The organism is Leptolyngbya sp. Cla-17, assembly GCF_016807185.1.
Lineage (GTDB): Bacteria > Cyanobacteriota > Cyanobacteriia > Leptolyngbyales > Leptolyngbyaceae > ULC077BIN1.
In genome coordinates this window covers 344803-402295 of the sequence record NZ_JAEVYN010000001.1, presented here as the reverse complement: position 1 = coordinate 402295, position 57493 = coordinate 344803, and the positions used below count along the sequence as shown (strand labels likewise).

Sequence of the window (57493 nt, the reverse complement as noted above, 5' to 3'; positions counted from 1 at the left end):
TTCCCGCAGGTAGGAAAAGCGCGGATAATGCACTCGTATTGCCCTCACCATGGGGGTATTGCGGCCATTGCCGCTCAGGGTGAGGCGAATTTGCAGGTAGCGACCCTGAACTTGCTGAAACAACAACTCCCAGGTACCGGTGTGGGGTTTAACCTGGTCTTCCTCACTCCACAGGGATGAGTAGGGAACCTCGGCGGCATGTCGTTGGTAGAGCCTGGGCTGGGTTTGCCAAGCGTCCCAAACGAGATCGCCCTGAGCATCGGCGGCGCGGGTTTCAACCTCTAACTGGGTTTCGGGGGGAATGCAGGCATCCACACAGAGACGGTGCCAGAGACAATTGGGGTCGCGCCCATCCATGACTGGCAGCAGTAAGGTGGCGGTCTTTTCATAGCGTCGCTGGGGTAGAGCTTTGATGGGCAACCAGCGATCGCCCGCCTGGTGGTAATACACATCTCCCAAGTCCCACACGGCAACCAACGCGACAGACCCATAACTAGGCGGTGAAACAGGATACTGTTTTTTGTAACTGCGAAGGGGGAAATACTGACGTTCGAGCTTCAGCGTGAGAGGAGTGAGGGAATCTACCCGTAGAGCATAGGCTTGATTGCCAGAAAAATCAGTAACAAACAAAATCCCAGTGGGAAGAAACCCTCCCTGAGCATCCCGATTCGGCAGGTAGGCAATGTCGTAACCTTCAATTCTGCCCAGAGTTAAATCATCGGTACCCGCTTCTATCAGATTGATGGTTGTCAGCACCACGGATTGGGATACAGCTCCATCCTTGCTGTAGTGACATAAAACGGAAGCAGTGTCCGGAGCCTGCTGAACCAGTATCCAGAACGAGCCATCGGGGAGCGGTGCAATCGCCATCGGATCGGTGGTATCCAGGGCGATCGCCTCTGCGGTTGGAACTGCCTGCTCATATCGAGGCTGACCCTGTCTCGGTTGAAAAAGGGTTAAAGTTCCTGGCACTTCAGCAGGCATGGGCAGCAACCTTAGAGAGGGATTGAGTCGCCAGACCTGTCGATTCATTCGGTCTAGCACCAGCAGTCCCCCATCGGCTAAAGCTGCCAGATCAAACCGACTTAGGAGACGCGGGTCATCTGGAGAGGCAGGAGGCAAGGGCAACGGTACTCGCAGGAACCCATTATCGAAGGCATAGAGGTCAAACACCAGCAGACTGTTTGTGGTCGGAGACCCCACCACTAGATAGCCCTCCTGCATAACCGCCAGTCCAGACAGAGGTTCAAGCGTCGAGGGCGGGGTTGGCACAGCAGGGCGAAAATTGCCGGTTGTGGGGGGGCAGGGGGCAGGGGGCTGAGGGAACAGTATTTCAGCCTTCGTCGCGTGAGCCCAAAGGACTCTGACTTGCGTTCCCGTTTCATCCAGCCAGTACCAATGTCCATAGGAGTCGCGATCGCTATCCCGTCGATTGTTTGCAGACAGCGAGCTACCAGCAGCCCCTTGCTGTCGAAACGCAAATACTTCGGACTGGAGGTGCAGCACCTGGTGGGTGTCGTCGTATTCCCACTGGCGGTTGCCCAGCGGGGTTTTCTCTGGGTCAATTTGGCTGCGTTGCCAGTCGGCATAACCCAGAAGCAGATGATAGCGAGTGCCGTTCACGTCCTTCATGGGTTAGCACCGTTCAGGTAAGACAGGAATCGGAGTCCACTGCGTTCCATCGAGGGGCAGTGCTGGGGGAGCATTCCGCAGTTGTTCTAATGGGATCGGTGGCCCCTCGGTGACCGAGACACCGATCAAACGAGGCAGCATCAGCCCAGAAATAGCGATCGTGGCTACGTTATTAGCGGTTGCAGAACCCAGCAGCAGTGGATTGTTGACCAGACGCACCCCGGCAACCCTCGCCACGATCGCCTCCAGTTCTTGGGGCAGCACAGACACACCCAAGGACCAACCCGTCTGTTGCTGCCCGCCATAGAGGGGCGATAAAAAGCGATACAACGCTTGCTTCACGGCCTCTCGCACTGGGCCAGTGGCATAACCCCCAAGGATCTCAATGCTAACGGACACCCAAACATCGACATATTGGGGACCGCGCACATGCAGTTCTGTGGTCACCAAGCGCCGAGGCTGGAGGTGGTTACACACAGACTCTAGAAAGAATTGGTCGGGCTGAGGATTATCCGTAGTGGGGCTGGCTGGCACAACCAGCACCGTCACCACACCGGGAATTTCACCCGACCCAGGATTGGCTGGGTCGAACAAAGGCAGCACCTCCACCCGACCCAGATCCACTCCCGGTGTTTGCCAGGTAATGTCCTTAAAGTCCTGCACTGACACGAGGCGATCGCGATGCTGCACAAAGCGGGATACTCCCCGCTCCGCACTAGCCGTATCCTGGGCATCATCCCCACCCCAAGTGCGGATCGGGTTGGTGACTTTGTAACCTGCAGGTAGCTGAGGGCTGCGGTTGATGGAGCCTAGACCTAGATTGCCCTGCCGTCCACCCCCAAAGGCGTAGCTAGCAACAATCCGCTGGGTGGGGCGAGTCCCATGGGCACCATCGCCAAAGCAAAGGTCACCCGATTCCGGATCCAATGTGAAAACTTTGGTGCGGGGTGACGCCTTTACTCCCGCCATGGCTTCTGACTGGTAGATGGGCAAGCGGGGAGCCTGCACCGGCACCTCCGAATCGGCAGCCAGCAGATCGTTAACCCGTTGCCAAGGTTCATTTCCCACTGTCAGTACCAGCGAGTCGGGCAAGACCGGCGTATTCGCCAGCCGAAAGCACTGATCCGGTTCGCCTGTGCCAGAACCTACCACTTCTCCCGTGACCAGTATTTTTTGCTGCACTTGAGTCGCATTGATACCGACCCAACTCAGGCGAACCTTCGCTGATTGGTTAGTAGGCTGTTTGTCAAGGCGCAGACGAATCCAGGTAATCAGGCGATCTCCCAGGTTAGTATCCGCTAACGAAGGGGGATATTCGCCTGTACCCTCTAATCCTGGCTCTAATGCGGCAAAGTTCCAGCCGGTGAGTTCGTCTACACTGGTGGGCAGTTTCAGTTCTACCATCCCCGGAGCATTGAGGAACGACCCATTGCTCCGAGACTCTAACAGACGATAGGTAGGTGTGCTCGTGGTCGCATCGACAATTTCCCACCGCACGGGTGGAGCCTGAGCCTCCGTCCGCTGGGTCTGTCCAGCGGTAACGCTTACCTCGTCATCATCTAAGCGGGGCATAATGCCGAGGGTGAGGGTTTTGCCTGTTAGGTGCGATCGCACCGCTGCCAACTCATTTGCAGTACGTGCTAGCAAGGCAATCCACAAGCAGCCGTCTACGGTCGTGTCGGGTTCGGCCAAATCTAGGACGGGCAGACTGCCATCGGTTGCGGGTTGAGGCATGGTCGCCGTTTCATAAAAGGCAGGCACTCCTTCCCCCAATAAATCGGCATAGAGTTGGCGATACAGCGTGTCTTGTTCGGGGGTGGTCCTGATGGGACGCTTATAGAAAAGTTGGGCGGCGATCGGCAGCACATCTAGCCCTTGCGTCGTCCGAAATCTCACCTGCCCTGCCCGCACATCCAGCCCTGCATCAAAGGTGCGGCTTGCCAAGGGACCCCGCTCATTGGTCAGTGTGACAAAGCCCTGGGCGGTCGCAGCAGGGGCCAAGGGAATGCCCAGCAACTGCAAAAACTTCAACCGATTACGCTCGGGAATCTGGTTTGCCCGGTAGAGAATGCTCTCGGTCATGAAGGCAAACAACTGGATGATTGTGACCCCTGGATCACTATCGTTGAAGTTTGTCCACTCTGGGTTATGCACCGGAATGCGTGCTAGGGCATCCCGCAGAATGTCAGCGTAGTTGCGATCGTCTAGGGGGGGAATGTTGATGGGCATGGGGTTCTTCCTCTAACTTCCCAGGTTCACGGTTAAAGCCAGTCGTTCGCCAGCGCCAGTGGCCAACAGCCCATAATCAAGGGTGAGAATCACTTGCTGCGGATCGCGGGGATCTTCCTCTACCAGCACCTGGCGCAGGCGAATGCGGGGTTCCCACAAGCGCAGGGCGGTTTCCACCCGCTCTTGAATTAGGCTGCGGTTGGCGGTGGTGTTTGGCTCAAACAAAAACCGCCCCAGCCCAGCCCCAAAGGATTGCAGCATCAGCCGCTCCCCCACTTCGGTTTGGAGGATGATTTGAATCGACTCACGGATATTCTGCGGTCCCGACGACCAAGCCATGCGGCCATCCGCCTCGATCCGGGGAGGAAAGGCAACACTGCGACCAAAGAGTTTTCCAGCATCCATAGGTTTACTTCTTGGCTTTCAAGCCTGGTAGGGGTAGACAGAAAATCAGAAAAGGCACCCACTTAAAGATGAGATCCAGCAGCGAAACAATGATGATGAGCAGGATCAGGGCACAGATAGTGATGATCGGAATCGAGAAGGTGCAGATTTTACCAAAACTTAAAGTGCCTGAGGGGCAGCCCCCGGCACTGGCGCTGAAATCCTTGTGGAACGGCCAGGGCAATACCGACAGAACTAAATCCCCAAAGGTGAGATCCCGTGCCTTTTCCACCTGGCAGGCCAGGGAGTCAGACATGACGAACATGGTGTTTTTGGCGAATTTGCGTAATCCCGCTGGGCTGGTGTCGATGGGCATGGGAATCCGAATCGGACGAGCCGGGGCATCGGGGTCAAAGTAGGAGGCCATCTGGAAGCGTTGAGTCGGCTCACTCACCACCGTGGGATGAACCGAGGGCGGGCAGTTGGGTCGTTCATACACACAGCGAATCAGAAATAAATCATTGTCATAATTGGCTTCATTCTGGCTCTTGATCAGGGTAGGGGCGGTCGGCACCAGCGGTAACCGTTGGTTGGCATCAGGGGGGAGCGCGGTGAGTGCGTCCCGAATGCGCTGGACAAAGACTAGAAGGTCGAGATCCCCTCCATTCACCAGGCTGTTGACCCCATTTCCACAGAGGAGAAACTGGGATGCGGGCCAGCCAGCAGGCGATTGGTAGCTGTAAGGTGCCGTGGCATTTTCGAGATGCACTCGGGCGGCGTAAACATCCTTCAGGGCTTTGGCAAGACTCGTTCTCCCAGTGGGGTCACTCACTCCACTGAACTTGTTTTGGAGCACCATGAAAGTATTGAAATTTTCACTGGTTTCGAGTTTGAAGGTGGTGGACTGCAAGGTGTCGAGCAAGGCTTTACCAGGCGTTCCCGTCGGGACTGGGGTATCGGGGCTGATCTCAAGCCGATTCCAGACAGCGGGTAAATAGTCGCGCAGATAGTAGGCCAGATCGAGTAGGACATACCAGGAGACGGATTGTAACTTATCTTGGGCAAGGTGGACACTAGCCAAGAGTTCATTGCGACGGCCTGCCTCCAGCTTGCTCCAACTCTCCACCAGGGTACGGTCTTCTTGAATGCGGCTTTGATTGATATTTCGCCAGGGGGCAACAACATCGACCTGAAGCAAGGTGAGGAGACGATCGCGGCGATCGCCCTCCGTCTCAACGACGCTATCTCCAGTTGCCTTGGACTGAAGCCCCGCATTTAAGAATGCTTCCCGATTCGATACCGGAATTAACCCGGAGAACATGCGGCGAGCATAGCCATCTGCCCTCTGGGTGTAAGTGACCGGGAACATGGGAAAGGTTTGCTCTCCCGCCTTTAAGGACTGAAGCAAAGCTGGCTCAACAGGCTGCCAGAAGCCATTCACAAAAGCGTGTTCTTGCAGCACCTTGTTGACCGTCAGCAGCCGTCGCACCACGAATGACACGGTTTCCCGCTGGGTGGTTTTCAGAGTCTTATCGGGCAGTCCCGGAATGCGGCAAACCAAGTTAGCCGCCACCAGGTAATAGCGCTGATGGGCAGGCTGATAGAGCTTCAGCGGTTCGTTCTGGAGGGCTGGATCGTCCAACATTTGGGTGGGTGGGGTGGAGGGCGTTTGCCCAGGAGCCAACCGCAAGGAGGGGATAGGGGCAGGTTTGCGCCAGGTTTCCTTCTGTACCTGCCATTCCCAAAGGCGGGTTGGGGTTTCTGTTGCCACAGTCAGGAAGTCTTCCATGAAGGTGTCGGTCGTAAAGCGCAACATCGCGGGTTGGGCAAAGACAGGGTTATCTGTGCGGGGTTGGAGAACCGCCCACAGAGGGGATGCGGTTCTCCACTGCACCGGATGGTCACCCGGAAAGGTTTGTCGCAGAACACGAGGGGCAACTACCATATGTTTCCGGCTCCTGGGGTATAGGTGGTACTGACGGTGGTGTTGGTGATGTTAGTGTCGCACTGCACCACGCCACTGAATTTGCTCATCCCAGCATCGACGGTGACCATACTGGCGGAGACTTTCAGCGTTGTGGCGTTGATCGTGACGTTCGTGCTGGTGGTAAGGGTAATCCCGCTGCTATCCAGGGTGACTTGGTTGCCGTTGGCATCACTTAGCTCAATGCTGGCGGGCGTGTCTTGGCAGGTAATGGTTTGACCACCTGGGGTTTCGACCTTTAACTGAACTGCCCCATCGGAGTCGTCGAAGGTGACCTTAATGCCACTGCGGGAGGTGATCGAGCGAATATTATTGTTGCGATCCATCGACTCTGGCGGATTGTCCACCCCATTCCATACGGCTCCGACCACAATGGGAGACCAGGGACAGCCACCCTCAAAGGCAAGGATCACCTCGTCGTCGGGTTCGGGAATGAACCAGGTGCCGCGATCGCTCCCAGCCATCAGTGTTGCCACCCGCGCCCAAATCTCGAAGGGGTCGCCATCGGGGTCGGTAGTCCACGGTAGGCGCACCCGTACCCGACCTTGTCCGTTGGGATCTTGCACATCGGTGACGAGGCCAACGTAGACCCCGAAATAGGAACCGCCCTCACCGCTAATCGGCAGGGTGGGTAAAAAACCGGGGCTAGTAGGGCTAGTTATCATCACACTCTCCTAAGAACCAAGACTGGGACGTTCCACCACAAACTCAGTGGTGTAGCCACCCCCTGGGCGGCGGCTAAAGCAATGCTGCACTTCGCTGACGTAGTAGGTGCCACTAAACAGAGAGCCGAGTCCTTCCAGGGCGATCGCCAGCCCCACCCGAATGCGGGCATCGCCTCTGGCTTTGCCCGTACCCACCACAAAGCGGCGAGCCTGGGCACGAAAGCTGGACTCGGCGATCGCCTGGGTCTCTTCGCTGGTCAGGGGCATTTGCTGGGCAATGCGATCTACGCGATCGCCAAAGGCGTTACTGACAATGCTGGCGGCACTGGTGGCTCCTGCCAGTTCACTACCCAGCACGCGGTCGGTGGCGTTATGGTCGATCCGTTCTTTGGCCTGAACATTCCAGCCGCTGACCACAACTTGGGTGTACTGATTGGCCGTATCGGCAATCACGCTAAACTCCAGCAGCCCCCGGTTGAACACTAAGGTAAGCTGATCTCCGTTTTGCTGGCGATCGCTGCGCCCTTGCACATGCAGGGTGCTACCCTCAATCCAAATTTCTGCCGCCAAGCGCCTTGCCCGCTCCCGTAGAAAAGCCAGATCACTCTGGTTGAGTTGGGCAATCACCGAGTAAGTGATGGAGTCCAGATCAATCTCAGGCTGCAAACTATGGTCATTGGCGAGTTGCTCGAAGACCTCTTGGTCAGACACATCTTCAAAAGTACGGGTGCGGCGAGTTTGGCGCAGAGACTGCGCCGCATCCTCAGCCAGCACTACAATCTGGGGCGGCTCCCCAGCTAAAAACTGGCCTTCAATCGCGCTGATCCGCCCCTTAAACACCTCTGCCTCGGCCTCCCCATCCCCCAAGGTAACGGCGATTTCTTTGCCAAAGTCCAGCACATCCCGGTCGAAATACAGATAGTCTGGCCCATTGCCGCGATCGCCCCAATTGCCAAAGCGAGCCTCGCAACGGTACAGCCCCTCCGTGGTTTCCGCTACTGTCAGTGCCAATAAGGCGGCAGCAAGACGCGGCTGAGCCTCACCCTCAATGCTCAGGGCGGCTTCGGCAGCAACAATTCCAGGGGGGACTCCAAGTTCGATCATGGGGGGTTCATCGTAGGGGTAAAGGGGCTAGCGGGATTGCGATCGCAGTTGGCGTTCCATCAATTTGCGGGTTACCCAGTAAATATCGCGGGGGGTTGGCCCAGCAGGGGACAGGTTGACGGATTCGGTGTTGCGGCTCTCTGCTCGACTAGGAGGCGGAGCGATGACTTCGATTTCGTTGATGATGATGGGCATAGCGGGTTTGGGGGTTTGGAGGGTTGAAGGGTTCGAGTTTGGGGGTGAGGGGATTTAGAGGTGAGGGAGTAAAGGATCGTTGGTCATGGCAGCCACTTTTGGCTCAGATGCGGGCGTTGGTTTAACCACTAAGGCTGACTTTTGTCCCCAGATTTAGGTTCACCAGGGTTCCAGGGGTGAGGTTACGGGGGTTCTCAATGCCATTGAGAGATGCCACCGCTTTCCAGTCAGCCTGGATACCAGCACTCGCGACCATACCCTGAACAGTGCCCCCCTGCACAGCAGCCGTTAGGGGCTGGGTGCCGGATGGGGTAGCTCCCTGGGGGGGCGGGGTGGCTTTGGCGTTAACGCTGAATTTGAACTGAATGCCGGGTTGGCTCAAATTCATCGATACGGTGGCTCGCAGGGGGTTGCCGTCTTCAGACCACAGGTCTAAGGTTTCATCCATAGACACCAGAATGCCGTCGAAGAAAAAGCTGCCCCACTGAAACCGCAGTCCTGGCACCGTATACTTGGGTGCTTCTCCGGAGGTGTCTTCGGTGGTACTCATAAAGTAAGCTACCTGCTGGGTCATGCGGCGCACATCTTTAACGTCAGTGGCTGCGGCTCCGGACACGTCAAAAATCAGCTCTACTGCTAGTTTTGAATCGCCTTTACCGACGTACTGCATGGCGGAACTGGTGCTTTGGTCGTTGGTCTGCACCTGATTGGCATAGGCCACCTTCAGAGACGCTGGGTTGAACTGTACTGCTACAGGCTTGGTGCCCTTCTTGGGCATGGCTTCGTTTTGGCCATCGGGCCACTCAATTTCAATTAGTTTGGCTTTTTCTAACGTCATGGCTTTTCCTTCCCCCTACGACAATCCGATGCTGGCTTGGGCACTCACCCCAACGCTGGCCTGAACGTTCAGCCCCAGTTGAGAACTGTCAAAGTCCACCTCCATAGCGGCATACACAAGCTGCAACTCTTCGATCGCAATTCCTCCCTCCTTGGCATTCAAAGCTGGTACCCGTAATTTGATGGGCAGACAGTCCTTAAGTTTGAAGGTAATTTGCTTTTGCTGAGCACCATCCAGCATGACGATGGTTGCTTGACCTCGCAATCCCCGCTGCTTTGTCTTCATCACCTCGGTAAACCAGCGCCATAGACCAAAATCTTTACTCATGCCCCGCTTGAGGGTGAGCTGCCCGTAAGAAATCGGCCCTGCCAGATGCACCTGTTCCGTATTCAGGCCACCCTGGTGAAAGGTCTTAGGTTCCATCGACAGTTCTAGCCCATCGCATTCTGCAAACTCGGCCTTGCAGATCTGGGTAGAAACCCCAGGGACACTGATTTCTACCAGAAAATTGAACGTGGTAAAGATGCGACTAGCGACCATTGGGGCGTACCTCCTGCACCGTCAGTACATTACTTTCTATTTGCACCAGCCGCACGGTGATAAACGTCATAGGCTGGGAGGGAGCGACCCGTAGTTCTACAATCAACTGCCCCTGCTCGATTGTGTTTTGGCGGTTGAGGATGCCGTCAATTCCTACCTGGTAGGCTTCGGTAGGCACCCGTCCGGCAAAGGCTCCCCGATCGAACAAGCGAGCCAAAACCTGTTCAAACTGCTGCTGAATCCGGCGGCGAAAAGCAGCGCTATGAGGAGCAAACACATAGGTCTGTCCTTCCCTTAGAGCCAGTCGCCGCAGCAAAATCAGCAGCCGTCGGATATGCAAATTTTCTAAATCCGGGTCAAGGCTTTGGGTATAGCTCCCCCAAGCCACAAAGCCCCGTGCTGTTTGCCGAATCGGGTTAATGCCAGATCCGTAAAGTGTCTGCTCATCCCCCAAATTTAGTACAGGCAAGGTGGCAAGAACATCTTGAAGCACCTCATTGGCTGGCGCAATCCAGGCTCCTCGGCTGAGGCTGCGAGCTGCCATTACCCCAGCCATGCTGCCGGCGGGGTGAGTATGAAGTAGTTCCCCAGTTTCGGCTCGGCTGACCAACCAGGGGTGATACAGAGCAATGTAGCTGTCGGTGGTGTCTCCATCTCGATGCACCCTGGTTAGCAGCCGTTGCTGATGGGTCAAGGTTTCTGGGAGGCGGTAGTGTTTGGGTACCCCTAAGACTGCCACCAGATCGCCTCGCGCTGCTGCCAGTCGAGCCACAGCCTGCTGCACGTCTAGAAGTCCAGTTGCTTCGTATTCTTGAGGTAAAAGCAGTTGCCATTGGGTGGCTTCTGCTTCAGTTGGGGAGGATGGTCGAGTTTTGGTTTCACCCGATGCAGGGGTAACACAAGGGGTGAAGAGGCTGATGGTAGAAGGGTCGGGGGTGGATGCTGATACGGACGCAGCGGGGAGGGTGGGGGCAGCCGATGGAGTTAGCCGCCAACCGCGATGGGCGGCGTCGGGAAGGGCAATCAGGCTAATTTCTTCGATGGGGAAAAGGGCATGAATTCCCCTGAGAGGTTGGGCTTGGAGGTAGAGGCGATCGCTTGCCTCAGCCATTAACGATCGCTGTCCAGTCAAGCGTAAGGTTTGATCCAGAAATATCTCTGGCCAGAACGAACTCCAATCCGCCCCGCTCAGCCCCTGTTCATCGTCTGTGGTGGGCACCAAACCGTCTCGCACTAAGGGCATGGCATCTGGGGAAACAGCACCCCGACTCGGTAGCTCAACGCTTAGTCCTAGGGGAATGATGGTGATGTCCTGAACCAAATCCAGAGCCAGGGGAAAACGCGGAGACTTTACCTCTTGCCATAGGGATTGGATTGAAGATTGGATTGAGGCCGATTGTAGGGGTTGAGGCAACCCAACGTGAGCCGCAAATAACCGATCATCATCGGGAAGATTGCCGAGAAAACGAGGATGGGAAGCAGCACAGGCTAAGTTTTGGAGGGTGTAATCTGCAGCAGATTCCCCACTCACATTCAGCGCTATTTGCAACCTTTGGATGCGAGTAATTGTGAGTGATTCAGTCGTAGACCATCCTTCAATCCAGGCTCCTTGAAGGTTGACGCGCCTAGCTTCTACATCTTTTACCAATAGCCAGATTCGCGATCCATCGCTGGTATTTAGCTGAAGCCAATCGCCGGGTTCATCAGGCTGAAAGGCGATCGCCAACCACACAACTAGCGCATGGACTGAAACACCTTCTGACAGCAGGTAAAGCCAAAATTTAATCAAGGGACTGAAGTTTTTGGTTAAAACCCAGCCTCCCTCCGGCGTGAGCTGGGCCAGAACTGGCATTGATATGGGCGCGGATATTGGCCCGGATAGTGCAGAACGATTGGTCTCCACAAATCCAGATGTGACCTGTTGAACCGTGCAAAACCAGTATGTATTTGCAGCGTGGCCCTTGATCTGAGTAGTCCCTCCATCAACCTGGAAATCGGTTTGCCCGATGACAACATAGGCTTGATGGCGTTGATCTGAAAAATCGAGCTGCAACAGATCGCCAATCTGCAATTCCTGATTGCGGATCAGGGGTAAGGATAGGGAAAAGGCAGCACCGGGCTGAATGGTTGCAGCGGCAAAGGCTATTCGATCAAGCTGTAGTTCGACTCTGACTTGAAGATTGTCAGACCAACTGCCAACGCTACGAGCTTTGGCGATAACCGGAGTGTAGTCACTGCGGTTGGTTTGCAATAGACCCGCTAAGGGAAACTGGTTGGCGATCGCCTGCTCTCGACTGGCTACCCGCACCACCCAACAGCGTCGCCCACCCTGGGCAAAGAATGCCCTTATCGCTGGAGCTAAACAGGCGGTCTGCCAACTCCCGGTTTCCCCATCCCAGGCCAGCCGATAGAGACCACCAAAGACATCGGCAAAATCGGCATAGCTCTCTACCACCACTGGCACGTCTAAGGGCCCCCGTTGGGCAAAGCCCACAAAGGCTGCTATGTCCATCCGAGGCAGATCTACCACCGTTGGCGTTTCTGCTCGAAAGGCAATACCAGGAAATAGGCGGGTGGGAGGCATCGGTTAACTCCTACTCAAACTTGATGTCTTCTACGGACAAGCCCAGTTCTTCGATCGCCACATCGGTGCCCTTACCGTTGAGAGAGGGGCCGGTGTATTTCATCGGCTGTGCCCCTTCCAGTTTCCAGGTCATGGCGATCGTACTGAGATCTTCACTTTGAAGTTGAATGGTCACAGAGCGACGGGCATCTGCGCCATTGCGAACCTCATTCAGCCAATCGATTAGATCTAAGGCTCCCAAAACTCCTCGCTTCAGGGAGATATCGGTGGCCTTATAGAGTCCAGGAATTTTAATTGGGGCGTTGCGCTTTTCGTTGCCTGCCCGATATTCCTGCATGGTAATTTCTACCCCCAGTCCAGTTACCTCTTGAAAGCCCGCCTTGGCTCCATCGGTACCACCACCCAGATTCACCAGATATCTAAATGCGCTGTAAGGGCGTTCACGCTCAGTAGCCATCGCTAAATCTCCTCAATAGATTGCTAGTACAAAATTGCTAGTGCAGATTGTTGATGCAGGTTGTTGATATAGATTGACAAAACGAATTGCTAACGGCGATCGCCTGTCCACTGACCAATGCGGAAGATGACAAATTCTGCTGGATACAATGGCGAAACCCCAATCAGGCAAATCATGCGGCCATTATCGAGATCGTTTTGGGTCATGGTGCTGCGATCGCACCGCACAAAAAACGCTTCCTCTACCTTGGTGCCTGCCAATCGTCCACTGCGCCACTCGGTTTCTAAGAAGCTCTCCACCGTACGACGCACATTCGCCCACAGCCGTTCGCCGTTGGGTTCAAACACTGCCCACTGGGTAGCTCGATCAATCGAGGCTTCCAGGTAAGCAAAATAGCGGCGAATATTCAGATACTTCCACTCTGGATCGGAACTGACCGTTCGCGCTCCCCAGACGCGAATGCCCCGCCCCTCAAAGAAACGCAGACAGTTAATCCCCAGGGGGTTGAGGATATCCTGTTGGGCTTTGTTGATCAGGATCTCTAAAGCGATCGCATTGCGGACGACTTCGTTAGCGGGGGCTTTGTGAACCCCAATTTCTGTATCGCTGCGGGCGTAGATCCCGGCCATGAAGCCGCTAGGAGGCAGGTTCAAATTCTGTTCGCTAATCGGGTCGTTAACCGTTACCCAGGGGTAGTACACCGCTGCCCGCGTTGTATCGAGCAGCGATCGATATTCCCGCACCCCCGACAGCGAAACATTATCGGGACTGTCGAGCACCGCTACCCGATAGCGCATCCGTTCGCAGTGGACGATCAGGTTTTGACTAATGGCAAGAATGTCGGTGCGGCGAGTCCCCCAGTTGTAGGAGTAGCCTGGTGCCGCCACGATCGCAATCTCTTCCAAATCTTCTAATGCCCGCAGTCCGCTTTTGACAGGGGGGTCGTCCTGTTCTATCCCTTCGTAGCGAATCGGTTCGGGCTGGCCGCCATCACTGCCCCCCGTCAGTCGATAGGTAACCGACTGCAAAAGGTTCAATCTCGGCATACCTTGAGCATCGATCAGGGGGTTGCCCTGGGCGTTAACCTGCTGCCCCCAATCAGTTACGCCCAACAAGCTTGCCGCCAATTGGGCATCGCCAACCGTCTCATCCGCAGACTGGAGTATGACTGGTGTTTCCATCGCTTGCAGGCGGTTGCTAATCTCGATGGCAAAAAGCTGGCTGAGGCTATCTCGACTGCGATTTGGCAACCCCGATAGGGTTAAGTTTTCTAAGGTTTGAGGTTGGGCAAATTTCCCTGGCATCTGGATCTCGACGCTGATGGCAAGGGGAATCAGGCGATCGCTGCTGGGGTTGAGGCTGCTGAGCGGCAGATCGCTCCCTGTGGAGGGTCGAAAAGTCCAAGTATTATTGCTGCGGATTGCGCTATGGATCAGTGCTGTGCCGCTGCGCTGGATGACGACCAAATCGCCATTTCGCACCTGACGCACGATTGGCAGCGGCGGCGTACTGCTATCGAAAGTTAGGACATTGGCTCCCAAACGACCGTTAACGGCGATCGCCATGTCGCCCGCTGCACCCGGAAACCGAGCCAGCCAATTTGCCTGGGCATTGACATCGGCAAGTCGTCGTTCGATCGTTACCCGTCGCGCTGCATTGGTAATGGCTGTCCCCATACCAGTGGTGGCAGTAATCACAGGGGCGATCGCCGCCACTAAAGCTCCCAAGGCGGTATTCGCCGTGCCTGCGGTGACCTCATCGTTCATCGCCGTTAGAGCCGTGTTGAGCGTTGTCACTAATGTCGCCAGTCCCGCTGCGCCATTCCTAATTCCTGTTGCTCCAGTGGTTACCGTTGTTCCTGCTGTCGTTAACGCAGGCAAATCAGGACTCACCCCGACTAAACTGGTTGATGTTCCCGCCGTTACCCCCGCCGCATAAGCTGCTACGATCGCGGTCTGAGCCGTCGCCACAGTCGGCCGTTGAGTATTGGCAGACTGAAGTGCGTCATCCGCCGCATTGATAATATCGTCCCAAAGATTGCTAAACGCTTCGGCCAGGGTCGTTCGATCGGATCCCACGGGCAAACCATTAATAAAAGTATTGAGTTGGGTGCCGATGTCGGGATTGGCGTTGGCGTAGTTGTAGTTGAGGGGCGGTTCCGGAATCGCTGGAGGATCGACCACCGCCAAGACCCGACCCACCGCAAACTGAAGGATTGCGATCGCTGCCGCCCTGGCTGTTTGCAGTCGAGTTACCGTTGTTGCTAAGGCCGAGAGGACAGTGTTGGTTGCGGCGATCGCCACCCCATCCACCGCCCCAATCTCCGGCGTTGGTGCAGGAATTGCCGCCCTTGCTCGTCCGTCTATCACCTCCGAGGGGGGTTGGTAAGCCCGACTGACATAGAGCCGCGAACCGCCATTATCAAAAAAATTGCGTACGGCATGGGCAAGATAATTGGGAACCTCATCCGCGCCATAGAGCAGCGGGTCGAGTCCCCCATAAATGCGCTCAAACTGACCAAAACTTGTCATCAGTTCCGGTTCACCTTCCGTCGGGCCATAGCGAGTAGCCCCCACAAACCCGGTGGTGCTGGTGCCCACTCCCTCAATCGACTTGGAGCGAAAGCTGGTTTCTTCGACATAGACACCGGGGGCAAGATATTCCGGCATGGGCGAATCTCCTTGTGCAATATGACGTGAGCTTATCTAGGCTGGATTCGCAGCACCGATTCCACCTGGGTGGCGCTGAGGGCTGTCCGCAAAATCAAGGGACGACCAAATTGCAGATTGACGGACAAGTTGGGCTGGAACTGTAAGGGAGCATTCGGGTCAGACGTATGGTTGATGGCGATCTGCGCTTGGGCTTGGTTGAGCAACCTTTCTAAATCAGGCACGCTGCTGTTGGGCCATACTATTGGGCTGGTGTCATACTGAATCGTGACCCTCAACGGAAACATCTGCCGATCCAAGGAGGAATAGGGCGTCTCTGGTGTCGCTGGATCGGGTATGGCTGGATACGGCATGGGCAACAACAGCATCCCCCGGCGATCAGTCATGCCGTAGTAATCAAAACCCGAAGCTGGTAGTGCAGAGAGTGGCTGCACCCTGACCAAGGCATAGGCAGCAGGAATGGGTGTATCCCCCGCACCGATCACAAGCTGTGCCCGCACTACAGCTTGCCCTGGCAGCACAGGGCGAGTAGGCGCTGACCAAAGTTGAACCCCGATCGCTGCGTTATTGCCCAACTCCGGTCGAAACAGAGAGGTTCCGAGCCAATCGCCTTGTCCACGAAACACCCCACGAAACGGCAACCGAGCGACAAATGACATGGGCAGAAACCGCTCCAACCGATCTACCAGATCGATCGCCACCAATTGGTTTGAAGGGACAGACTCCCAGAATTGTTGGGTTGAGCCTGCGGCAGGGATTTCTCCGGTAGAGAGGCCAAAGAAGGTGATCGCGCCACTCGGTGTCATTTGCCCCAGGATGGGGTTGCCTAAGCGCTGGGCGCGATCGTCACTCAGCCGCTGCGCCTTCACCTGCAATCCATCGGCAACCACACGGTTTGTGACTCGATCCCAAAAGCGGATCCCCAAGAGGGTCTGAGTCGTATGGCGCTCTAGCGGGATCAGTTTCATCATGGTGCTCCATCTAGGCGCTGCATATCTGACGTCCGTACCTGCACGGGCTCACCAACCGGCATCACTCGACGGGATTCCAGCACCAGGTTGCGCACTAGGTAGGGAATTGTAATTTGATAAGGCAGTTTATCCTCACCGAGCATGTCCCACAGTTGCAGCAGCTCCTCCCCATCCATCTCACTGAGCAGCAATTCCACCGCTTCAGAGTCCTCAAAAATGGGTGTAGCACTGCCAATGTTGAGCACTGACGCTGGAATCATGGAATAATCCTCCAGGATTCGCACCACCCAACCCAACAAGCGATTTTGAGTGCTCGGATTATTGCCCCAAATCGTTATCAGAAGGTACAAATCTAGGGGTAGCTTACTGTAATGCCGCTGACCATTTGGTGAAAGGTTCCCAGTGGGAGTTCGGTGCGAGAGGTTCGGTAACGCACGATAGAGAAATACAGAAGCTCCAGAGGCAATGTGACGGGTTGAATCAGGATTAGAAAAATCATCTGACTGATAGACTGCGAAGCTTGGCTTAATAGTCCCCAAGCCAAGCTCAGATGCATATTCTGCCATTGATGATTGCAGAATATGCACAATAGCATTACACACAGCGCTCGCAGCATCAGTAGTAGCCAAAGTTCACCTCTATGGAAACTGAGTTATGACAAGCCTTAAACTCCTTCAAACAGCAAGCTACCAATTTCTAAATTTCAGATATATCAAAATTTCAGATATATATCAATTGGTTTAATGAATTGTTAGCTCTCAATAGTTAAGGTAAAAATCTACGCAAGCTGCCTACAAATGGAAGCCTTTAGTCGCGAGAAATAACCAGAAGTCATATTCTCATCAATGCCTCAGGAAAGCTGTTCAAAATGACAAATTAGAATGATGTCGTCGAAAAATTCACTTTTCAACATAAAAATAGACATCCTGCAGATCATGTTACCTATCGATGACACTTCCTAAATCTATGTAGTCTTTCGTCGCTTCTCTAAGTAAACCTAATCTTCTCCAAAAACACCCAAACTTTTGTGGGTTGGGGGAAAATTGGGGGGATTTCTTAAGAAAGAGTCTAAAACCCAGATTCTATAGCCTTTTAAAGAGGACTGAAAATCCTCGTGTCACCGGTTCAAGTCCGGTTCCTGGCATTCATCAATAGAATTAAACAGAAGGCCCGAAATCACCTGGATTTGGGGCCTTCTGTTTTTCCAACCCTCAAAACGTTCGTGCCATTTTAAGTATTTTTAAGTTTATTTGGTACTTTAACTGATGTAAGCGAGATGCTCAAGAATTACGAAGGTAAATCTTGTTCACCAAACGTTATGAGTGTCCTTAAATTGATAAACAGCAGTGTAGTTCCAAACTCCTACTTGAGCAGCGCCGAAAACTGAAAACCAATAGTTGCTGGCTTTAATTCGTTTCTGCCAACACTTCCTGCAGACGATTTCTAAATTCTCCCTTTGGATGCCCTCCTTTCACTTCCCCCAGAATTTTAAACTCTTCGGATTCTGGCGAATCGCAAATCAGGTAGGTCGGCCACCCCATGTCGGCTTTATCAGGGTATTGAGTTAACAAAATCTTGCGGTACTTACGATAAGTGGCGAGATCTTGCATTTTGCAGTCAATGAATTGCAACCCTAGTTCTTCTGTCACCTTTTGGTCATAAAACGCCATCTTGTGGCAAATTCCGCAGTCTTCTGAAGAAAATTTAATCACGGCTCGGTTCATCAGTGGGTTACTCCTACGTCACATTCATTGACTACTATCCACCTATAAACCTAGCTAAGATAGATACAGACGGAACGAGTTTTTTGGATAGCTGTTGAAAGCGCCGATAAAAAATACCCCAACCCGTTGCGGGGTCAGGGTACCAAGTTAGGGTGCATATACCAAGCCATCATTCCTAGCCAGGGAGGACCATTCTGGATACTCTTTAAAGTATTAGAAATAGATTGGAGGTTTTGATGGCGATCGCTGCGCTTTGCAAAGAGACCTGCAAGAGATCACACTTAGCAAAGTGACACAATAGCGATGAGGTTTATATAAACTTCATAATAGAGTTCGCATGTTGGTTAAACATGTCTTGATAAGCCACAACAAATAGGATTAAAGATAGTTTCGGATAGCGCTTTTTAGCTAGCGGGTGTCTTCTTGATTATCTAAGTGGGCATCTTTAAACCCATATGTTGGTTGTGAAAAATTTGTAAAGAGTTGGTTCGAATTGCGTTTCTGCCTGATGGATGCGGTCAGTCGTTGTTTACTAAAGATGGACTTGATTGCCCTAACTCAAGCAACAATGCCTATAGTCTTCTGGGAGGATAATTGTGACCCAGGAATTTCACCTATCTGTCACGCCAGTTCGAGAAAATGAATATTTGGTGCGAACTGAAGACGTTGCGCCTGGCGTGCCCCTAGCAGAAGAACAGGTCATTTGGTCAGTTGAAGATTGGTTGACTGAAGCCAGTCTATTAATGGATGATCCGCTACTTGGCTTACTGGGGCATCGAAACCTGCCGAGTGGGTTTAATTCTGCATCCTTGCGATCGTCTACTGGCGAAATTCCTGCTATCAATTTAGCGACTTTTGGGCAGCGGCTTTACAGTGCGGTGTTTCAAGGCACCATTCGAGATAGCTGGATGACTGCTCAAGGTATTGCTCAACATCGTCGAGAACGACTACGCCTTCGGTTGGGCTTGAAAGGAACTCGGCTGCATCGGTTGCCGTGGGAAGTGCTGTATGCAGGCGATCGCCCCCTGGCAACGGGCACCGATGTGGTCTTCTCTCGCTATCACTCCAGCTTCTCCATTATCAAATCTCACCTTTCTGACCCAAAAATCTTTACCAACGAATCGCCTCATATTCTCAAAATTCTCATGGTCTTGGCAGTTCCAGCTGATCAAGATGCATTGGCTCTAAAGCAAGAAGCGGAACAGCTGAAACAAGAATTGCAAGCATCCAGTAGTAGCAGTCATCTCAGCATTGATCTAACCATCCTGGAGCAACCCGGACGAGAACAACTGACCCAAGCCCTAGAACATAACCACTACCATGTCTTACACTATGCCGGACATAGTAACCTTAGTGCTGCGGGCGGCAGCCTTTATCTAGTCAATCGGCGTACTGGGTTAAGTGAGGTGTTGAGTGGCGATGACTTGGCAGGATTACTGGTCAACAACGGCATTCGCATGGCAGTGTTTAATTCTTGTCGCGGAGGATATACAGCGGCAGGATCTAGCAGTGAAGCGGAAGGAAACCTGGCTGAGGCGCTGGTCAAACGCGGAATCCCAGCCGTTTTGGTAATGGCAGAGCGCATCCCCGATGAGGTGGCGCTCAATCTGAGTCGGTTGTTTTACCGTAACTTAAAGCAAGGATATCCGGTAGATCTCAGCTTAAGTCGATCGCGTCAGGGCTTAATTTCTTCCTATGGCTCAGATCAGCTTTATTGGGCGCTGCCAATCCTATATTTGCATCCTAAATTTGATGGCTATCTCCAACCCACTCCAGCTAGTGTCGTCAATCATGGCATGTCATTGGATGCTCCATCTTCTAGCGGGTTGTATGACGGCAGCGACGCAGACTTGCCCCAGTTAAGAGCGCCTGAACTGACCATTCGGCATGAGGTTGAGATTAGCGACGAAGATGACTTACTCTATTTTGATGATTGGGAGTTTGAAGACATCAGGCTTCCGGTTGAAGAAGATGATGTGATCAAACTGGCAAATGCTTTAGAAAAAGCCAAGGAATTTGAGCACGTCGAAGAGCAAGATTCGGCATCCAGTTGGATGGATGAGGTTTCTCATAGCCCAACAGTGTTAGAGCCGGATGAACCTTTACTGCCTAACCCGTTTGGCGAAGACTTGCTTTCTGATGGCGATGCAGACACGAAGTCAGATGACTATTGGTTGCCGAATTCTCCCTCCCTCCCTCCTTCCGATGAATCGGGTGGCTACTCTAATCATGCGTCTGCGCTCTTCTCCGATCGCACTACCACAGCAACAATCGCCCAACTTGTGGATGTGAAAGTCTATTCTGAATTGGAAACAGTGCTAGCAGAGATGGGCACATTAACCAGCGCGATCGCGACAGCGAATCGCGCCGTGCAGGCAAACCCAACGAGCGCTACGGCACATATCAATCTAGGGTGGGTGTACTATCAGCAGGGCTATTTAGCCGAGGCGATCGCGGCCTATCAACAAGCGCTGCAACTCGATTTCAATTCGCCGCTCGCTTACAATCGGCTAGGGTTGGCACTATATCAGCAAGGCAACCTAAGTGATGCAGTACAAGCCTATACTCATGCGGTGGAGCTAGATCCACACTACACCGATGCCAGCAATAACTTAAAGGCGCTGTTGTATCGACCCAGCGTGTCTTCATCATTACCCGCTATCTTGCCAGTCACCTCGCCAGCTAAATCGGCGACCGTTACACCCATTCATCCGACTGCTGACAGTGCTGCAACCTTGGCAGCGACCAAGCCAAAACAGCGATCGCTGTTTTGGCTTGGCTCCGGTCTTTTTGCTCTATCCGCCTTACTCACTAGTTGGGTGTTTCATGCCCAAATTCTAGAGGCGATTCCTAGCATCCCTTTGAAGATGGGCATTTCCCTTAGCCCCAAGACATCGAGTAATGAAAATGACTTGAGCCAGACCAGTTCTGCGGCTTTAGTCACCCTAGCCACCGATCAGATTAGTCAAGGCAATATTGATCTAGCACAACCCGCGATCGAACTACTTCTAGATCGACACTCGCGCAAAGAAGCAGAAATCGTTCTGAACACTGTTTCAAGTAAAGATGCAGCCAATCCAACCTTCAATTTTCTCAAGGGCAGATTGGCATGGGAACTCTGGTTAGCCGGCGATCGCACTTATAGCATTCGAAAGGCGCGTCAATTTTGGGATGCGGGATTAAAAGTTCAACCCAATCCTCCCTACCAAAATGCCCTCGGATTTGCCTACTATGCTGAGGGTAAATTTAATTTGGCAGAACAAGCCTGGTTACAAGCGCTGATTTTGTCCGGAGAAAAACCAGTTTCTGCCAAGGCGAATCCTGCTTTAAACCCTGTCCCTAACCGAGAAACTTTGCAATCCTATGCTGGTTTAGCCCTAGTATCGCTTAAACTGGCAGACAATCAGCCGCCAGAGAAGCAAGCCGCCGCACGCAGCGTTGCAATGAAACTACGACAAAAAATCGTGACCGCTGACCCTGTTAACTTCACCCCCGCAGCGCTGCGGCTAACCTGGATGTGGTCGGAAAAAACGATTCAAGATTGGGAATTAGTGTTAGCAACAAAATGAAGCGGATATTGCCGCCGTAAGTCCATAACATCGGCTAGCCGCGCCTCACCCCAATCAAGCGGCTGAATTTCTTCAGCAGGAATCACACTCACCAGAACTGGCTCTGCTATATCGTCTGTGGAATAGGCAGAATCGAAAATTTGCTGGGTTGAACCCATCCACTCTACCGCTAGTGGTTGAATCGGCTGTGATCGCTCTGTCTGCATAAAGGGCAACACCTCAGTCAATTCGTAAGGTTTAAGCCGCTTCAAAAGCTGTTTGGGGGAATCTATTTGGCGGTGCGATCGCTCCTGTGCTGCTGACTGAATCGGTACGACTGTTTCTTCAAACTCAATCTCAGCGGTTTGCATCTCTATTGGCTTAATGTAGATAGCAAGTACAAAGCAGCTTGCAGTACATCCAACCGCGATCGCACCAAACACCCATAGCGGCAGTTGCCCTGAATCAGGAACTGGTTTGAGCGGTGATTGAGTCTTAGTATCTGACTTCTGAGCGATCACCGATACCATTTGTGGCTCTGTGGCATTTGGGTTGATTAAACTGCCAATCGCCAATGCCGAAGGGAAGGCAATGAACACCCAAATAATGCCCCAAAACATCGTTGGATACTGCTTCAAGCGATCGTTCAGGATTGCCAGTGGCTGAAAATGCTTCATTCGACGCTCTCAAACGACTGAAGGATACAGGCTCTGGAATCCTTTGCCGTCTTGTAATTTAGGCGCTTTGCCATATTACTAACACAAACAAATTGTGAAAGAATTGCTTAGTCCATCTACTTCTAATCTAACATTCCAAAAACTGAACTGTTAGAAAGAACTTAAAACAGTAAAGATTTACCCCAGAACCTTCGGTTTATTCATAGACTGGAAAGTGAGATTCTCAAAATCAGGTTCCAACTATACCAATGGAATTTTCGCTTGCTGATTTGACCAATTTTCGTGCAAATACCCTGCGTCAGACTCCCTTGGGCAGATTGTGTGGAACAAAGCAGCGGTTTTGCGATCGCTACGAAATTCTCAAAATTTTGGGTCGAGGCGGTTTTGGAGTCACCTTTTTAGCACGGGATGTTGCCCTTCCAGGCGAACCTCTCTGTGTGATCAAACAGCTTTGCCCCAAAGTTAGCGATCCCACTGCCTTGCAGCGTGCTCGACAGCGATTTCGCCAAGAAGCCAAAACCCTGGCTAATCTGGGCAACCATGCCCAGATTCCGCTCTTGCTGGACTATTTTGAAGCAGAGGGCGAATTTTATCTGGTTCAAGAATTTATTCGCGGTAACACCTTAGCCAAAGAAGTACGGCGATCGGGACCTTTTACCGAAACTGCCGTCAAACAGTTTTTGCGTGAGCTGCTACCACTGCTGCAATACGTTCACGATAACCACGTCATTCATCGGGATATTAAGCCGCCCAATCTTATTCGTTGTAAAGATGATGGCAGGCTTGTGCTGATTGATTTTGGCGCAGTCAAAGAGCACATCGCTCAAGCAGAAGAATCGAGTATCCGTCACTCTACAACTCAGTTTGTTGGAACGGTTGGGTTTGCGCCTCCAGAGCAATTAGCCTCTCGCCCTGTCTACTCTAGTGACCTCTATGCTGTAGGAATTACCTGTTTATATTTATTGTCTGGTAAATCGCCTTTAGACTTCGACTATGAGTTCATTACAGGAGAAGTGCGGTGGCGAGACTATGCAGAGGTCAGCGATCATTTGGCACGCGTCCTCGGCAGAATGCTAAAAATTTCTGCTCATGAGCGGTATCACTCTGCACTTGATGTCATGAAGGCATTGGAGTTAGAGCCAGACTGGGATAATTTACGCACCTGCATGACCGATGTTTCAACGGGTCTCCATGTTAAACCCGAGTTGGAGCCGCCAGAGCTTTACCTGGATGGCTATGTGCCACCCCTAATCCGCCAAGCCCATGCCATTCGAGAGCGGAGAGCCAAATTTCAGGCTAGAAACGCCCGTAGCGATCGCGCTCATCTTAAGCTTTACAGTAGTTCTGGCTTCTAAAACAAATGCCTTAGACCTTTACATCTAGGGCATTTTATCGAAGCATCAATTTGTCGAAGCACATCAAAAGGTAGGGAATCTATCTACTGCTAATCGGGACTGTTGAACCACTTGCATGCAAGTTTGCCATCTAGCATTTCCCATCTGGATACTAACTTTTGAGCGGGTTGATGGGTGCAAATCTTGGAAATTGCAGTAGCTTCAAGATGATTGGTGAGGTTGGATTTGAGGTCAGATTGATTAATAGGGGCAACGTTCATTTGGGGCATCTCCATGCGGTTGATACTCCTAATCATGCCCCCGTTCTTCAACGTCTACAGTGATGGAAAGCCTTGTAAGACGTGAGTTTGAGCAATGCGTTGAATGATCTAAATCCGATCGTAGTCTGCGCTGGATCAAAACTAACGGTGACCTAAACGTGTTCTAAAACACGATCGCGATCACATCGCCTATTTCATCGCCACTGCATTGACATCTACGATAGGCTCATCAGTCGTCGCAGTGTTTGTAGCAACGTCTACATCAACCGAATCAGTATCTTTCTTGCCCTTTAGGCGAGTTAGCAACACTTGAGAGAGTTCTGTTACCAATAGAGTCGCAATCACACCATCATCGATCCATCCAATGACTGGAAAAACATCAGGCGAAATGTCGATTGGGCTAACCAAATACAACAACGAGCCACCAATCACCCACCAGCGATATTTTGGGTTGCGAATCACATCGCGGTACCACTTATACAAAGACTCAATTGAAAATTTCATTGGCTTAACCCTTCGACTACACTACTAATCCTGCCAGATACGATCTGAAAGATCTGGTGTGGATAACCTCTAGTTTTGTCGTAGTAGCATCACTCGTGCCTCTGCAATGAGACAGATTGTTTCAAGTCTGCTAGGGTTGCATTTCCGGTACACAGCATTGTGATAGCAATCTCTGCCTGCAAAACTTCCACTAGTTCATTGACTGCCGCCTCAGACTGATTTGCCGCCTGCAAAAAAGGCATTGCCATCCCAGCAAGATCGGCACCCAAAGCGATCGCTTTTGCCGCATCCAGCCCATTTCTTAATCCTCCAGAGGCAATCAGAGGAACACTGGCTGTAACTGCCCGAATTGAGGCAATGCATTCCGCCGTAGGAATCCCCCAATCCGTAAAGGTTGCGCCTAAGCGTTGCTGTCGAGCGTCCTGTGCCCGTTCGCTTTCCACTTTTGACCAAGAGGTGCCACCTGCGCCTGCCACATCGATCGCGCTTACGCCAGCCGTGATTAATTTTTGCGCCATGATCGCTGAAATACCATTGCCAACCTCTTTCGCAATCACTGGGACAGGCAACTTTTCACACAAGAGCGCAATCTTGTCGAGCAATCCGCGAAAATTCGTATCGCCCTTGGTTTGAACGCACTCCTGTACTGGGTTTAGGTGCAAAATCAGTGCGTCTGCTTCTAACAAATCAACTACTTTACGGCATTCATCTAGCCCATAGCCATAGTTCAACTGCACCGCGCCTAAGTTGGCAAACAGCAAAATATCTGGAGCCAGCGATCTCACCGTAAACGTAGATACCAACTCTGGATCTTCCACCGCCACTCGCTGAGAGCCAACTCCCATCGCTAATCCATAGCGCTGTGCAACTGCAGCTAACCGAAAGTTAATGGTCTTTGCCAAATCCGTGCCCCCCGTCATGGAGGAGATTAACAACGGACTAGAAAGCGATTTACCCAAAAAAGTGGTCGTTTGGTCAATATCCTGAAGATCCAGTTCAGGTAAGCAGCAGTGAATAAAGTGATAGCGCTCTAATCCGCTGCTGATTTGGCGAAATTGCACGTCTTCATCCAAACAAATCCGAAGATGATCTGCCTTGCGGACTTGAGTTTCTGCTGAAAGATCCATAAGTGGCAATTGGCGAATGACAAATAAAAAAGCGATCGTTTAGAGGCAGGTGTGTTGAGCAAAGCCGAAACTCACCAAAAAAATCAAGGTTTTATCAGCTCTACGCTGTCTTTTCCATCCAAGGCTTGCATATATACTTTAATGGTTTCTTCACGAGCAGTGGGCAACAGCTTGCCAGTGAAATCGGGGTGAATGGGCAATTGACGATGACCGCGATCGACCAAAACAGCCAACCGTACAACCTCCGGTCTACCATAGTCTTTCACAGCTTCTAAAGCGGCGCGTGCAGTGCGCCCCTTAAAAATGACATCATCGACTAAAACCACCGTTTTGCCAGATAAATCAAACGGAATTTCAGTCTTGGCAGGAGTCCGAATACTGATAACATCCAAGTCATCTCGATAAAACGTGATGTCGATCGCCCCTAGCGGCACTGTCACCTTCTCCAACATTTCAATCTGGCGGGCAAGTAGTTGAGCCAACGGGACACCGCGTGTGTAGACTCCTATCAACACCAGTTTTGAAAGATCACCCGATCGCTCAATCACCTCTGAGGCAAGGCGCGTCAGGGTGCGGCGAATATCTTCAGCAGACAAAATTTCAATCACTTCGCTGGTCATACGCCCCATTCACCACAGTACTGAATAGATCCGCTGAGATTTAACCTAATATTTTCAGGTTAAAACTCGATTCCCGGCTGAGCTTTCACCCCTTGTTCCCGAAAGGGATGTTTCACTAAAGTCATTTCAGTCACTAGATCAGCGCGATCGATCAAACCTTGCGGTGCACCACGCCCGGTCAAGATGATGTGGGACTGCTCTAGCTTTTGGTCTAGCCCCAAGAGCACTTGTGCTTCAGATAAATACCCCAGTTTTAATGCAATATTCACTTCATCTAAAAAGATCAGCTTGAAGTCAGGATTTGCAATGTAGGTCAGGGCTTTTTCCCAGGCTTGCTGCGCCAGTTGGGTATCTCGTTCTCGATCTTGAGTTTCCCAGGTAAAGCCTTCACCCATCGCGTGAAATTCCAGTTGGGCAGGAGTAGTGTCGGTTGCCACAGCCCAATGATCGAACGCAGCTTTTTCAGCAGGCTCCCAGGCTCCTTTAATAAACTGAACGATCGCCACTCGATAGCCATGACCCAGCGATCTCAGCACCATTCCTAAGGCTGCTGTGGTCTTACCCTTACCGTTTCCCGTATGAACAATCACTAATCCTTTTTCCGAAACCATCCCTGTCAATCGCTGATCTTGTACCTCTTTGCGGCGTTCCATCTTCCGTTTATATTGCTCAGTCGTGAGATCAGCCGCCTGGGGGTTTTCCATAGAATGATTCGTAGTTGTTTATCAAAGTGCTCAACGGCATAAGTGAGCAGCAGCAGATATGGCTGAATCGAAGTATAAATTCCTGTATTGCCCGTTCCACTGCTCTGTTGAGCTGCGATTAAGTACTGTGCAAGATACTATATTTTTGGCTTGCAACCTATTACATACCAAGTTGTAACATCATCCCACACGCCCTGCTCGGTTTGTCGTGCCTCTAACTCTGCGTCAAATTCGGCTTTGGCTTGTTTCATCTGCGTTTCAGAAAGTCTTGGCAAGGAATTTTTAGGTCGTTTGAGGGGTGGGACACTAACGCAGCCTCCATTGCTTACCGATCAATTCTGAACTACATCCTCTGCATTCGCCTGAGCGGTTCAACGTGGGCTTTAACCTAAAAATATGTTGATATCTATTCCTTGCTAGTGCAGCTAAGATCATCCTTTCAACGCGCGAGAGCCTGAAATATTGATGTTAAAATATTGAAGCCAATATGAAAGGGTAGACGAAAAAGCGTTGAAGTTCTTTTCTTTAACTGGATACCGACTGCTTTGGTATCTAGAAATGAAACTCAAACGGAAGCGGCAGTGTGATCCAGCCCTATCGTGGGTAGATCGCTGTGAAGCGCCCAGTATGACCTGACCGACCTGTAACTTAAGGTTTGTCTGCTGTTACGTTGCTACTGTAAGGCGTTTACTTATATGTGCAGCTTCAGTCCGATAAACTAGGTCGGTCATGCATCTTGCAGAGATTTTTTACTGAGCAGGGCTTTGAGCATTCAATAGATTGTGATGCCCTCAAGCCAATACTCACTAGGTAGAGATTTACTTGCAGAGCAAGTAAGTAAGCAGCCGTCGTGGGTTAAGAGATTGGCGTCAGATGGCACATTCAAGTGCTTACTTGACTGCTTAAACTTTGCGCTGAGTTTCTCCTGCGCTAGCTATCTCAAAAAACTACCTAGAGTATAGGCAAACTTGGATGCCTCTTTTGCGAACTGAGTCAATCAGCGGTTCGCGATCGCATTCAGTTGAATAGTTAGCGCTGTGGCTTGCAAAGGGCACAATTGCTAACACGCTTCTCTGCGAGGTTGTCAGCACCAGTGAGTGCTGTTTATTCATTTACTTCTTCTTTATGCCGTTCACAACGTTTGGAGTCCAAAGATGTCAAAATTGCTCAGCCATAAAATTACACCCTCCCCCATGCCCGCGGAGATCAGTGTCGTCGATTTAATTGATGGCTATTTTACGGCTTATAACTCGGCTCGTCTGCGAGAAATTTGTCAACTGCTCACTCGCGAAGTGATGAAAGAGGGTGTTACTGTCGCACTCAGCTTATCGGGTGCTATGACTCCTGCTGGGTTTGGAGTATCGGTTCTAGCGCCACTCATGCGTCACGGCTTTGTCGATTGGATTATTAGTACCGGAGCAAACCTTTACCACGACATTCACTATGGGCTAGGGCTTGATCTGTTTGCGAGCAGTCCATTTTTAGATGATGTGAAGCTACGCCAAGAAGGGCGCATTCGGATTTACGATATTGTGTTTGACTACGATGTGCTGCTGGAAACGGATGCTTTTATCCGTGAAATTTTGTGGGCTGAGCCGTTCCAACGACGCATGAGTACCGCAGAATTTCATTACCTTTTGGGTAAATATCTGCACGAGATAGAAAAGCAAGTGGGTGTGAAAAACTCTTGCCTGCTAGCGACGGCTTACGAGTGTGGTGTGCCGATCTACACGTCCTCACCCGGAGATAGCTCGATCGGGATGAATGTTGCCGCGATCGCCTTAGAAGGCTCCAAGTTGATGATCGATCCATCCTTGGATGTGAATGAAACTGCGGCGATCGCTTATGCCGCTCGTGATACGGGTAACCCGGATGTAGAAGGCAAAAGTGCTGCGCTGATCATTGGTGGTGGCAGTCCTAAAAACTTCTTGCTGCAAACTCAACCTCAAATTCATGAAGTCTTGGGTTTGGAAGAACGGGGACACGATTACTTCATTCAGGTGACCGATGCGCGGCCTGATACCGGTGGCTTGTCGGGTGCAACACCCAACGAAGCGGTAAGCTGGGGCAAAGTTGATCCCGAAGAATTGCCCAATACGGTTGTTTGCTATACCGACAGCACGATCGCCTTGCCGATCATGACTGCTTATGTGGTTAATCAGTGCGCTTCCCGCCCATTGAAGCGGTTATATGACCGTCGGGATGAAATGGTGGCAATGCTACAGCGGGACTATTTGGCAGCGAAGGCTGATCCTGAGCGCTTTGTGGCCTCTCCCATTGCGGTTACCAAACTGGAGGAAGCTCCAGCCCGAAAACCAGTTGTAGCGACCTATCCCTGTGGGACTCCCATTCGCAATGGTAATGGTCATCGCTAATGAAGTGAGATAGGTGCCGGGTGTCAGGTGCTAGGTTTCAAGGTTGAGAAGCAACAAAAGATTGAGAACCCAAAACTCTGCACCCCGCATTTCTAGGATTGTTTAATATTTCTGAAGCGTTCTTTGGCAGCAGCAAAAGATTCGTTCATGACCTGTTGAATGCGTTTTGGATCAGGCTTTTTGCCTCCAATTAAATCGCCAAAATATACACAGGTTGCTTCTCCGAGTGCCCATGTGTAAGCTGCTGCCCAAGATGCGGCAATGACGCTGCCAAAAACTGGGATAAATTTAATCAGTTCCCGCCCAATCGCCTGTGCTGCAAAACCACCCGCGATCGCACTAACAATTCCTCCGGCTTGAGCTGGCGATAGCGTTTGTCCATACAGTTGCCCCAACAGAACCACCATCGAGCCTTGTAGGGCTGTAAGTACGGGCATCGTGGCAAAGGGAAGAGGAACCGCCGCAGCGGTTGCCGCCATCACAGAAAACGGCAAAATATATCGCCTGCCAGCATCGCGATAAAGGTCGCCCAGTTTTTTGCCTGCTTCGTCGTCTAGCAATTGATGAATCGTGCGGGATTCTGCCTCTGGCAATAATTCAGTCAAGGCGTCCCGCAGCGCTTCCAGCCCATAAAAAACAGGGTTGTAGCCATCTTCTTCGAGGGTGAAATCTAGCAGAATAGCGCGATCGCATAACCCTGCCAGCGCTTGCTGAATAGCAGCAAAAGCCCGATTTACGGCTTCAAAAGTGGGTGGATAGTCAGGATGATTTTCGGTGCCAGGTGGATACACTTCATGCAAACACGTTACCGCTAAGAGACAGGGCACCTCAGGATGAGCCTGTCGCAACTGCTGGGCAATTTGCTTGAGGCTATCAATCGCAAAATCCGTGATTTTGATGGTTAAAATCAGCACACGAGCCCGACTGCGATCCGTTTGCAACTCTTCTGTGAGCTCTTGAATAATTGGCTGTGTAGCTTGGTTAGTATCTCCCAATCCCACCGTATCCGTGAAAATTAGCAACGGGAGATCATTTGTAGGATAGGCATAGCACTGAGTGTGCTGAGTATGGGGACGAAACCCCTGACCCACTACCTCAGCAGAAACGCCCGTTATACCCCGTACAATTGAGCTTTTCCCTGCTTGGGTCTTACCAATTAAAATTGCTTCCGTAGTGGGTAGTTCTGCTCGAACAGTTTCCAAAATTTCTGCAACCTGGGTTTCACTAACCCCAAACCACTGCACCAGCGATTGAGCCAACTGTTCGACTGGTAAGGTTTTCTTGAGGCGATCGCCCGCAGCACCTAGACTACTTCTGATTTGACGCTGAAACGATGAAAAACCAGAGGGTGCACTATCTGCATCCACTGGTTTTAGGCTTTCAGAGGCATCTTCTAATTCATCTATGTCCGTTCGCTTAGTCATTTGCAATCTACAACTAAAGGCAAATGGTTCGGACTTATCTTACCGTTAACTAAACTTCTTCGCGAGGTTCTCTATTCCCATTGCTGGAACCTGGAGAAGCTTCATAAAGCGCATCAAGTTGCTCACGAGCATCCTCAACGGTAATAGAGCGCATGATCAACAGCGGCTCATTTACAACATTACCAAAATCATCTAGTAGTTCGGGATGAGGAACTGAGCGTTTTGAAGTTCCACCCTGCGATCGCCCATACATAGACGCATTGGCGGGTGAATAAGAACGCTGAGATTCCATACCCAAGGTCATCAAGTTGCGAAACATATTGGTGATCGCTAAAACAGCCAATACGGTAAAAGCAATAATGTAAATAAAGTGTAATATCATCATGGCGATTTTTTAACTCTAAAAGGCTCTAACTGTAAAGACGGGATAGCGGCTAATTAAGGAAAATTACAAACAAAAACTGCATCAAAATCTATAGACTTAATTTTGCCCTATTCTTGAGACTCTATCTGAATAGAATGCGAAGATCCAGCAAGACGATGGCGATGGGAAACCTGCCAGCATTCAGAAACTAACTGATGCCATGGCGCAAGCACGGAGGTTTCGATGCCTGCCTGCCCTCCAATTGCCATGAACAAAGACTGAGCCGCACTCACTTCCGACTGAGCTTGAGCCACTCTTGCCAACAAGTCTGCTTGCTGCTCCGCTGTCAAAAATGAAATTTCCGTATCTTCTAAAAAGGTGCGCGATCGCCCAAACCAATACTGAAAATCACCTAGCAATGGCTCTAGAAGAGATTTAAGCAACTCAGACTCAGACGAATTGGAAAGGGACATTAGACAGGCAAAATAGATATATTTATGAAAGTATCTTAGCGCTTTTTAAGGTTCTTAACCTTTCTTTACTTTATATGAGCTTGTATTGAGCTTGTCAACTTTTTCTAAAGTGCTGAAGCATAGAGTAGAGAAATTGGTCGAGCTGCTGCCAAAGGGTTATCATCAGCCAATTTGCTGTATGCCTTGACAGACTTAGGCTAGACTAAGTGACTGTGCAGAAGTCAGCAAGAATTCATGATTTATCGGGAACTCCAAATTCAGCCTTTACTATTCTTGATTGCAAATGGAACTGGGCGAACTAGCTAGGGGCAAAGTTTTTAGCCCCCATTGGGTCATTTAGCCTGCGATTCCTTAAATGCTTTAGAAATTTGGAGCGATTCCCATGTCTGCAATAGAGTCTCAATCTGAAAAAATTCATCTTCCCAAAACCAGCGAATCTGAGCAGCTTAAAAAGATTCGGCATACAACCTCTCATGTGATGGCAATGGCGGTGCAAAAGCTGTTTCCCAAAGCGCAGGTAACGATTGGTCCGTTTATCGAAAATGGGTTTTACTACGACTTCGACAGTCCAGATCCGTTTACCGATAAAGATTTGAAAGCCATTAAAAAAGAAATGGCAAAAATCATTCGGCGAAAGTTGCCTGTGAGCCGGGAACAAGTCAGCCGCGAAGAAGCCGATCGCCGCATTCGAGCCGTTAACGAGCCTTACAAACTAGAGATTTTAGAAGGACTAGAAGATCCAATCACGCTGTATCACTTGGGCGAAGAATGGTGGGATTTATGCGCGGGACCGCATGTGGAAACCACTGCGGAGTTAAACCCCGATGCGATCGCCCTGGAAAGTGTGGCGGGAGCCTACTGGCGGGGCGACGAAACCAAAGCTCAACTGCAACGAATTTATGGCACCGCTTGGGAAACCCCTGAGCAACTGGCAGAATATCAACGCCGGAAGGAAGAAGCCCTCCGACGGGATCATCGCAAGCTGGGTAAAGAATTGGGGCTGTTCATTTTTGCCGATCCCGTGGGTCCCGGCTTGCCCCTATGGACGCCCAAAGGAACCATCCTGCGATCGCTTTTGGAAGACTTTCTTAAAAAAGAGCAGGTAAAGCGCGGTTATTTGCCCGTCGTTACGCCCCACATCGCCCGTGTGGATTTGTTCAAACTGTCGGGACACTGGCAGAAGTACAGCGAAGATATGTTCCCGATGATGGCGGATGATGACCGCGATCGCGCCCAAGAACAAGGCTTTGTGATGAAGCCAATGAACTGCCCCTTTCACATCCAAATCTATAAGAGCGAGTTGCGCTCTTACCGTGAATTGCCAATGCGACTGGCGGAATTTGGTACCGTTTATCGCTACGAGCAATCCGGTGAGTTGGGCGGTTTAACCCGCGTGCGGGGCTTCACAGTCGATGACTCGCACCTATTTGTCACCCCAGAACAATTGGACTCAGAATTTCTTAGCGTCGTGGATTTGATCCTGGAGGTTTTCAAAAGCTTGCAGCTTAAAAATTTCCGCGCCCGTCTCAGTTTTCGTGATCCTGCTTCTGATAAATACATTGGTTCCGACGATGCTTGGGAAAAAGCGGAAGGTGCGATCCGTCGAGCGGTAGAAACCTTGGGCATGGATCACTTTGAAGGCATTGGCGAAGCGGCGTTTTACGGTCCTAAACTAGATTTTATTTTCCAGGATGCGTTAGACCGAGAATGGCAACTGGGCACTGTGCAGGTTGATTACAACTTGCCAGAGCGGTTTGAACTGGAATATGTGGCGGAAGACGGCACCCGTAAACGCCCGGTGATGATCCACCGTGCGCCTTTCGGCTCATTGGAGCGGCTGATCGGCATCTTGATTGAAGAGTATGCCGGAGATTTTCCTCTATGGCTGGCTCCGATTCAAGTGCGTTTGTTAGCGGTGGGTGAAGAGCAATTGCCTTTTGCGAAACAGGTGGCGCTAGAGATGCAACTGATGGGAATTCGGGCGGAAGCAGACACCAGCGGCGATCGCTTAGGTAAACTGATCCGCAATGCTGAAAAAGCCAAAATTCCCGTAATGGCAGTGATCGGTGCGAAAGAAGTGGAGGCGAATGCCCTCAGCATCCGCACCCGTGCCTCTGGTGAACTGGGTGCTTTGCCTGTCGCGGAGGTATGCGATCGCCTTAACATTGCCAACCAAACCCACGGCAATTTTTAGCCCAGTTCTAACGATGACTCACCTAAAGTATTCACTGCTAATTCAATGGTCTGATGAAGACGATTGCTTTTTAGTTGGGTTTCCTGCCTTTTTAGGGCAGCAATGGCGATCGCGTGGCAGCACCTATGAGCTAGCTATGGCGAATGGAATCGAAGCTTTGGATTCGCTGATCATCGCTTATGAGGCGACGGGTGAATCCTTACCAGAACCAACTATCTGCGAAGCCGCATAGAACGTGCGATTGCCTTAAAACCTACAGAAGTTTTTGAGCAGTTTAGAAGTCTCTTGGGAACTTTAGTAATGTATTTGATTTGCAGGTTTCTAAAATTATGCTGACTTTAATCACAGGTTGGTTGCGTGAACTTGGAAGTGTAGTCGGCTTTTCAAGCTCAACTAACTACAAATCCTCCAACCAGTTTGTTGAAGTAGATAGGATTAGTCCCAGCAAGTTTGGATATAAAACTGAGCATGATGAAATCAAGAGATTAATGACAAGGCTGAGTGGCTTCGAAACCGTGGAGTTTACCGACACCAACGGCAATCCAATGAACATCACTACTGTAGATCAACGTTATGGAAGAGATGGCGGTATTGACTGCGTGATCAGAATTGTTGCCCCGACTGAGCGAGGAGCCAGCAATGTTGCTGGTCGCATTAGAAATATTATTATTAAGGGAAACTACTAAAATGGCACATCGTAAAATCCCTGTTCAAATCAAAACGAATAAGTTAACCCTAGGCGATCTCAATGCATTTGTGGGAGCCGTGGTTGGAACGAACCCAGATGCATCAGAGTTGATTGTGATATGCCGTTCTGCAACGCGAGATGCCAAGAATGCTATCGGTAATTATCCATTTAAAATTAAGATCGTTGAAAAGGAATTTTAGGTAAAGGAGGTCGAGAAAAGCAATGTACTATCTCCATTTTGCACTAAATATTCAGTGGTCTAGCGAAACCAGTATTGTTCATACACCAGAATCTTTTGCAGAAGCACCAATTTCAATTTCAAAACCAGAAATTATTGAAATGCTGAATTGCTTTTCTAAAGGTTTTCAACAGGTTGCAGTCATGGAAACAAAAGCTGAAGTTGTCAAGAGCGATGTGAAGTCAGCTAGTGTTTCCGAAACAAATTCTTCAATAACAGTAGCAACCCCTCTTAAAGTAGAAAGTAAACTTAGCTTAGTTTCGGATACTGCTTTCATTTGCGAACAGAAAGCTTTGAATCAAGAGAGCCTTGTAGCTCTTTGCGATAATTTGGCGAGGTACATTCAAGACTCAACAAAGTCTTTTAATGGCGATAATCTCCTCGATGCCGACAATCACGCGCTTTTTTCCGGTTTGCGCGAATCGATTGATTTGCGTAGTTATCTCAGCCGCTACATAACCAGTACTAAAAAAATGTACTGCAACGGTTATCTTTATTTTCTAGTGGCATAGCTCAACTTTTAACCCATTGCCCAGTGTTTTCCGTTGAGTGGTTCATAATTTGGTGTTGAAAACTCAACTGATTGAGCCGCGATCGCTTTTACGCCGTGGGTAACTTGATGGAGCATCCAAAAATCTTGAGTTTGCACCTTGCCGAATCCAGCTGCGCCCATCCAGGCGTCGGTACTGCCCTGAGCATATTCGCGAATGTAAGGTTCTTCAAAAATGTCGGTCAGCCATTCCGTTTGCCGCAGCGTTTTTTGGTTGCCATCCAAAATCAGCACTTCACCTCCCACCGTCAGCAAGCGATGAGCCTCGCGCAAAATCTCCTTGGCGATCACGGGGGGCGTTTCATGAAACAGCAGGGAGGCAGTAACCAGATCAAACGATCCAGCCGGAAACCCGGTTTGCTCAGCTAAACCATGTCTCCATTGCATCTCCAGACCCGCTTGAGCGGCTTTGTATTCTGCCACAACCAGCATGTAGGGCGATAAATCTAGTCCAATCACCTCCGCTTCTGGAAACGCTTTTTTTAAGAGAAGCGTGGTTGATCCCGTACCACAGCCTAAATCTAAAATGCGGCGTGGCTTGCTTTGTACGGCATCGATTAAGGCTTGACGCACCCATTGCTCATTGGGTGGCAGGGCATATTGCGTAATCGGATCGTAGGAAACCGCAGCACCAATAGTGAGATAACCGCCTTCAATGCCATGGAAGTTTTGGCTGCTGTAATAAGCGGGATAGGTGACGGTCGGGTTACGCAGGCGATCGCTCGCAGAGTCCCAATCGATACTTTCATAAAACCGTTTCAACTCGTCCTGGTTGATCACGAGCTTTGCAATGGGAGCCAGAAAGCGCTCAAAAATGGTGTCTGTACGAGCTGCCATAGGGGTGACTAAGGATAAGTGATTGCAAAAGCTACAAATAATTCGACATATTCCTCACAGTTTAATGAATCCTGACTCGTTCGGGCAAAGTTTACTAATGAAAAATCAGCGATGCAATAGACATTAACCCGGCACACGTCCTGAGGTTGCTAGAAAAACCTGTGTGGTGTAAACCAAACATACTCGTCCTTGTGCATCTGCCCAGCGATCGCATAGGTCCTTCAAACCTTGGACTAGCCGTTGCGTTGTGTCCTCATCCTTCGGCATGTAAGAGACACTTTGGGCGCGCCCGATTAAGCCTGCTAAATCCAGTGATTGCTGATATAGAAATTCTTGCTGCGAAATGGCGTCAAAATAGGGGCTGGAAAACAAGGGTTGCGCTGAAACCATACGACTTTCAGCCGGATGATGGTTGGATAGCTGTTGCACAAGCTGGGTATAGGCTTGAGTGAATGGATCTTGGCGATCGCGGCTATTCCACACCAGTGCTAACCGCCCAGAGGGTTTAAGAATACGATGAAATTCTGGTAAACACGCTGGGTCAAACCAGTGAAATGCCTGAAAACAGGTGACTAAATCCACGGAGGCATTCGGTAATTGAGTCTGCTCCGCCGCGACTGCTTGAAAGGTCACATTGGGATGAAAAGTTGCAGCCTCACGCATGGCAGCGTTGGGTTCCACCGCCCATACCTGCAACCCCTTGTCGGCTAATAAACGAGAAGAAATACCTGTCCCGGCTCCAATATCGGCAGCAACCAAACGATGGGGTTCGCTCAGTCCTGCTAAAATCGCGGCGATCGCCGCGGCTGGATAACTGGGGCGATGGTTTGCATAATCGGTCGCCCGGTCTGAAAACCGTTGCAACGGCTGCATTGCGTAAAGCGGAGCGTCATTTGGATCGTCAATTAATTGAGTCATTGTTGCTTTTACCTGATGTGATAAGCACTACATAATCTTGTAATAGAGAACACCTAATGTGGCGGATGTTACATAATTGCCCTTTGCGGCTCTGGTAATATCCTGTGTCAAAAGGATGATAGACATTCAGGCTATTCATGTAGTCGTTTTTGAGGTGTGAGGTTCAATGGTGTCCATTCAACTGTTTTATAAGACAAAATCCAAGTTGCCAGCCCTGGTTTGGAGAGCTTTATTCGCTTCTGGTGCGGCTGTTGGTTTGATTAGTTCTAGTGCGATCGCGTCAGAACATCAGATTGCTCAGTCAAATTCTTCAATGCTGCTTGCAGGTGCCCCAACAACTTCATCCAGTGATACCACTTCATTGAGTGATATTGATAAAGTCATCTCCACTGCCAACAGCCTAGATAATGTAGACGAAGCCGACGAAACTGAGCAAGATCAGGTCACTTCCATTTCTCAGTTAACTGACGTAAGACCTACAGATTGGGCATTCCAAGCACTTCAATCCCTGGTTGAGCGTTATGGCTGCATCGTGGGTTATCCCGATAAAACCTTTCGGGGCAACCGGGCACTGACGCGCTATGAATTTGCCGCTGGTTTAAATGCGTGCCTAGACAAGATTCAAGAACTGATTGCCGCTGCGACCGCTGATTTTGTCAAAAAAGAAGATCTGGAAGTTGTTAAAAGACTTCAAGAAGAATTTTCGGTTGAACTGGCGGCTCTGCGCGGTCGAGTCGATGCGCTTGAAGTTCGAACTGCAACCCTAGAAAAACAGCAGTTTTCTACCACAACCAAACTTAGCGGCAACGTCTGGTTTAACTACAGTGGCGCAACTAGCTTAGACAAAAATATCCGGTATGAAGGGGTTCCTGGAGCACCCGCAGATGTTCGGTTCGCAGCCGCTAGAAACGCAAACGGTACTCCCATTGTTTTAACCACAGACGAAGCCCAACCTACCGCTAGTTTCCTAACGTGGCTCAACTTCAATACCTCGTTCACGGGACGCGATACTTTGTTGATTCAGTTGGCAGCAGGTAATGGCATCTCACCTGCGAACCAGTTTGCGTCCGCAGGTTTCTTTAACGCCTTTGGGACTCCCTTTACCGACCAATCGGCTGGAGACACGAATGGCAGAGCCGATGTGGTCATTCATGATCTGTTCTACACTTTTCCCTTAAGTGACAAGATCACAGTTACCGTTGGTCCACGCGTGAACTGGTATCGCTACTTCGACTTCAACCGTTACACCTTCTTCATCACAGGCGCAAGCAGCTTTGATTCCATCGGTAACACACTCTCAAACGCGATCGACCGAGGTTCCGGCGCAGTAATTGAGTGGAACATTAGCCCTAAACTTCGATTTGCCGCTGCCTATTTGGGTGAGAACACAGAATTCTTACCGGCTCAGTTTGGTTTCAACACCTCTAGTAGTCCCAGATTTGGAGTGTTTGGTGGCACTAATACCTCTACTGCTGAGTTAACGTTCTCTCCAACCCAAAACATCAATATTCGAGGACTGTACACCTACACCCGTCAAATCGCTTACGGCAATGGACAGGTCGGGGGTGCAACAGGTGAACCGATTCCCTACGGTTATTTGGATGCAGGTCCTGGCTTTTCAACCATTGATCCTATAACTGGTGCGATCAATGGTGGTCTTAAGTCTGCAACATCCCACCATGTAGGGGTTAGCGCTGACTGGGCAATTACGCCAAAATTTGGCATTTTTGGGCGCTATGGGTTGGGTTGGACAACGCTTCGGCCGATTGATAAGTTGGTTCGCACTCAAGCGTTTCAAGCAGGACTTGGATTTCCTGACCTGCTCAAGAAGGGTTCGTTAGGCGTAATCACCTTTTTGATGCCGATGGATATTCAACAAGGGCGGCGCTACTTTGCATCAGGTGGTGGCGATGGCGGCACGATGTATGAGTTGGAGGCATCTTACTATTACCCAGTTACTGACAATATTTCATTGGTGCCTGCGTTCTACGCAATTTTCAATGCCAATAACTTTGACAGTAACCCCAACATTTATGTGTTCAATTTAAGAACGCAGTTCAGCTTCTAAAAAGTTTCATCCTCAACATCCATAGGAGCTTTGCAGTACTGCAAAGCTCCTTTTTTTATCTTGTAATTTACAGGTGTTGTTAGGTAAATCGATTGGGTGAGAGCTTAGCAATAAGTGGGTCTTTTGTTGTGGCGATCGCGGCTTTGGCAAAACGACGAGCGAGGGGAGGAACGATCGCCAACGGATTGCTAAAACCTGAAAATAGATGCACATTTTCTACATCTGCAATGCTGCCCACTAGGGGCAAAGAGTCGCGGCTGAAGGCAATTAGGCAATGACACCAAGTTCCAGGCAAATCTTTCAGCGCTGGTAGAATTTTCCCAATCTGGGTTCGTATTGCCTGCTCACTGGCAGCCGCATCGATCCCGGCAACGGGGTCAGTTAAGCTGCGGCTCACCTGCCCGATTCGCAGCGTACCATCCATCAGTTGAATTGCACCTGCATCCAGGATGGGTGGAATCGGTTCATGCCCTGGTTCATTCCACAGGGGATCGAGTTCCACAGTGCTGGAAGTGGCTTCTAACTTAAACCGTTGAGCAGCGGCAGGCATCACCAGCGATCGCAACTTTACCTCGACGGGTGGCGTTTCAATTAGCTCAGCATGGGTAAAGTATTGCTGCACCGAGATTCCAGCAGATTTTAGTAATCCTCGGCTCATGGCTCCGGCGCAAATGACAACATTAGCTCCTAAAAAGGATTCTTGCTGACACGTTACGCCAGTCACTTTTCCTGCTTGTTGCAGCAATCCAGTCACTTGACCTATGTGAACCTGACCGCCTAACCGTGTGAATGCCTGAGTGTAGGCGTTGATAGTTGCTCCCAAGTGGAGGTGACCATGTTTGACGGTCAAGGCACCAGCGATCGCTTCAGGATTTAGCAATGGCTCCAAGTCACAGGCTTCTTCTACACTGACTAATCGAGGTGGCACAGCGACAGCGGCATAGGATTGGGCGATCGCCAGCGAATCCGCTTCTAGTGCAAGTGTTAGCACCAAATCTAATTCTCGAAATTGGGTGCTTTCTCCTAACTCATCAGATAGAAGCGGATGCATTGCGCGTGCCTCGGCACACAGCTGGCGAGTTAAGTCTGTGTTTCCTGCCCAGTAGGCAATTCCGCCGTAGCCATAGCGAGAAGCACCTTGCAACGTAGCATATTGCTCTAGTCTCAATACTGAAAACCCTTGCTGCACAAGCTCATAAGCGATCGCTGCGCCTGTGATTCCGGCACCCACCACAATCCAATCGACCGCTTTCATCATGCTAGAGGCTTTCTAAATAACGCAGCAAATCAGCCATTTCTTGAGGAGATGGCTGAAACTGCGGCATGGGGGGAGTGCGACCGCTAATCACTTGGTGAATCATGCTGACTTCAGATTTGCGAGAAGAGACATCCCGCAGGCTAGGTCCTACGAGCCCATCGGCAAAGGTGCCATGACATCCAGCGCAATTCATTTGAAAAATAGCGTTTCCCTGAGCAATATCTCCATGGAGTGTCAAAACACTTTGGACATAAGGGTCTACTGTGCGGAACTGATAGAACCCTAGAAGCCCCAAAAATGCCACCACGATCGCTGCCAAGATACTCAGCGCGGCTTGATAAGGAAAACTTGCTTCTTTGAGAACTTGGTTATCCAAAAGGTTTTTTGAGGAGTTATTTATCAAAGCGTGAAGCAGACCGCTATCTATAGCTTTCTCAGTTTAAAGCCTCTTTAGATAACTTCGCAAAAATATAAACTTAAATTGCAAACTTTAATTTACGTACAAAACCCGGCACAGTCGTTCATACGTCTCTACAAAATCCGTTTTGCTTTTGCGGTAGCTTCAATTTTTGAGGCTGAACCCGGGGTAACATAGGGAGGGAGCCTGATTTGTTGAATTTAGCGGACTAGAAGGAGCTTTACAGTGATCGAACCGATTCTTCTGGGTATTGTGCTTGGTTTAATTCCAATCACCTTAGCTGGCTTGTTTGTTGCTGCTTACCTGCAATATCGTCGTGGCAACGAACTGGGTCTATAGATCAGGTGTTTGACTTAAAATGCCTGTAAACAGAAAGCCCAGTCATCGACTGGGCTTTCTGTTTGAGATCATATGCGGATGGCGAGACTCGAACTCGCAAGGCAAAGCCACACGCACCTCAAGCGTGCGCGTATACCAATTCCGCCACACCCGCATAAGGAATACCTAGTTTATCACGCTCATTGCTCTTAATTAGAGCGTTTCATCTAAGCTTTGTCAGCATACCAAAAAGGGGCGATCGCAGTGCAACGATTTGGTTCGGGCGATTAGGGGCGGTAAAGCCATAGCGGTAGCCCATTGGTCGCTAGCTCGAACTCTAGCCATTTTGTCCCAACTGCCATGCCGGGAAAGTTGCTGAATTGATTAAGCTGACTTGACTCACGCGATAGTAGCCGACTGACTAAAGGCTTTCGTTCTTCTAATGTAAAGCAGCGCGTTTTTTCAGGATCTAGACCTACTAATTCGGCTGTCCACCGACGAGCATCTTCTTCCGAGCCTAACCGATCAACCACGCCTAGTTCCAACGCCTGTTGCCCAGTAAACACCCGTCCATCCGCAAAGGTTTTGACGGTATCCACGGCAAGATGACGAGCGTCGGCAATGGTTTGGACAAACTGCTGATAGCTAATGTCAATCAGTTCCTGTAAAATGTGGCGTTCTGGCTCGGTCATTTCGCGATCGAATGCCAAGATATCTTTGTAGGGACCCGACTTAATCACCTTAAAAGACACACCAACGCGTTCTAATAAACGCTCTAAATTATTCCCGCGTAAAATCACCCCAATACTACCGGTAATCGTGCCGGGATTTGCCATGATGTGTTGGGCACCCATGCCGATATACACGCCGCCGGATGCTGAAATATTGCCAAAACTAGCGACAATTTTGATCTTTTCCTGGAGACGCTTAAGAGCAGCATAGATTTCTTGAGAGTCGCCTACAGTGCCACCAGGGCTATCAATCCGCAGCAGCAATGCTGGAAATTTGCGTTCCTCAACGGTCTTTAATGCTTCTAATACATGTTTGCGAGTCGCCCCGGCGATCGCGCCATTGATTTCAATCCGAGCAATTTGTTTTTTAAATCGAGGCTTAAACGGCCAAACCATGATGCGTGTCATTCACTAAAAGGATTCAACGCTAGACGTATCGCTAAACACGACCAGCCCTTAACATAAGTATAGAATTAGTTTTAATTAGATAAAGCGGCATTAGATTGCAATCCGTAAGTCGCTGAACAAAGGCGGATTAATTACTTGCCTCTGGGTCTTCACCTTTCATCCAATTAAACCCATGAACACCGAGTCCACTAAGCCTAGTTTCCTATTTTATCCATTGCTGTTGATTTCTCCTTTTTTCTTTTGGGGAACGGCGATGGTTGCCATGAAAGGAGTGATGCCAAATACAACTCCGCTATTTATGGCAGGAGTGCGGCTGGTTCCGGCGGGAGCTTTGGTGCTGGCCACGGCAATAATTAGCGGTAAGCCGCAGCCCAAAGGGTGGCAGGCTTGGCTGTGGATTGCGCTCTTTGCCTTAGTGGATGGAGTCCTGTTTCAGGGATTTTTGGCGGAAGGCTTAGTTAGAACTGGAGCAGGGTTAGGCTCGGTGATGATTGATTCGCAACCGTTAGCCGTGGCGCTGATGGCGTGGGTGTTGTTTAGCGAAACGATTGGGCTGTGGGGCTTTCTGGGCTTAGGCTTTGGCATTGCGGGGATTAGCCTGTTGGGTTTGCCCGATGAGTGGATTATGAATTTGCTTCAGGGGCAGGTGTCGTTAGACAGCGCTCACTTGGGGAGCGATTTAGTCCATGATCTATTTCAGAATGGGCAGTGGTTGATGCTGTTGGCATCGCTGTCGATGGCGGTGGGAACCGTGTTGATGCGATATGTGAGTCGTCATGCCGACCCGATCGCGGCAACGGGTTGGCATATGATTTTGGGTGGATTGCCACTGTTTGCCCTATCGGCTCAATATGAAACGGAGCAATTTGTCCATCTAGATGCGTCGAACTGGTTGGCGATGGGTTACTCGACTATATTTGGCAGCGCGATCGCCTATGGCGTATTTTTCTATTTTGCTGCTAGCGGTAGTCTGACCAGCCTGAGTTCCTTGACTTTCCTCACGCCTGTTTTTGCCCTCTTTTTTAGTAATCTGTTTCTAGGTGAAATGCTGAGTCAAATTCAGTGGATGGGCGTAGGGCTAACGCTCATCAGCATTTATCTAATTAATCAGCGGGATGTGCTGGCTGAGAAATTTCAATCCATGCGGCAAGTTCCGATCTCGGAAGCATTGCAACTCGATCAATCGGATGCACCGATTCAAGAAACGGCTCAGCTACCGGTGAAAGTGGCAGAGCAGGACTGAGAAAGAGTGCGGAGTATGGAGTAATAGGAAATCAACCTATCAAATTGAACTTGACGGATCACTAAACTTCTTATGGATTCTATTTCGCCGCTCAAGCTGCTGTTTCTCTCGACTTCGGTAGGACCGTTGGGGTCTGGGATGGGCGGCGGCGTGGAACTAACGCTAAAAAATATCGCCCAGGCACTGCGCGATCGCAACCACAGTATCACTATCGTTGCTCCGGCAGGCTCCGTTTTGCAAGGCTTTCCGGTGATTGAGATTCCCGGTCGGTTGCAAAGTACGGCGCAGAGTGAAGGACGAGAGGCTTGGGTAGCGCTGCCGCCGGAGTCGGTGTTGGCAAATATGTGGGCTTATGCTCGTCTGGTGCAGACAGACTATGACCTGATTCTTAACTTTGCCTATGACTGGCTACCTTTTTACCTGACTCCGTTTTTTCAAACTCCGATCGCTCATCTAGTCAGTATGGGTTCATTAACCGATGCCATAGATCAAATGATTGGGCAGGTGGTTACGGATTTTCCTAGCGCGATCGCCCTTCACAGTCGCGCTCAAGCCGAAACCTTTGAGTTTGGCGATCGCTGCCGCGTCGTGGGCAACGGCTTTGATCTGTCTCAGTATCAATTTTGCGCTGAGCCTGACAATACGCTGGCGTGGGTCGGTCGGCTTGCCCCTGAAAAAGGCTTGGAAGATGCGGTGGCTGCCGCTCAAGCCACCGGAATTCCCCTCAAAATTTGGGGCGTGTTGCAGGATGTGCCCTATTGGCACGACATTTGCGACCAGTATCCCGATGCACCTGTGACTTATGAAGGGTTTTTATTGACCGCAGAGTTGCAGCAAGAATTAGGTAAGTGCCGAGCCTTGTTGATGACTCCCCGCTGGGTGGAAGCGTTTGGCAATGTGGTGATCGAAGCGCTTGCCTGTGGCGTTCCGGTCATTGCCTATGATCGCGATGGTCCCGCAGAAATTGTCCGAGATGGCAAAACAGGCTGGCTCGTCCCCCCCGATCGCGTTAAGGGTTTAGTTGACGCGATCGCAAAGATTGACCAAATAGATCGCCGTGATTGCCGAGAACAGGCAGAACAAGACTACTCCTTAAAGGCAATGGGCGATCGCATGGAACAATGGTTTGCTGCAATTCTCACCTAGCCTGTGTTTGGTTGCCCTCAACGTTTGCTCAAACATTAAGGTCGATGTTTTCATAGAGATCGATGATTTTAATTTGGGCTTCAAAAGTTCTCAGAGACAATGTGATAGTCGGATCATCGTATTCTGACAGTAGCCATTGATTCGCAGCAGTTTTGACATAATGTTCTACATGAACACGGTACTGATCGACCAGTAAATATTCAAAGAAACTTTCGATGGTACGGTAGGCTGAAAACTTTTCGCCGTGGTCGTAATCCTGAGTTGATTTGGAAAGAACTTCCGCCATAAAGCATGGGTTGATCACGGTATCGGTGCGCCCTGTTTGAAGTTGTAGAGGCTTTTCGACCACCATGACATCAGGATAGGTATAAAGCGTGCGATCGGGAACCCAAAGCCGTTGAACGGCTCCAAAAATACGGTAGGACTTGCCTCGCAAAGCAGTTTTTAAAAGGGCTGCAAGATTAATTGCCAATTCATTATGGTTCGGTGTTCCGCCAGTCATGGAAATAATTGCTCCACTGCGATATTCACTGCGGATTTCAGATGCAACCTCCAGTTCAAGATACTCTTCAGTTGTGTAGATTCGCTGTTCAAGTGCCTGTGTCACGGTGTGGTTTTAACTCCTGAGATTTCAATTTAATTGATCGACTCAATTACTCTTGCCTCACTCGATTGGCATCCGTTGGACGATCGCTATTGTTTCAATGGTGATGGTGCAGACTCGTTGCAATAGCTCCCTCACCGGCATCCTTCATCGAAGCACGGACAATCTCCTGACTGTGTTGAATTAGGACGGCAGTTTAAGAGTCTTCAAATAGAATATTTTCGTCGGGGTAGCCTTTCTCAAACTTTTTCTCAGTTTCTTTGTCAAGGCGATCGTACTCGTCCTTGCTTTGCCACCAGCCATGCTCTAATCGGCTCGCATCTTTGACCGGCCATCGGGAAAACCCATCGTGTTGAACTTTGTCTTAAAATCCAACTCTGGGATAAACAGATAGTTGCGGGGCTTGCAATACTCGTTTAGCAATCGCTCAAATTCGCTCAAATGCATTGCGAATGCTGGTTTCCTTGCGGGAACCGCCGTATCGAATGATGTTGGCAACTTCGTTCTGATACTGCGTAACCAGTAACCTGGATATGGCGCAAACTCCCGCAATAGGGAGGCATGGAAGGGGCGATCGCCGTGATTGATTGTCCCGTTACTCCTCCTCCCAGTCTGGATACTGCGGTGGTGCATCACCATGACTGTCAAGAATCTCTGCATACTGCGATCTCGCATCGTCCGGCTGAATCGCCTCTAGCTGTACAGCAAATTCCCACCAATCACCAAAGTCAAAGATATAAGTCATGGAAGCTCCCTCAGCCAGCGGCAGATCGCCAATCCGAACTTCGTCCGTTGAAGGAGATCCATCTGCATAGGGATGAGACACTTCAACCGTGCGACCCGTTTGATTTCTATACCTGAACATATCCAGATGATCCGTATCAAAATCGACGGATTCCAGAATTAAACGGCTGAGATCAACCAGCATCATTTCACTCGATAGCGCAATCCGTCGCCATGCTTTACCCAGCGATACCCTAAAGGTATACACCCCAGCACGAAACCCATATTGAGGTAAGACTAAGACATTCTGCCATTGTGGAAAATAGGGTTGCAAAGCGGGTTGGAAATCGTTAAGTGGAAGCGTTGGATTGGTCTCAGATTCCCACATCATCCCCTGTTCCAAAAAGGCGCGAACCATCACCTGCATCATGGCATCCCCAAAGGGCAATCGCGCAATCTGGTTCACCCGCCAGCCTTTTCCAGCTTCCGGTTTACCCGATTCAATCCTAAGAAAACCAAACAAATTCATCAGTGCCAGATTGTGTAGTTCGGGCCAATATAGCACTACGAAAGTACGTTAGGACAGTTCTTAAACGCGGCATCGACACAATCCCGAAAGTTGTCAAATTCATCCCACCGTTGCCGCATCCAGTTTTTGAGCACAAACCACCAACGCTCAATCTTGTTCAAGTCAGGAGAATAGGTCGGCAGATACCAGATCTCATACGGAATTGCGGAAGGCAGTACTTTTTGACCAGATTAAATTGCTTGAATCCAATCAAAGCCCACTTTGCCTTGAACTATCACAGGATGCTGCATCAACCATTGGCACCGCTTGACTAAGACATCCTCTAAAGCATCAAGATTGTCAAACACTTGATTAGCGATTGCTTCGCGCAGCAAAGACCAGACACATTCAGTGGGTTGCAGTTGGAGGGTATAGGGCAATAGCGGGTAGAAGAAAATGCCGGGGGGCACCTGAAGTTTTTGGCTCATATGCCACGCGGCCTGATCAACCAATAGAATGATCAACTGCTGACGATGGGGATTGACCTGAGCCGCAAATAGCTCTAACGCCATCTGCATCATGGAGACATTGGCACGGGGCAATAAAAGGAAGTAGCTCGCTCCAGTGGCAGGATGGACAAAACCATAGGTGTAGACCCATTGATAGCGGCGAGAATGATGCGCTGATGGGCGTTCTCCTATGGGTGCCCAAACCCGCCTGACAATGGGTTGCAAGCCTAATCGAGCTTCGTCTTCCGCCCAAATTACAATCTCCCGATTGGGAAACAACGAGCGCAACCACGCCACATGACCTGCCAATCCTGCTTTGAACTCTGCTTGCTGCTCAAGGGTTGCGCTTTGATGATGCACCGGACGCGGCACCTGCAAGCTCAACCCCAAACGTCGTAGATACTTCCAGGCTGTTGAGGGGTGTAAGCAAATGCCAAAGTAGGTTTCGATATACTCCCCAACTTTCGGTCCACTCCAGAGTCCGCCATCATCCGGGGCACTCTGTAAGCGTTGCCGCAATAGCCGTTGCTGTTCATCACTTAAAGCCAACCGATTGCCCCCAGGGTTCAAGCGTTGCCGATTGACTAGTCCGACCGCACCCTCGGCGTTGTAGCGACGGGCAATTTTCCGCACTCCACTACAACTGAGTCCACAAATCTCAGCGGTTTGTTCGATGCTCATCGGAGTCTTTGGATGACTGAGCAATCGAATCACCAACCAACGGTTTTTCTCGCCAGCATCTTGGCACTGAACATACCGCTGAGTTAGATCTGCGTAGTCTAGATGAGGGCTAATTTGAGTGCGGGGTCGAGGCATGGACAGAGTACCTTTTTCATCTTGCTAAATGATACTCCCCTACTCAATTCCGTATAACACCGTGTCGCCAAACACCAAATAGCCCTTTACACTTTGGACAACTTGGCTAGAAACGTTTTCCCACACCAAGCGTGGGGTAACCTTTTCTCCCACTAAATACCGATTGATTTGGTCGTGAGAAAACTTTTCGCTATGGTCTGCAAAATTGGTCAACGTATAGTTGATCTGGCTGACTAGCAGATATTGGCAGTAGTCCAGTCGAGTCACTGCTTCTTTCATACCTTGACTCTAGCAATTTGCCCCTATCCTAGACATCTCCCTTATTTTCTCCGCGTAAGTCCTATTGGATAATTAATTCTTCCTTGCGCGGCTTCTCTGATCCGTAGGTAAGCCTGCGCTTTACTGCTCCCGCATACAGAACATATACTCGCACCGCATCCTCATGTGGCTCAACCAGCTTCTCAAGCTGGATTTGTAGCTTTGCAAACTGCGCTGTCGTGAGAAAGCACTTAAACACACTAGACCTGCTTTGAAAATAGAGGACTAGCTCGGTGGTTGAGGGGCGGTAAGGGGCGTTAATTGAACCTGATATCCCAACCGCTCTATCCGGTGCTGCAAGGTTTGGAGCAGTTGGTGTTGGGTGCGTTGCCCCGAATCGGTAGTGCGGTAGTCGCGGTAGGGTTGGTGTTGTTTGAGGATGTGATAGACCGCAATCAACAGGCGGTGGGCGACGGCAACAATGGCGCGTTTGTGTCCCCGACGGGACGCAAGTCGGCGATAGACCGTAGCAAAATGGGAGGCTTTGCAGCGCACAGCAGCATTTGCCATTTGTACCAAGATGCTTCGCAACCAGCGATTTGCGGGTGGAGTTTTGCCAGAGTATTGTTTGCCCGCACTCTCATGATTGCCCGGACAAACCCCAGCCCACTTACACAGATGCGCGGCGCTGGGAAAGCGTCGCATATCACTCCCGATTTCTGCCAGCAGCAGTTGAGCACTGTGACGGGCGATTCCCGGAATGCTGTCGAGCAACGGCATCGCTTGCTGCCACGCCAACGGCAGGTCAGAGGAAGAATCTGTCTGAGGCTTGGATTCAGCCGCCGGAACGAGGACTTCGACCGGAGGCATGTGCTGCTCAATCAACTGCTCGATTCGCGCGTCAAACGGTTTGAGCTGGCGGTCGAGAAACTCTAGATGGTCGAGATGCATTTGGATCAAGAACCGATGATGGTCCCGCACTCGACCCGAGAGCGCTGCAATCAGTTCGGCTTGCTTGGATCGCATGCGTCCTCTGGCAAGTTCAGCGAGGGCTTCTGGGTCTTCAACTCCTGCCACCAGTGCTTTGAGTATGGCGCGCGACGAGACTCCCCCGATGTCACTGACCACCGATGCCAGCTTCAGATTTGCCCATTCCAACACTTTTTGCAGGCGATTGATGACACTCGCGCGTTCGCGAATCAGCGTCGTGCGCTGGCGGGTCAAGTCGCGCAAATCACGTTGGGGCAGGGGTGGAATAAAACTGCCACGGACGAGTCCATAGCTCAGTAGCTCGGCTAACCACTCGGCATCTTTGACATCGGTTTTGCGTCCAGGTACTTGCTTGAAGTGATGCGAGTTCACGACTATCACCTCAAAGCTGCTCTCCAATACGTTGTACACGGGTTTCCAATATTCCCCTGTACTTTCCATGGCAATGTGCGTGATCTCGCTACTCGATAGCCAGTCGCACAGATTTAACAACTCGCGGATGGTCGTACCGTAGGTGCGGGTTTCGCGCTGCGGTTTCCCATTCATATCCAAACTTAAGCAACAGACCACGACCGTCTTTTTGTGAACATCAATTCCAGCGCAGCGCTCATGGGTGACTTGCATCAGGCTTCTCCTTGATTAGGGTTAAGCTGGTTCACCCGCCATGTCGTTAATTGATCCTGCTTTGCGTGCTGTCTCGCAGTCGGCGAAATGCACAAATGGGTGTCCCAAGGGCGGGTACGGTCAGTCTCCTGCTCAGGCTGATTGGCACTAGTTCCAATTCGACCTCTAAACCAGTTCATCTGACGTTACCACTTTCATCCCAGGGTGTGAGCAATCGCTCATGATGTCTCTTGCGTGAATCAAGAAGAGAGCGCAAGCTCACAGTTGATGATCGCTGCAATGAGATTGAAGCGCAACCCGAAACGCTTGCGTCGATTTCGATACCGTTCAGCCAGAATCCGAAAAATCTTGAGCTTACGATTCACATGCTCAGCGACCACCCGTAATCTCGCTAGATTTCGGTTGTGCTGCCGCTCCGCTTTGCTCAGTTTGCCTTGACGCGGCTTCTTGGTTGAAGTGCAACTAGAGGGATGGAGCTTTGCCATACCTTGATAGCCCTTATCCGCCAAACACAACTGCTCTGGTAGCATCGGCAGACGATGTAACTTGAACAGTCGAAAGTCATGGACTCGCCCTTTGCCAAACGCCGTACAGATAATCTGTCCAGTGGCTTGATCGACCAGAACTTGAGCTTTTAGCGTATGCCGCTTTTTCTTGCCGCTGTAGTAGCATCGCTGTTTTTTGGGGGACGCTCAATCGGGCTTTCAGTTACATCGACTGCCCACACACACCAGGTACTGGCCTTCTGGTAGAGTTGCTTTTTGCCCGGTAACCGGAACTTACCTGACTTCATCAATCGACTTTCAACCTTCTGAATCAAGCGGCACACTGCCGACTCACTCAATTCCCAAGTGGTGGCAATGTGAAACTGGGTCCGGTATTCTCGCCAGTACTCGAGTACGACTAGCAATTGGTCTTCCACGCTTAATTTGCACTGTCCACCCCGTTTACCTGTTCGGTCAAGGTCAGGACGCAGCACGTCTATCATCTGCGCAAAGGTTTGTGGGTGAATTCCACATCGGCGTTCAAAGGCCCCAGGCTTGAGTTGGCTAAGTTGTTTGTAGGTCATAATTCCTCCTTGACCTATTTGTAGCCACTTACCTATATTCACGCAAGAGGTCTACTGTAATGCGTCCATTTACCATAGCCAGAAAGAAGCATCTTATCTACCTGGTACGACGTTTGCTCGCCGCTTTTGTATCAGCCAGGTCATAGGTGAGCAGGTAGAACTGCTTGCTCATCGCAAGATGAATGGTTTGTAAGGAATACCTTCCTGAAGGTGACGACTAAGTAATTGAGCCTGAAATGCGATCGCCCTGCCAGTGCATTCCTCCAGACAAAGACCCGCGGCATAAAGTTGAAAGTGGTCACTGAGATGCCTGCCTATCTGACCCTTCTTGTACTCAACGGGGATTAATGTCCTTCGCGCTCTTCAACTGCATCAATGATGCCGGAAACCAGGAGGTAATCGCGCCACACCCACTGATGGCAATGAACTCAGGTATCATCTTCTTGGATCGTGCCTTCTTCTTCGATTTACGATGCAGAAGAATGTGTTCGTTGTCCGCCATTTCACCCAACATATATTCCAGGTAAAAGCGACGTGGGCAATATTCCCTGGCATTCAGATATGACAGGGGTAAATAATCGTTCATTGCTGAAATTCCTTATTCCCGCTGCTCTAAAACGACATGCCCCATGCCCATTGACGTTTTGCGCCCGACTCCAGCAAAAAAGGCAAAGTGATACCAATTTAAATTGAGTAAGCGGCAAATGGACTAGACTGAGCGGAGTTGTTTGGAGAGTCTAGTCATGGCAGGTGTAATGTCAATAGACGTGAAAGAAAGTTTGGATGACTTAGCTCAACAGTTGCGGCAAGCCGAAACGCCAAGCGCTAAAGAACGATTGCAAGTGCTCTACTGGTTGAAACAAGAGAATGCGCCGAGCATTAGTGCGATTGCCAAAGCGGTCGGGAAACATCGAAACACGGTGCAAAGCTGGCTATTGATGTATCGCACTGGAGGAGTGGGGGCGATGCTAGAAATCAAGAAATCGCCGGGGGGAGTGCGAGTGATACCCCAATGGGCAGAGGATGCTTTGGCAAAGCGGTTACGACAGAGACACGGCTTTCAAAGTTATGGAGCAGTACAACAGTGGTTGGCAGAAACCTTGGGAGTAGAAGCGGAGTATCACGCGGTCTACCAAATGACCCGCTATCGGCTCAAAGCCAAGCTAAAGGTTGCTCGTCCTCAAAATTGCCAGCAGGATAGTGAACAGCGATCTGCTTTTAAGCAAACCTCAAGGGCGACCTCAGCTTGCTGAGTCAGTATGCTCGCCACCGGGGGCAGGATGAACGTCCCATTCGCTATTTTGCTCAGGATGAGAGTCGTTTTGGACTGCATACTCTGATGGGACGATTGATCACGGCGTGTGGCATCAAACCGATTGGGCAGTGGCAGTGGTTGTTCAAAGCGTTCTGGCTCTACGGGGCGGTTGAACCTGCCACGGGAGAGTCCTTTTTTCTGCAATTTTCTCATGTTGATACCGAGTGTTATCAACGATTCTTGAATGAATTTTCCAACGCTTATCCGGATAGTCTGAACGTCTTGCAAGTGGATAACGGGCGGTTTCACAAGGGTAAAGCGTTGGTGGTGCCAGAGAACATCATCTTGTTATTCCAACCGCCTTACTGCCCTGAGCTAAATCCTATTGAGAGGTTGTGGGAACATCTCAAGGCAAGTTTGAAGTGGGCTGCGTTCAAAACGCTCGACCAACTACAAGTCAAAATCGATCAACTCCTGGCTGAGTTAACACCACAAGTAATTGCTTCTCTCACAGGTTATTCCTTTATCCTGGATGCCCTATCTGCCTTGAATACTGTTTAAATTGGTATTACTTAGAATTTCCTGGGCTTCCTGGGGCAAGTATAGCTGTCGCCGGGTGTGTTAGGACAGATTGGTGATGAACATCAACACCCGTGAGCTTTGTGAATTGACCCTTGTCCTAAGTCTTCCGTCCGTTGCTATAATTCAAGCGGGGCAAACGGCGCAGTGATCGTGGCTGAGAACCTTGAGCAAATTACGCCCCAACCGCTGTCGAATAGTTTATCCAGCTTTTTCAAATTGAGAGTTGGCGATATCAAATCATTTATGAATTAGCCCTACGGAAAAAACCGTCACAATTGACCGAGTGGGGCATCGCAGCGAGATTTACGACCTTTCACCCAAACAATAGGACTATCTATCTGGACGGATACCATCGCTTTTTTGGAGGGATACAACACGTTGTACCCCTCCAAAAAACTTAGGTTTATGCGATTGGTAAATCACGATCGCAGGTTACATTCCCTGATTATGGAAGTGTTGTAGCGGTGTTGAGCGTCAGGTTCAAATCTGACATGGGATTGATCACAATCACCTCGCCAACGGTGCCGCGATCAATGCTGCCACCGATGGCTGCTCCGGCTGCTGCTCCAGTAAACACCTTTTTGGGTGTGATGATGCGATCGCCGATAACGCCAGCCGCGCCTGCACCGATAGCCGCCCCAATCGCTGCATCTCGGATTGCCGAACCTAAGTTACGACCCTGATTGGCACCCACGGCTGCACCGATGCTGCTTGCCAAAATTAGGTTTCCAGACCCTTGCAGGCGATCGCCGGTCACTCCACCAATAATCGCCGATGCACCTGCACCCAGCGCTGCTCCGCCCAAGGTTTTGATCAAGCTGGTATCCCGCAGGCTTTTCTTGGTTAGCACGATACCAGAAGACGCATTGATCGAATATTGCTGACCGCCAATGACCACGGTGCGAGCCACAAACTGTGAGCCGCCATTCACTGGCACCAGTTGTCCAATCACTTGGCTGCCTTGGGGAATCGCGATCGCGCCTGCCGAGTTCCGCACATCCGAGGCAACGGTTACTGTCAAATCGACTGTTTCATTCGGTGCCACCACAATTTGCGGAGCCGCCGTATAGCTTACCGGAATCAGCGTTCCAGCTACAATTTGCGATCGCTGCGTTGCTACCGCCGCCCCTACCACATACTGACTGGGAACTACGGAAGCAAATTGTCCCGCACCTGCTAAAGACTGACACAAAAATGTAGATACCTCTGCTCGACTGGCAAGCTGATTAGGATTCAGGAAATTTACATCAGGATAGTTGACCACCAACCGCTTCTCAGTTGCCGCCGCAATTCCTGTTTGGGCATAGCCCGGAATAGCAGACGCATCAGCATAAAGACCCAGCGTGTTAGCAACCGGTTGAGACGGAGCAAAATTTAGCCCACTTGCGAGCGAAACCAAAACTTGAGCGCGAGGAATGCTTTGGGTGGGATTAAACACGTTGCCAGGATAGCCAGAGAGAAAACCTGTTTGAGACGCATTGGTAATCGCGTTGTAAGCCCAATAATTAGAAGGCACATCTACAAACTGAGCGGCACCGCGATTGCGAGGCGCATTGGGAAACGCTTTGCCAACTAGGGAAGCATACTCAGCGCGGGTGACGGGATTGTTGGGGCGAAAGGTGCCGTCAGGATAGCCACTGATAATATTTCTTTGAGTGAGTTCCACAATGCAGGCTTGTGCCCAACTTCCCTGGACATCTGAAAAGCTAGATTGTGCCACGCTGGGAGCGATCGCAACAAAGGGTGCCAAGGAGCTGGTCACCATTGAAAAGGCAACTAATAAAGCAGGTGAAGATTTGAGTTTCATAGGGTTAGACATGGTGAATACTTTTAACGCAACTGATCACTAAGATGCGAATGAGCTAGAAGTGTTCCTGAAATTGTCACTATTCGTTAAAGCAATCGATTTATCAAGGAAGCGACAAAAGTTTCAATTTCTGGGAACTTTTTAAGTATAAATTGTTTCCCCTACCGGGATTCAATATGAGTGGGGTCAACAGCCGGATGATTGATAGAAAGGACTTTCAGCCTCTATCTAAAGGTAGACTTTGCATCGAATACTCACTTTGGCTGACTCGGATTTCAGCTTATTAGAAAAAGTATTTACTAGCTTTGATCAGAAGCAAATTATGTTGCTTATTGACGCAGGCGATCGCGCAAATTATCTTCAGCCGCCAGCTCATCTTGGCGACAGTGTTCCAAAAAATCGTAGAGCCACTCTTTAGGAACGGTAGGAAACGTTGGGCTAGTTTCTACTTCTACATACTCCTGATTTTGCAATTGATAAATGCGGAGGATGCGACCATCAAACCGCCAAAATTCAGGCACATTCATGCTGGCATAGAGCCGATTTTTATCAATATCAGTGTTAGTAATATCGACTTCCACAATCAGATCAGGGGCTGGATCGGATTCTAGATCAACATTTCTGCCCGACACGACTGGCTGATTTTGAATGTAAAAGGCTTCATCGGGTTCAGCCCCTTTTTCCAATCCTGGAAAATTGAGCGTGGTTGACCCCATCGTTTTGATTCTCTTGCCCAGTTCTCGCACCAGAATATAGATAAAGCGACCGATCATTCGTCCTGAAAAATCGTGGTCTTCAGTTGGCATGGTGAATTCGAGGGTTCCTTCGTCATAAATCAGGCGGGTGCTGCGAGATTGGGGCAGCGCATCCAAAATTTGCAAATACCCTTCCCATGTCACGCCATGAATCACAACGCGCTGTTCCCCTTGGAGGGCGATTCCCGTAGGGATCGTTTCACGAATCGCGTTTTGCTGCATATCTTCTGGTGCAGTGCTGACCATAACAGTCTCCATTTAGACGGGAACGGGAATTTTGGCGTTGACCTTGAGCAAATCCAAGCCTCTTTCAAATATGGTACCAATCGGCTGCATGGTGCCATCGGTGGTCATGAATTGGTGGTCAGGCGTTGCCCGCAGCGTCGTGCCGTCGTCAAGCTGATACTCCACTAGGGCTTGAATGCCGCGATCGTGCCATTGAGCGATCGCCTGCGTGTAAACAAACCCGTTCTCATCGACGCTGTAAACCGTGCAGGCTAATTGCTTTTGAACGATTTCACCAATCGTCACTGCACCATACTCCACCGTCAGAATTGGCGTATCGGCGCTGAGGCAGTATTCCGCGAACTGCACCATTGTTTCCCACAGATCGGTGGCAACCTTGGCTTTCACATCTTTTTTTTCGGCACCTTGCACAAAGAGTTCCTGATGCTTTTCCATCTCGGATTTTTTCTTTTTGCCCATCGCCCGCCGCAGCAAATCGGCTTGTCCCAAGGAGTAGCCGCCCATATCTTGCGCGATTTTCATGATCTGCTCCTGGTAGACCATGATGCCGTAGGTTTCGTTGAGGATTGGCTCCAGAATTTGATGGGGATAGTCGATTTTTTCGCGCCCGTGTTTGCGGTTGATGAACTTGGGAATCAAACCAGCATCTAAAGGACCGGGACGATAGAGCGCCAGCACTGAGGAAATGTCTTCCAGGCTGGAGGGCTTCAGGTCGCGCACAATCTGACGCATCCCCGATGATTCCAATTGAAAAATGCCTTCCAAATCGCCCTTGGCAAGCAGCTTGTAGGTTTTGATGTCGTCGAGCGGCAAATGATCCAGATCGATCGCGGGTTTGCCCGTTTGCGCGATTAGTTCGATCGCCTTTTGAATCATCGTCAGATTTCGTAGCCCCAAAAAGTCCATTTTTAGTAGACCCAGGGCTTCGATATCTTCCATATAATACTGAGTGAACACGGCTCCATCGGCATTGCGCTGAAGCGGCACAATTTCATCCAGCGGGTCAGAGGAGATCACAACTCCAGCCGCATGAATGCCAACGCTTTTGTTGGTGCCCTCAATCCGAATCGCCATGTCGATCCAGCGGCGAAAGCTAATGGCAGGATCGGTGCCGGGAACGGTCAGGTTTTTGTGATATTTTTCCTTAAATTCCGGGGCGGGCGTTTCGTCAGAAATCATCACCTTCAGCTTGACGGGTTTGCCGCGCACCACCGGAATCATTTTGGTCATGCGATCGCTCTCGCCATAGGGAATGTTCAGCACCCGCGCTACGTCTTTTAGCACCGCTTTGGAGGTCATGCGGTTGTAAGTGATGATTTGAGCAACGCGATCGCTGCCATATTTTTCAGTGACATATTCGATCACTTCTTCCCGGCGATCGATGCAAAAGTCTGTGTCAATATCCGGCATGGATTTGCGTTCGGGGTTGAGGAAGCGCTCGAACAGCAAGCCGTGATGCACCGGATCAATATTGGTGATGCCCAGAGCGTAGGCAACCAGGGAACCCGCCGCCGAACCACGCCCCGGTCCTACGGGAATGGCGTTGTCACGGGCATATTTAATGTAATCCCAAACCACGAGGAAGTAGGTGGCAAACCCCATTTGCTGCATGATCTGGAGTTCGTAGACCAGGCGATCGCGATACTCATCCGTAATTTGATCACGAGAGGTACATTCACGCCGCCACAGTAAGCCTGCCCAGGAAATTTCCACCAAGTATTCATCATGGGTGTAGCCATCTGGAATGGAATAGTTGGGAATGCGCGGGATTCCCATAATTTCGTAGGGTTCCACCTTGTTTGCAACTTCCAGCGTCGTCGCGATCGCCTCTTCAATCACATCCTCGGTTAAATGATCGCGAAACAGCTGTCGCATCTCATCCGCCGATTTTAGATATTCGGTGCCGCTATAACGCAAGCGCTTATCTTCCGAGATCAGCTTGCCCGTTTGGATGCACAGCAGCGCATCGTGCGCCTCCACGTCATTGCAGGAAATGTAGTGAGAATCGTTCGTACAAAGAATCTTGATGTCTAATTCACGGGCAATCTTGACCACTTCCACATTCACGATCCGGTCTTCAGGTGATCCGTGATCCTGAAGTTCCAGATAATAATCCTCGCCAAACAGATCTTTGTACCATTGGGCGACACGACGTGCAATTTCGGGCTTGTTTTGCAAAATCGCTTGGGGCACTTCTCCACCCAAACACGCTGAGGTGACAATCAACCCCTCGCGGTATTGTTCCAGCACGTCTTTGTTGATGCAGGGACGCGCAAAGATGCCTTTTCCCTGATAGCCTTGCAGGTTGGAAATGGTCGTCAGCTT

At 50.4% G+C, this 57493-nt stretch carries 56 protein-coding genes, 1 tRNA gene and 1 pseudogene (2 of these 58 running past the window's edge); 14 read left to right on the top strand and 44 right to left on the bottom strand.

Annotation, left to right across the window (positions count from 1 at the left end; all coding sequences use genetic code 11):
- The 15 genes from JOY44_RS02005 to JOY44_RS01935 all read right to left on the bottom strand — a co-directional run.
- Positions 1 to 1632, bottom strand: the 5' portion of a protein-coding gene (locus JOY44_RS02005) for a phage tail protein (protein ID WP_171572085.1). It extends 750 nt beyond the left edge of the window; only the first 1632 of its 2382 coding nucleotides appear in the window; the start codon lies at positions 1630 to 1632; the stop codon falls past the left edge of the window.
- Positions 1633 to 1635: 3 nt separating this feature from the next.
- Positions 1636 to 3861, bottom strand: coding sequence for a baseplate J/gp47 family protein (locus JOY44_RS02000; RefSeq protein ID WP_171572084.1), 2226 nt, complete (start codon positions 3859 to 3861; stop codon positions 1636 to 1638).
- Positions 3862 to 3873: 12 nt separating this feature from the next.
- Entirely contained in the window at positions 3874 to 4266 is a 393-nt protein-coding gene (locus JOY44_RS01995; RefSeq protein ID WP_171572083.1) for a GPW/gp25 family protein, read from the bottom strand.
- Between the two features lie 4 nt (positions 4267 to 4270).
- Complete coding sequence (locus tag JOY44_RS01990) at positions 4271 to 6190, bottom strand: hypothetical protein (protein WP_203031917.1); 1920 nt, start codon at positions 6188 to 6190, stop codon at positions 4271 to 4273.
- Positions 6184 to 6894 carry a phage baseplate assembly protein V gene (locus JOY44_RS01985; protein WP_171572081.1) on the bottom strand — a complete coding sequence of 237 codons (711 nt, stop codon included), beginning with the start codon at positions 6892 to 6894 and terminating at the stop codon, positions 6184 to 6186. Before JOY44_RS01985 ends, JOY44_RS01990 begins: the two co-directional genes overlap by 7 nt.
- 9 nt (positions 6895 to 6903) lie before the next feature.
- Complete coding sequence (locus tag JOY44_RS01980; RefSeq protein WP_171572080.1) at positions 6904 to 7998, bottom strand: phage late control D family protein; 1095 nt, start codon at positions 7996 to 7998, stop codon at positions 6904 to 6906.
- A gap of 27 nt (positions 7999 to 8025) precedes the next feature.
- Positions 8026 to 8193 (bottom strand): hypothetical protein, encoded by a 168-nt coding sequence (locus JOY44_RS01975; RefSeq protein WP_203031916.1) that lies wholly within the window; start codon positions 8191 to 8193, stop codon positions 8026 to 8028.
- Between the two features lie 121 nt (positions 8194 to 8314).
- Entirely contained in the window at positions 8315 to 9031 is a 717-nt protein-coding gene (locus JOY44_RS01970; protein WP_203031915.1) for a hypothetical protein, read from the bottom strand.
- A 15-nt stretch (positions 9032 to 9046) separates the two neighbouring features.
- Entirely contained in the window at positions 9047 to 9571 is a 525-nt protein-coding gene (locus JOY44_RS01965; RefSeq protein WP_171572078.1) for a phage tail protein, read from the bottom strand.
- The gene (locus tag JOY44_RS01960; protein ID WP_171572077.1) at positions 9561 to 12155 is read right to left on the bottom strand and encodes a phage tail sheath subtilisin-like domain-containing protein; all 2595 of its coding nucleotides are present in this window, start codon (positions 12153 to 12155) and stop codon (positions 9561 to 9563) included. Before JOY44_RS01960 ends, JOY44_RS01965 begins: the two co-directional genes overlap by 11 nt.
- A 10-nt stretch (positions 12156 to 12165) precedes the next feature.
- Positions 12166 to 12612 (bottom strand): phage tail protein, encoded by a 447-nt coding sequence (locus JOY44_RS01955; RefSeq protein ID WP_171572076.1) that lies wholly within the window; start codon positions 12610 to 12612, stop codon positions 12166 to 12168.
- 89 nt (positions 12613 to 12701) lie between these two features.
- Positions 12702 to 15281: a phage tail sheath family protein gene (locus JOY44_RS01950; RefSeq protein WP_197984889.1), complete on the bottom strand. Its 2580-nt coding sequence runs from the start codon at positions 15279 to 15281 to the stop codon at positions 12702 to 12704.
- Between the two features lie 32 nt (positions 15282 to 15313).
- A complete protein-coding gene (locus tag JOY44_RS01945) occupies positions 15314 to 16252 on the bottom strand; it encodes a hypothetical protein (protein WP_171572075.1) in 939 nt (312 codons plus the stop codon).
- Positions 16249 to 16881: a DUF4255 domain-containing protein gene (locus JOY44_RS01940; protein ID WP_171572074.1), complete on the bottom strand. Its 633-nt coding sequence runs from the start codon at positions 16879 to 16881 to the stop codon at positions 16249 to 16251. Before JOY44_RS01940 ends, JOY44_RS01945 begins: the two co-directional genes overlap by 4 nt.
- 777 nt (positions 16882 to 17658) lie before the next feature.
- On the bottom strand, positions 17659 to 17964 hold the full coding sequence (locus JOY44_RS01935; RefSeq protein ID WP_197984888.1) for a hypothetical protein: 306 nt from the start codon (positions 17962 to 17964) through the stop codon (positions 17659 to 17661).
- 608 nt (positions 17965 to 18572) lie between these two features.
- Between JOY44_RS01935 and JOY44_RS01930 the strand changes: the two genes are divergently transcribed.
- Entirely contained in the window at positions 18573 to 21545 is a 2973-nt protein-coding gene (locus JOY44_RS01930) for a CHAT domain-containing protein (RefSeq protein WP_171572072.1), read from the top strand.
- On the opposite strand, the gene JOY44_RS01925 is transcribed toward JOY44_RS01930, so the two are convergent.
- Positions 21512 to 22201 carry a hypothetical protein gene (locus tag JOY44_RS01925; RefSeq protein WP_171572071.1) on the bottom strand — a complete coding sequence of 230 codons (690 nt, stop codon included), beginning with the start codon at positions 22199 to 22201 and terminating at the stop codon, positions 21512 to 21514. The genes JOY44_RS01930 and JOY44_RS01925 overlap by 34 nt on opposite strands.
- 248 nt (positions 22202 to 22449) lie before the next feature.
- Between JOY44_RS01925 and JOY44_RS01920 the strand changes: the two genes are divergently transcribed.
- Complete coding sequence (locus JOY44_RS01920) at positions 22450 to 23556, top strand: serine/threonine-protein kinase (protein ID WP_171572070.1); 1107 nt, start codon at positions 22450 to 22452, stop codon at positions 23554 to 23556.
- Positions 23557 to 24005: 449 nt separating this feature from the next.
- Here JOY44_RS01920 and JOY44_RS01915 read toward each other — a convergent pair whose 3' ends face one another.
- The 5 genes from JOY44_RS01915 to JOY44_RS01895 all read right to left on the bottom strand — a co-directional run bounded on the left by JOY44_RS01915 (position 24006) and on the right by JOY44_RS01895 (position 27046).
- Complete coding sequence (locus JOY44_RS01915) at positions 24006 to 24320, bottom strand: YkvA family protein (RefSeq protein WP_171572068.1); 315 nt, start codon at positions 24318 to 24320, stop codon at positions 24006 to 24008.
- Positions 24321 to 24409: 89 nt separating this feature from the next.
- Positions 24410 to 25447, bottom strand: a complete 1038-nt coding sequence (fni, locus tag JOY44_RS01910) for a type 2 isopentenyl-diphosphate Delta-isomerase (protein WP_171572067.1) — start codon at positions 25445 to 25447, stop codon at positions 24410 to 24412.
- Positions 25448 to 25530: 83 nt separating this feature from the next.
- A complete protein-coding gene (gene pyrR / locus JOY44_RS01905) occupies positions 25531 to 26067 on the bottom strand; it encodes a bifunctional pyr operon transcriptional regulator/uracil phosphoribosyltransferase PyrR (RefSeq protein ID WP_171572066.1) in 537 nt (178 codons plus the stop codon).
- 59 nt (positions 26068 to 26126) lie between these two features.
- Positions 26127 to 26771, bottom strand: coding sequence for a cob(I)yrinic acid a,c-diamide adenosyltransferase (gene cobO, locus JOY44_RS01900; RefSeq protein WP_171572065.1), 645 nt, complete (start codon positions 26769 to 26771; stop codon positions 26127 to 26129).
- Positions 26772 to 26908: 137 nt separating this feature from the next.
- Positions 26909 to 27046: a hypothetical protein gene (locus JOY44_RS01895; protein ID WP_171572064.1), complete on the bottom strand. Its 138-nt coding sequence runs from the start codon at positions 27044 to 27046 to the stop codon at positions 26909 to 26911.
- Positions 27047 to 27925: 879 nt separating this feature from the next.
- Here JOY44_RS01895 and JOY44_RS01890 point away from each other — a divergent pair.
- The gene (locus JOY44_RS01890; RefSeq protein ID WP_171572063.1) at positions 27926 to 29146 is read left to right on the top strand and encodes a homospermidine biosynthesis protein; all 1221 of its coding nucleotides are present in this window, start codon (positions 27926 to 27928) and stop codon (positions 29144 to 29146) included.
- Between the two features lie 92 nt (positions 29147 to 29238).
- Here JOY44_RS01890 and JOY44_RS01885 read toward each other — a convergent pair whose 3' ends face one another.
- The 3 genes from JOY44_RS01885 to JOY44_RS01875 form a co-directional block, all read right to left on the bottom strand.
- Complete coding sequence (locus JOY44_RS01885) at positions 29239 to 30570, bottom strand: YcjF family protein (RefSeq protein WP_171572062.1); 1332 nt, start codon at positions 30568 to 30570, stop codon at positions 29239 to 29241.
- 49 nt (positions 30571 to 30619) lie between these two features.
- Complete coding sequence (locus JOY44_RS01880; RefSeq protein WP_197984886.1) at positions 30620 to 30955, bottom strand: DUF2973 domain-containing protein; 336 nt, start codon at positions 30953 to 30955, stop codon at positions 30620 to 30622.
- 107 nt (positions 30956 to 31062) lie between these two features.
- On the bottom strand, positions 31063 to 31377 hold the full coding sequence (locus JOY44_RS01875) for a DUF2605 domain-containing protein (protein WP_245404900.1): 315 nt from the start codon (positions 31375 to 31377) through the stop codon (positions 31063 to 31065).
- A gap of 412 nt (positions 31378 to 31789) precedes the next feature.
- Between JOY44_RS01875 and thrS the strand changes: the two genes are divergently transcribed.
- From thrS to JOY44_RS01850, 5 genes are all read left to right on the top strand, one after another.
- Positions 31790 to 33601, top strand: coding sequence for a threonine--tRNA ligase (thrS, locus tag JOY44_RS01870; protein WP_171572060.1), 1812 nt, complete (start codon positions 31790 to 31792; stop codon positions 33599 to 33601).
- Between the two features lie 13 nt (positions 33602 to 33614).
- Complete coding sequence (locus JOY44_RS01865; RefSeq protein ID WP_171572059.1) at positions 33615 to 33833, top strand: type II toxin-antitoxin system HicB family antitoxin; 219 nt, start codon at positions 33615 to 33617, stop codon at positions 33831 to 33833.
- A 97-nt stretch (positions 33834 to 33930) separates the two neighbouring features.
- Positions 33931 to 34287, top strand: a complete 357-nt coding sequence (locus JOY44_RS01860) for a hypothetical protein (protein WP_171572058.1) — start codon at positions 33931 to 33933, stop codon at positions 34285 to 34287.
- Positions 34241 to 34489 carry a hypothetical protein gene (locus tag JOY44_RS01855; RefSeq protein WP_203031914.1) on the top strand — a complete coding sequence of 83 codons (249 nt, stop codon included), beginning with the start codon at positions 34241 to 34243 and terminating at the stop codon, positions 34487 to 34489. The genes JOY44_RS01860 and JOY44_RS01855 overlap by 47 nt, the downstream gene beginning before the upstream one ends.
- Positions 34490 to 34511: 22 nt before the next feature.
- Entirely contained in the window at positions 34512 to 35039 is a 528-nt protein-coding gene (locus JOY44_RS01850) for a hypothetical protein (RefSeq protein ID WP_203031913.1), read from the top strand.
- Positions 35040 to 35047: 8 nt separating this feature from the next.
- Here JOY44_RS01850 and JOY44_RS01845 read toward each other — a convergent pair whose 3' ends face one another.
- Complete coding sequence (locus JOY44_RS01845) at positions 35048 to 35914, bottom strand: class I SAM-dependent methyltransferase (protein ID WP_171572055.1); 867 nt, start codon at positions 35912 to 35914, stop codon at positions 35048 to 35050.
- Positions 35915 to 36037: 123 nt separating this feature from the next.
- Positions 36038 to 36832 (bottom strand): class I SAM-dependent methyltransferase, encoded by a 795-nt coding sequence (locus JOY44_RS01840; protein WP_171572054.1) that lies wholly within the window; start codon positions 36830 to 36832, stop codon positions 36038 to 36040.
- A gap of 166 nt (positions 36833 to 36998) precedes the next feature.
- Here JOY44_RS01840 and JOY44_RS01835 point away from each other — a divergent pair, with 166 nt between their 5' ends.
- Positions 36999 to 38900, top strand: a complete 1902-nt coding sequence (locus JOY44_RS01835; RefSeq protein ID WP_197984885.1) for an iron uptake porin — start codon at positions 36999 to 37001, stop codon at positions 38898 to 38900.
- A 79-nt stretch (positions 38901 to 38979) separates the two neighbouring features.
- Here JOY44_RS01835 and JOY44_RS01830 read toward each other — a convergent pair whose 3' ends face one another.
- The gene (locus JOY44_RS01830) at positions 38980 to 40158 is read right to left on the bottom strand and encodes an NAD(P)/FAD-dependent oxidoreductase (protein WP_197984884.1); all 1179 of its coding nucleotides are present in this window, start codon (positions 40156 to 40158) and stop codon (positions 38980 to 38982) included.
- Between the two features lies 1 nt (position 40159).
- Positions 40160 to 40534, bottom strand: coding sequence for a c-type cytochrome (locus tag JOY44_RS01825; RefSeq protein WP_171572053.1), 375 nt, complete (start codon positions 40532 to 40534; stop codon positions 40160 to 40162).
- A gap of 267 nt (positions 40535 to 40801) precedes the next feature.
- On the opposite strand from JOY44_RS01825, the gene petG reads away from it, so the two are divergent.
- Complete coding sequence (gene petG, locus JOY44_RS01820; protein WP_171572052.1) at positions 40802 to 40915, top strand: cytochrome b6-f complex subunit V; 114 nt, start codon at positions 40802 to 40804, stop codon at positions 40913 to 40915.
- Between the two features lie 73 nt (positions 40916 to 40988).
- Here the strand turns inward: petG and JOY44_RS01815 are convergent.
- Together JOY44_RS01815 and sppA are read right to left on the bottom strand one after the other, a co-directional pair.
- Positions 40989 to 41069: transfer RNA gene (locus tag JOY44_RS01815), tRNA-Leu, on the bottom strand.
- 112 nt (positions 41070 to 41181) lie between these two features.
- Positions 41182 to 42021, bottom strand: a complete 840-nt coding sequence (gene sppA / locus JOY44_RS01810; protein WP_171573642.1) for a signal peptide peptidase SppA — start codon at positions 42019 to 42021, stop codon at positions 41182 to 41184.
- 184 nt (positions 42022 to 42205) lie between these two features.
- On the opposite strand from sppA, the gene JOY44_RS01805 reads away from it, so the two are divergent.
- Positions 42206 to 43276 (top strand): DMT family transporter, encoded by a 1071-nt coding sequence (locus JOY44_RS01805; RefSeq protein WP_171572051.1) that lies wholly within the window; start codon positions 42206 to 42208, stop codon positions 43274 to 43276.
- 72 nt (positions 43277 to 43348) lie between these two features.
- Positions 43349 to 44422, top strand: a complete 1074-nt coding sequence (locus tag JOY44_RS01800; RefSeq protein ID WP_171572050.1) for a glycosyltransferase family 4 protein — start codon at positions 43349 to 43351, stop codon at positions 44420 to 44422.
- A gap of 28 nt (positions 44423 to 44450) precedes the next feature.
- On the opposite strand, the gene JOY44_RS01795 is transcribed toward JOY44_RS01800, so the two are convergent.
- The 11 genes and pseudogenes from JOY44_RS01795 to cas6 form a co-directional block, all read right to left on the bottom strand.
- Positions 44451 to 45029: a Uma2 family endonuclease gene (locus JOY44_RS01795; protein ID WP_171572049.1), complete on the bottom strand. Its 579-nt coding sequence runs from the start codon at positions 45027 to 45029 to the stop codon at positions 44451 to 44453.
- Positions 45030 to 45621: 592 nt separating this feature from the next.
- Positions 45622 to 46314: an IS1096 element passenger TnpR family protein gene (locus JOY44_RS01790; protein WP_197984882.1), complete on the bottom strand. Its 693-nt coding sequence runs from the start codon at positions 46312 to 46314 to the stop codon at positions 45622 to 45624.
- Positions 46314 to 46472: pseudogene (locus JOY44_RS01785) on the bottom strand (transposase); the annotation flags it as partial. The gene JOY44_RS01790 and the pseudogene JOY44_RS01785, both read right to left, overlap by 1 nt.
- 36 nt (positions 46473 to 46508) lie before the next feature.
- Positions 46509 to 47582 (bottom strand): IS630 family transposase, encoded by a 1074-nt coding sequence (locus JOY44_RS01780; RefSeq protein WP_171571797.1) that lies wholly within the window; start codon positions 47580 to 47582, stop codon positions 46509 to 46511.
- Between the two features lie 39 nt (positions 47583 to 47621).
- Entirely contained in the window at positions 47622 to 47849 is a 228-nt protein-coding gene (locus JOY44_RS01775; protein WP_203031912.1) for a hypothetical protein, read from the bottom strand.
- A 73-nt stretch (positions 47850 to 47922) separates the two neighbouring features.
- On the bottom strand, positions 47923 to 48099 hold the full coding sequence (locus JOY44_RS01770) for a CRISPR-associated endonuclease Cas2 (protein WP_197984880.1): 177 nt from the start codon (positions 48097 to 48099) through the stop codon (positions 47923 to 47925).
- 26 nt (positions 48100 to 48125) lie between these two features.
- Positions 48126 to 49454, bottom strand: a complete 1329-nt coding sequence (locus tag JOY44_RS01765; RefSeq protein WP_171571962.1) for an IS110 family transposase — start codon at positions 49452 to 49454, stop codon at positions 48126 to 48128.
- Positions 49454 to 49633 carry a hypothetical protein gene (locus tag JOY44_RS01760; RefSeq protein ID WP_171571961.1) on the bottom strand — a complete coding sequence of 60 codons (180 nt, stop codon included), beginning with the start codon at positions 49631 to 49633 and terminating at the stop codon, positions 49454 to 49456. Before JOY44_RS01760 ends, JOY44_RS01765 begins: the two co-directional genes overlap by 1 nt.
- A 60-nt stretch (positions 49634 to 49693) precedes the next feature.
- Positions 49694 to 50523, bottom strand: a protein-coding gene (locus JOY44_RS01755; protein ID WP_242541705.1) for an IS5 family transposase whose coding sequence is annotated in 2 segments (ribosomal slippage) — positions 49694 to 50139 and positions 50139 to 50523 — 831 coding nt in all. Because the reading frame shifts where the segments join, the coding sequence is not laid out codon by codon here.
- A 334-nt stretch (positions 50524 to 50857) separates the two neighbouring features.
- The gene (locus JOY44_RS01750; protein WP_197984879.1) at positions 50858 to 51109 is read right to left on the bottom strand and encodes a hypothetical protein; all 252 of its coding nucleotides are present in this window, start codon (positions 51107 to 51109) and stop codon (positions 50858 to 50860) included.
- 12 nt (positions 51110 to 51121) lie between these two features.
- Positions 51122 to 51229: a CRISPR system precrRNA processing endoribonuclease RAMP protein Cas6 gene (gene cas6, locus JOY44_RS32745; protein WP_415881103.1), complete on the bottom strand. Its 108-nt coding sequence runs from the start codon at positions 51227 to 51229 to the stop codon at positions 51122 to 51124.
- Positions 51230 to 51266: 37 nt separating this feature from the next.
- On the opposite strand from cas6, the gene JOY44_RS01745 reads away from it, so the two are divergent.
- Both JOY44_RS01745 and JOY44_RS01740 read left to right on the top strand, forming a co-directional pair.
- Entirely contained in the window at positions 51267 to 51776 is a 510-nt protein-coding gene (locus JOY44_RS01745) for a helix-turn-helix domain-containing protein (protein ID WP_171572048.1), read from the top strand.
- The gene (locus JOY44_RS01740) at positions 51770 to 52339 is read left to right on the top strand and encodes an IS630 family transposase (protein WP_171572047.1); all 570 of its coding nucleotides are present in this window, start codon (positions 51770 to 51772) and stop codon (positions 52337 to 52339) included. Before JOY44_RS01745 ends, JOY44_RS01740 begins: the two co-directional genes overlap by 7 nt.
- A 466-nt stretch (positions 52340 to 52805) precedes the next feature.
- Here the strand turns inward: JOY44_RS01740 and JOY44_RS01735 are convergent, their stop codons facing one another.
- The 3 genes from JOY44_RS01735 to JOY44_RS01725 form a co-directional block, all read right to left on the bottom strand.
- Entirely contained in the window at positions 52806 to 54179 is a 1374-nt protein-coding gene (locus JOY44_RS01735) for an S-layer homology domain-containing protein (protein WP_171572046.1), read from the bottom strand.
- 317 nt (positions 54180 to 54496) lie between these two features.
- Positions 54497 to 55168, bottom strand: a complete 672-nt coding sequence (locus JOY44_RS01730) for a Uma2 family endonuclease (protein WP_171572045.1) — start codon at positions 55166 to 55168, stop codon at positions 54497 to 54499.
- A 12-nt stretch (positions 55169 to 55180) separates the two neighbouring features.
- A protein-coding gene (locus tag JOY44_RS01725) for a DNA polymerase III subunit alpha (RefSeq protein ID WP_171572044.1) crosses the window boundary here: on the bottom strand, positions 55181 to 57493 show its 3' portion. It continues 297 nt past the right edge of the window; only the last 2313 of its 2610 coding nucleotides appear in the window; its start codon lies off the right edge, out of view — the gene reads right to left on this strand; the stop codon is at positions 55181 to 55183.

What these genes read in the sequence shown, in the direction of transcription:
- JOY44_RS01860 (WP_171572058.1), top strand. Translation starts at nt 33,931, where the DNA reads ATGCTGACTTTAATCACAGGTTGGTTGCGTGAACTTGGAAGTGTAGTC.
- thrS (WP_171572060.1), top strand. Translation starts at nt 31,790, where the DNA reads ATGTCTGCAATAGAGTCTCAATCTGAAAAAATTCATCTTCCCAAAACC.
- cobO (WP_171572065.1), bottom strand. Translation starts at nt 26,771, where the DNA reads ATGGAAAACCCCCAGGCGGCTGATCTCACGACTGAGCAATATAAACGG.
- sppA (WP_171573642.1), bottom strand. Translation starts at nt 42,021, where the DNA reads ATGGTTTGGCCGTTTAAGCCTCGATTTAAAAAACAAATTGCTCGGATT.
- JOY44_RS01745 (WP_171572048.1), top strand. Translation starts at nt 51,267, where the DNA reads ATGGCAGGTGTAATGTCAATAGACGTGAAAGAAAGTTTGGATGACTTA.
- JOY44_RS01730 (WP_171572045.1), bottom strand. Translation starts at nt 55,168, where the DNA reads ATGGTCAGCACTGCACCAGAAGATATGCAGCAAAACGCGATTCGTGAA.
- JOY44_RS01835 (WP_197984885.1), top strand. Translation starts at nt 36,999, where the DNA reads ATGGTGTCCATTCAACTGTTTTATAAGACAAAATCCAAGTTGCCAGCC.
- JOY44_RS01830 (WP_197984884.1), bottom strand. Translation starts at nt 40,158, where the DNA reads ATGATGAAAGCGGTCGATTGGATTGTGGTGGGTGCCGGAATCACAGGC.
- pyrR (WP_171572066.1), bottom strand. Translation starts at nt 26,067, where the DNA reads ATGACCAGCGAAGTGATTGAAATTTTGTCTGCTGAAGATATTCGCCGC.
- JOY44_RS01750 (WP_197984879.1), bottom strand. Translation starts at nt 51,109, where the DNA reads ATGAACGATTATTTACCCCTGTCATATCTGAATGCCAGGGAATATTGC.
- JOY44_RS01845 (WP_171572055.1), bottom strand. Translation starts at nt 35,914, where the DNA reads ATGGCAGCTCGTACAGACACCATTTTTGAGCGCTTTCTGGCTCCCATT.
- JOY44_RS01885 (WP_171572062.1), bottom strand. Translation starts at nt 30,570, where the DNA reads ATGACTAAGCGAACGGACATAGATGAATTAGAAGATGCCTCTGAAAGC.
- JOY44_RS01915 (WP_171572068.1), bottom strand. Translation starts at nt 24,320, where the DNA reads ATGAAATTTTCAATTGAGTCTTTGTATAAGTGGTACCGCGATGTGATT.
- JOY44_RS01920 (WP_171572070.1), top strand. Translation starts at nt 22,450, where the DNA reads ATGGAATTTTCGCTTGCTGATTTGACCAATTTTCGTGCAAATACCCTG.
- JOY44_RS01735 (WP_171572046.1), bottom strand. Translation starts at nt 54,179, where the DNA reads ATGTCTAACCCTATGAAACTCAAATCTTCACCTGCTTTATTAGTTGCC.
- JOY44_RS01840 (WP_171572054.1), bottom strand. Translation starts at nt 36,832, where the DNA reads ATGACTCAATTAATTGACGATCCAAATGACGCTCCGCTTTACGCAATG.
- JOY44_RS01765 (WP_171571962.1), bottom strand. Translation starts at nt 49,454, where the DNA reads ATGCAAGTCACCCATGAGCGCTGCGCTGGAATTGATGTTCACAAAAAG.
- JOY44_RS01890 (WP_171572063.1), top strand. Translation starts at nt 27,926, where the DNA reads ATGTCAAAATTGCTCAGCCATAAAATTACACCCTCCCCCATGCCCGCG.
- JOY44_RS01780 (WP_171571797.1), bottom strand. Translation starts at nt 47,582, where the DNA reads ATGCCTCGACCCCGCACTCAAATTAGCCCTCATCTAGACTACGCAGAT.
- JOY44_RS01950 (WP_197984889.1), bottom strand. Translation starts at nt 15,281, where the DNA reads ATGCCGGAATATCTTGCCCCCGGTGTCTATGTCGAAGAAACCAGCTTT.
- JOY44_RS02000 (WP_171572084.1), bottom strand. Translation starts at nt 3,861, where the DNA reads ATGCCCATCAACATTCCCCCCCTAGACGATCGCAACTACGCTGACATT.
- JOY44_RS01980 (WP_171572080.1), bottom strand. Translation starts at nt 7,998, where the DNA reads ATGATCGAACTTGGAGTCCCCCCTGGAATTGTTGCTGCCGAAGCCGCC.
- JOY44_RS01925 (WP_171572071.1), bottom strand. Translation starts at nt 22,201, where the DNA reads ATGAAGCATTTTCAGCCACTGGCAATCCTGAACGATCGCTTGAAGCAG.
- JOY44_RS01990 (WP_203031917.1), bottom strand. Translation starts at nt 6,190, where the DNA reads ATGGTAGTTGCCCCTCGTGTTCTGCGACAAACCTTTCCGGGTGACCAT.
- JOY44_RS01760 (WP_171571961.1), bottom strand. Translation starts at nt 49,633, where the DNA reads ATGAACTGGTTTAGAGGTCGAATTGGAACTAGTGCCAATCAGCCTGAG.
- fni (WP_171572067.1), bottom strand. Translation starts at nt 25,447, where the DNA reads ATGGATCTTTCAGCAGAAACTCAAGTCCGCAAGGCAGATCATCTTCGG.
- JOY44_RS01970 (WP_203031915.1), bottom strand. Translation starts at nt 9,031, where the DNA reads ATGACGTTAGAAAAAGCCAAACTAATTGAAATTGAGTGGCCCGATGGC.
- JOY44_RS01965 (WP_171572078.1), bottom strand. Translation starts at nt 9,571, where the DNA reads ATGGTCGCTAGTCGCATCTTTACCACGTTCAATTTTCTGGTAGAAATC.
- JOY44_RS01800 (WP_171572050.1), top strand. Translation starts at nt 43,349, where the DNA reads ATGGATTCTATTTCGCCGCTCAAGCTGCTGTTTCTCTCGACTTCGGTA.
- JOY44_RS01850 (WP_203031913.1), top strand. Translation starts at nt 34,512, where the DNA reads ATGTACTATCTCCATTTTGCACTAAATATTCAGTGGTCTAGCGAAACC.
- JOY44_RS01985 (WP_171572081.1), bottom strand. Translation starts at nt 6,894, where the DNA reads ATGATAACTAGCCCTACTAGCCCCGGTTTTTTACCCACCCTGCCGATT.
- JOY44_RS01995 (WP_171572083.1), bottom strand. Translation starts at nt 4,266, where the DNA reads ATGGATGCTGGAAAACTCTTTGGTCGCAGTGTTGCCTTTCCTCCCCGG.
- JOY44_RS01855 (WP_203031914.1), top strand. Translation starts at nt 34,241, where the DNA reads ATGTTGCTGGTCGCATTAGAAATATTATTATTAAGGGAAACTACTAAA.
- JOY44_RS01955 (WP_171572076.1), bottom strand. Translation starts at nt 12,612, where the DNA reads ATGGCTACTGAGCGTGAACGCCCTTACAGCGCATTTAGATATCTGGTG.
- JOY44_RS01975 (WP_203031916.1), bottom strand. Translation starts at nt 8,193, where the DNA reads ATGCCCATCATCATCAACGAAATCGAAGTCATCGCTCCGCCTCCTAGT.
- JOY44_RS01880 (WP_197984886.1), bottom strand. Translation starts at nt 30,955, where the DNA reads ATGATGATATTACACTTTATTTACATTATTGCTTTTACCGTATTGGCT.
- JOY44_RS01945 (WP_171572075.1), bottom strand. Translation starts at nt 16,252, where the DNA reads ATGATGAAACTGATCCCGCTAGAGCGCCATACGACTCAGACCCTCTTG.
- JOY44_RS01805 (WP_171572051.1), top strand. Translation starts at nt 42,206, where the DNA reads ATGAACACCGAGTCCACTAAGCCTAGTTTCCTATTTTATCCATTGCTG.
- JOY44_RS01865 (WP_171572059.1), top strand. Translation starts at nt 33,615, where the DNA reads ATGACTCACCTAAAGTATTCACTGCTAATTCAATGGTCTGATGAAGAC.
- JOY44_RS01960 (WP_171572077.1), bottom strand. Translation starts at nt 12,155, where the DNA reads ATGCCTCCCACCCGCCTATTTCCTGGTATTGCCTTTCGAGCAGAAACG.